Origin of the sequence: Blautia sp. HCN-1074 (assembly GCF_037890165.1) — a bacterium.
Lineage (GTDB): Bacteria > Bacillota > Clostridia > Lachnospirales > Lachnospiraceae > Blautia_A.
Map to the genome: position 1 here is coordinate 1 of NZ_JBBKBP010000026.1, position 57,671 is coordinate 57,671.

Below are 57,671 nucleotides of genomic sequence, written 5' to 3' on the forward strand. Positions count from 1 at the left end.
AAATTTTGGCTTGCATGTCTCGAGATAATGTTGTGTGAACAGCAATAATAACACAGTTTTACGGCAAGTAATTATTATTAATCTTTGACATTCTCACATCTTTTTGATACTATAGAATCAGTAAAAAATTAGCAGACCTCCCATGGGAGAAATCCTATGGGAGGTTTTTGTAACGAGGTGAGGTGTATAATGAAAAAAGAAAACAAGTCTGCACATAACCATAACAGAGGAAGTTTTTCCGGAAGGATTGGTTATGTGCTGGCAGTTGCAGGTTCTGCAGTAGGACTGGGAAATATCTGGAGATTTCCATATCTTGCAGCGAAATATGGAGGCGGAATTTTCCTGCTGATCTATATTCTTCTGACAGCGTCATTTGGTTATGTGCTGATCATGTCAGAAACAGCCCTTGGACGAATGACCAGAAAGAGTCCGGTAGGTGCCTTTGAGCATTTTGGAAAAACGAAATCATTCAAAATCGGCGGATGGTTAAATGCAGTAATTCCAATGCTGATCGTTCCTTATTACAGTACGATTGGCGGATGGGTAATTAAGTATCTTGTGGAATATTTCAAAGGAAATGTCCGGGCAGTAGCGGAAGACGGATATTTTGGAAACTTTATTTCCGATTCCTGGCAGGTGGAACTCTGGTTTCTGGTATTTGCGGCACTTGTATTCATCATCATTCTCGGTGGTGTACAGAATGGTGTAGAGAGAATGTCAAAGATCATGATGCCGGTTCTGGTAGTTCTGGCAGTCGTGGTTACAATCTATTCTGTTACACGTCCGGGCGCTGTTGAAGGTGTGAAATATTTCCTGATCCCGAATGTGAAAAATTTCTCCTGGATGACTGTAGTAGCAGCGATGGGACAGATGTTTTATTCTTTGTCTATTGCAATGGGAATCCTGTATACTTACGGTTCCTATGTCCGTAAAGATATGGATATTGAGAGATCTACCACACAGGTTGAGATTTTCGATACAGGTATCGCAATCCTTGCTGGATTGATGATCATCCCGGCGGTATTTGCATTCTCCGGTGGAAACCCTGAAACACTTCAGGCAGGACCATCTCTGATGTTTATCACATTGCCAAAAGTATTTGCAAGTATGGGATTTGGTACTGCAACAGGAATTGTATTCTTCATACTTGTATTACTTGCAGCCCTGACAAGTGCAGTTTCCCTGATGGAAACCAGTGTTTCCACATTCATGGACGAACTTCACTGGAGCCGTAAGAAATGCTGCGGTCTGATGGTTGTGATCATGATCGTACTTGGAACCGCATCTTCCATGGGATATGGAATTCTGGATTTCATCCGTATCTTTGGAATGAACTTCCTTGATTTCTTCGATTTTATGACAAACTCAGTAATGATGCCGCTGGCAGCACTTGCAACCTGTATTCTGATTCTTCGTGTTGTTGGTATTGATGGAATGGAAAAAGAAATTGAACAGTCTTCTCCATTCCGCAGAAAGAAACTGTACAGAGTATTTATCAAATACTTTGCATCGATTTGCCTGATCATTATTTTGCTGAGTTCTATTGCAAACGTTTTGGGAATTATCAGTATGTAAAAAATATATGACTCTTTTTACAAAGAATGCAGCATGGATCAACTACAAGACAAGAGAAGAAGCAACTGCACAGTTCACCAGAAAGAATGGCTGGTAGGCAAACATGGCAGGAAATCTGCCAATGAATGTGTGAAATGCGGTAAGTGCGAAGAAGTATGTCCGCAGCATATTAAGATCAGAGATGAGCTGGAGAAAGTTGCAGCAAAACTTCTTGGAAAATAACATATAATTGTGAGTTGTATTAAGCCTTCTGGATGAATTTCAGGGGGCTTTTACAGATTACAGGTTTGACATTTTCATCCAAGGTGTTAAAATATGTTCTAAATAATTTGTTTTTCAAATGAAATGAGTAAAAATACAATTGACTGTCTTAAATGCATTATTTACGAGGATTGCTATAGGACATTAAGAAAAAGACGAAAGTGAGAAAAACTATGGAGGACAATAAAAGGAAAGGCCTTGGAATGGTTCTGGAAGGTGGAGGTATGCGGGGGCTGTATACAGCCGGAGTTCTGGATGAGCTGATGGAGCAGGGGATTTATGCAGATTCTACAGTTGGCGTTTCCGCCGGTGCAATTTTTGGATGTAATTATAAGTCCCGCCAGATTGGACGAACCCTTCGTTATAATACCAGATTTTGCAAGGATAAACGATACATGGGACTGAAAAGCTGGATCACTACCGGCGATCTTTACAGCAAAGATTTTGCATATGGGGAGGTGCCCTGGAAGCTGGATGTTTTTGATACAGAGACATTTGCCAGATCACCCATGAAGTTTACGGTTGTATGTACAGATATTGAAACAGGAAAGCCCTGCTATCAGGAATGCAGAATGGGAGACAGGCTGGATGTGGAATGGATGCGCGCATCAGCTTCTCTGCCACTGGCTGCCAGACCGGTAAAGCTGAATGGAAGAATGTATCTGGATGGTGGTATCTCAGATCCGATTCCTGTAAACTGGATGCTTTCACAGGGTTATGAGAAAAATGTGGTAGTCTGTACCCGTCATCCGGGATACAGAAAAGAACATAATAAGCTGATGCCGCTGATCCGACTGAAGTTCAGAGAGTATCCGGAGCTTGTAAAGCTTCTGGATGAACGTCATATTCAGTATAACCGTATGTTGGATAAAATCGCATATTTGGAAAAAGAGGGCAGGATCCACGTTATCCGCCCGGACAGAGACATCAGTGCCAAACCGGTTGAGCGTGATCCCGCCCATTTAAAGGAGATTTATGAGGTGGGACGGAGAGTAATGAAAGCTGATATGGAGAAACTGAAGGCATATTTGGCAGAATAATATAAAAGGGATATTTTCAGAAACGTTATGTGACTGAAGATATCCTTTTTTCTTTAAACAGATGAAATATAACAGTATAAAACAGTTGACAACAGTTATATGCTGTTATATACTGTTTGTAGATGGAGGAGAAACATATGCATATTATAATCAATAATTCATCCATGGTACCTATTTATGAACAGATCATAGACCAGATTAAGTCTGCAATTATCAGAGGAGAGTTACAGCCGGACACGGTATTGCCTTCTGTACGCAGTCTGTCAAAGGAGCTGAAGATCAGTGCCCTGACTGTGAAGAAAGCCTACGACAATCTGGAAGAAGAGGGATTTACCGTTACTGTTCATGGAAAAGGAACCTACGTTGCAGCCACAAATAAAGACCTGATGAGGGAAGAACAGCTCAAAGAAGTAGAACATGATATGGAGCAGGCAATTATGAAGGGCAGAAGAAGTGGACTGGACGATAAGGAAATCAGAAATCTTTTTGAAATGATCATGGAGGACTAAGATATGTTGAAAATCAGTCATTTGCAGAAAAATTACAGAGGTTTTTCGCTGGACTGTTCTATGGAAGTACAGCCTGGGATGATTACAGGACTTATTGGAAGAAATGGTTCCGGGAAATCCACCACATTTAAAGCTTTGCTTGGCCTGATTCATCCGGATGGCGGAGAGATAAAGGTCTTTGGGAAAAAAGCAGAAGAGCTTAAGCCGGAGGATAAGCAGAAACTGGGAGTTGTTTTTGCAGATTCAGGCTTCAGTATGTATCTGACAGCAGAGGGCGTGGCAAATATTATGAAAAGCATATATCCAGATTTTGATAGAGAGAAATTTCTGCAGCAGTGCAGGAGATTCAATCTGTCCACAGACAAGAAAATTAAAGAATTTTCTACTGGTATGAAAGCAAAGTTTAAAGTACTGGCAGCATTAAGCCATAAGGCAGAACTGCTGATTCTGGATGAGCCTACAGTTGGCCTGGATGTGATTGCCAGGGATGAGGTGCTGAACATGCTGAGAGAATATATGGAAGAAAATGAAAGCAGTGCTATTCTGATCAGTTCGCATATTTCATCAGATCTGGAGAGTCTTTGTGATGATTTTTATATGATTCATGCCGGAAAAATTATCCTTCATGAGGACACAGATGTACTGCTGTCAGATTATGCAGTTCTTAAAGTTTCAGAAGAAGAGTACGAAAAACTGGATCAGCAATACCTTATTAAGATCCGGAAAGAAGCTTATGGATACAGGTGTCTGACAAACCAGAAACAATTTTATATGGAAAATTACCCGGATGTTGTAATTGAGAATGGAAAGATTGATGATCTGGTAGTGATGATGGAGGAACAGGTATGAAGGGATTATTTGTAAAGGATATAGAACTGATGAAACAGCAGAAACAGTTTTTTATCCTGGTTATTGTAATGGGAGTCATCCTGAATCTGGCAGGAAGCGGAAGTAGCAGTTTTGCTACAGGATATTTTACGTTTGTCACAGCAATTTTTGCCATTACGACTATAAGTTATGATGAGTTTGATAATGGTCTTGCATTTCTTATGACCTTGCCGGTTACCAGAAAACAATATGTGGCAGAGAAATATCTGCTGGGAGCAGGGCTTACGGCTGCAGCGTGGGGAATTACAACGATAACGGTAGTGATCTGCAAAGGCGTGGCAGAGCTTCAGGGGGACCTGAGTGAGAAAATTATTGGCACTCTGATATACATTCCACTGGCACTTCTTATGTTGACGGCATCACTCCCGCTTGTAATACATTTTGGGGCGGAAAAAGGACGTTATATTGCAATGGTCATGTGGGCTATTATAATTGCCGTAGTTTATACTCTGATAAAAACAATGGGACTTTCAGCAGACGCAGTCGATGCATGGCTGAATGGACTGAACCGGGGAATGGTATTGGCCGGAGTTGCATTGTTCACAGTAATTGTATATATGGGGTCTTATTGGGGTAGTGTACGGCTTATGGAGAAGAAAGAATTCTGATGTAAACTCTCTTTTGACCCCAACATCATAAATTAAAAAGAGTATAAAATGCCTTGAAAATGAGAGATAGGAATGCTAAGATAAACTCAAAGCATATTTCTCTTATATTTCAAGGCATTTTTGCCGTCTGATCATTCTAATCACATTTCAGAAATCCATGCTTTTAAATCCAATTAATTATGAAAAGCAGGAGCTGAGAAGTGATAAGAATAGCACGATATGTTCTTTGACTCCTGCGGAAAACAGGAGGTATTGCCAATGGCAAAAAGAAAGAACAAAAAAATTACTGTGAAAAGAAACCGATTGAAAGGCAACACAGCAACTGCAAACCGTAAGTACAAAGATACAGTATTCCGTATGCTGTTTTCAGACAGAAAGAATCTGTTGTCGCTGTACAATGCAATCAATGAAACTTCCTATACAGATGCAGCTCAATTAGAACTGCTCATATCAGAATCAGTGCCATCCAAAGATTTATAAAAAAGTTGCCACCTTTATTACTTCAAAAAATGCATCTAACAGAGCGAAAAGCCAAAGATACATGCAGAGTGAAGAATTCAGTAACTTAGCAAGGTTGAGAAATGGTGCAGAAACCGTTCCTGCTAACATCCGAAAGAATTATCACCTTGATAAACTTCCAAGAGGTAAACAACGTGGTAAATTTTTCTTTGGAAGCAAAATAGCAGCATTAAATTTCCGAAAGCTCTTTGGATTCCGAAAGGGTCTTGGTAACTATGCACAAAATCCGATATTAGCTTAGATGTGAATCAGAAGTATACCAATCATTCTAAGCTAATAAAGGCTCTTATATCAAATCTACTGTGAAATATTAAATTTTCAAGGTTCAAGCAGGGGTTAGCACATAGAAAACACTATGTTTTGACCCCGGCATCATGACATTGCGGAGTGAACAGTAACCTGAGAAGTGCAATCAGCATAGAGTGTAAATATTATACAAAAATGATAAAAATAAATGGAAATACATGAAAATAATGGTCGAAATGACTAAAATATGATAGAATAATAGAAAACAAAAAAGCCGTTGCACACGACTTTTTTTGCCGCACCTTGCGGCACCAGAGGGCGGTTTCGGGTTTCCCCTTATTTGAACTCGTCTTGTTAATACATGATTACCATAGCATTAGAAATTTCAAATGTCAATATATTTTGGAGGCTTTTTTATGAATTCTGATAAAAGAGAAGATTATTATGTGGGATTAGATATGGGTACAGGATCACTGGGGGGTGCTGTTACAGATACACAGTATCATCTGTTGAAAGTAAAAGGAAAAGATTTTTGGTTTGTAAGGGAATATGAAACTGCAAAATCCCAATTAGACAGAAGAACCCACCGGATCGCAAAAAGAAGGTTACAGCGTCATAAGGCGAGGATCGGATTGATCCGGTCATATTTTGCAGAGGATGTATTGAAGCGTGACCCTTTATTTTATATCCGACAGGATAACAGCAAATATTACCAGGAAGATAAAGATGTCAGACTGACCACAAAAGACAGCATTTTTGCAGATCCTGGTTATGGAGACAAAGAATACCACGATGACAAAGAATACCCTACGATTTTTCATCTGCGGCAGGCACTTTTAAGAGATCAAATAAAAGACGAAGAGAGATATTCACGCTTCCTGTATCTGGCGATTATCAACATGTTCGAACATCGTGGACACTTTCTTTTGAATACAGAATCCAGTGATCTGAATGCAGATATGATAAAAGATGTAGGTGAACTGGTGATGAATGCTATCTGTGGTGTTTCAGAGTATGGCTCGGTTACCTATAAGGAAATCATAGAAATTCTGGAAGATAAGAATATTTCAAGGACTGCTAAGAAGGATCAGATAGCATCTAAAATCGATATCAAAAAATCGGAAAAAGCACAGATGGAACGGATCAAATGCCTGTGCGGTATGGAAGCAGATGCCAGAGTCATGTTTGAAATCGAGGCGGATGAAAAGATTAAGATCGCATTTCAGCAAGCTGCTTTTGAAGATGAGAAAGAAGAAATCGAAGTTGCGATTGGAGAAGACCGCTATCTGATCATAGAAAATATGAAACAACTATATGATTACAGTCAACTGCAGTCTGTATTGAATGGATTCGATTATCTTTCAGACGCCAGAGTGCAGATGTACGAAAAACATAAAGAAGATCTGCATCTTTTGAAAAAGGTGTATAGAAAAAATCTGGATCGGGAAATGTATGATAGGATGTTCCGCTCCGGAGAAGAGGGAAGTTATTGTGCGTATTCCAATTCCACGAATTCAGTGGATTCTCTGGCAGAAGCGAAAAAGTACAGAAGAAATATGAAAAAAAGAAGCCAGAAAGATCTCTATGACAGGATTAAGAAAGATCTGAAAGAGGTTCATGACGCAGATGCAGATGCTATTCGCAAAGAGATGGAATTAGAACGTTTTCTGCCCAAACAGATTACTGGTGCAAATGGAATCATTCCAAACCAGGTACATCGAAAAGAATTAAAGAAAATTCTTGAAAACGCAGAGCACCATCTCGATTTTCTGAAAGAAAAAGATGAAAGTGGATATACGGTATCTGAACGGATCCTGATGCTGTTTTCCAGTAACATTCCATATTATGTCGGACCTGTAGGCAGCGGATCAAAAACAGGATGGGCAAAGATACAGGAATCAGGACAGGTATTACCTTGGAATATGGAACAGAAGATTGATATAGAACAGACTTCAGAACGTTTTATCACGAATCTTATCCGGGAATGTACGTACCTTTCCGGAGAAAAAGTCTTGCCAAAGCAGTCTTTATTATATGAGAGCTATTGCGTTCTCAATGAAATTAATAATTTACGCATTCATGGAAAACGAATCGTACCGGAATTAAAACAGGATATCTACAGGGAAGTATTCCAGGGCTCCAGACTGGGAAAGAAAGTTACGAAAAAGAATATTTGTACATATTTGATAAACAGAGGACTGATTACGGAAGAATCTGAAGTTTCAGGTATTGACAAAGAAATCAATGCGTATCTGCCATCTTATGGAAAAATGTATGGCGTTTTTGGAGAACGTCTGAGAGAAGAAGCAGTTCAAGAGATAGCAGAAAAAATTATTTATTACGGAACCATCTATGGGGATGCCAAGCCGATGTTCCGAAAAAAACTGAATCAGTATGTTTCTGGCGGATGGATGACAGAATCCGAGGCAAAGCGGATTTCCGGTTATAAATTTAAGGACTGGGCAAGACTTTCCAGAAGTATGTTATGCCTGAGCGGATGTGATAAAAGTACAGGTGAGAAAATTTCTCTGATCCGGGCCATGTGGGAATATAATCTGAATTTTATGGAGTTGATCTACAGCGAAGATTTTACTTTTCAAAAAGAACTGGAAGAGAGAAGAAAAGCGTTAGGAAAAAACTTGCAGGAATTTCAATTTGAAGATCTGGACGAGTACTATTACAGTGCACCTGTGAAACGTATGATCTGGCAGGCTGTTCAGTCATTAAAAGAAATTACGCAGATCATGGGACATAATCCAAAACGTATCTTTATTGAGATGACTAGAACAGAGGAAGAAAAAGGAGAACAGGGAAGAAAGAATTCAAGAGAAAAACGTCTGTTAAAATTGTATGAAAGCATCAGGGACGAAAGAAACTGGACCGCAGAAATAAAAAATGCAAATGCATCCGGAAAATTAAACAGTAAAAAAATGTATCTTTATTATCTGCAGATGGGAAGGGATGTATATACGGGAGAACCCATTGATATTGAAGATCTATTTGATGATAGCAGATTTGACATCGATCATATTTATCCAAGAAGCTTGACGAATGACAACAATATTGAAAATAATCTTGTTCTTGTGTCAAAAACAATCAACCAGAACGAGAAAAAGAATGATTATCCGGTGCCGGAAAAGGTCAGAACGAATAAAAAAGTCCGGGATCTGTGGCATACACTTCATAAAATGGGATTTATGAATGACGAAAAATACAATCGCCTGACATCTACGGAACGTCTGTCAGAAGATCAGCTTGCCGGATTTATCGCAAGACAGTTAGTAGAAACTGCACAGGGAGCAAAAGGAATCGCAGAGCTTATGAAGGCGATGCTGCCGGGAACGGATATTGTATATGCGAAGGCAAGAAATGTATCTGACTTCAGAAAAGAATACAAGATGCTAAAAAGCAGGCTGGTCAATGATTATCACCATGCACAGGATGCGTATCTGAATATTATCGTAGGAAATGTTTATTTTATGAAATTCACCAGAAATCCTATGAATTTTGTAAAGACAGAAGCAAGACGTGATGGCAGAAACTATGATTATAATCTTTATAAAATGTACAGTAAAGATATCATAAGAAATGGAGAAAAAGCCTGGATCGCAACAAGCGAACAGGGACCGGGAACGATTCGTCTGGTAAAGGAAATGATGGGAAGGAATACGCCGATCATTACAAGACAGGCATTTGAACAGAGGGGAGAATTGTTTAATCTTCAGCCGGTTGGAAAGTATTCTGCTAAGAAGGATAATTATGTTCCACTAAAAATAAATGATGAAAAAATGCAGGATGTAAGTAAATATGGTGGTTACACTTCTCTGAATCCTTCCTATTTTATCTTTATAGAACATGGACCGGAAAAAAAGAGAAAGAAATGTTTCGAAGTGATACATAGCTATTATGCTGCTCAGATAAAAACGGAAAAGGATTTGATTGATTTTCTGCTACAGAAAGGATATAAAAATCCAAGAGTGATAAATGCCAGGATAAAAAAGAATGCACTCATAAAATACAATGGATATTTCTTATACATTATTGGAATGGATGCAAGAAAAAATATTGAATTTTCCAATGCAACGGCAATGTGCTTGAAGAATAAATATATACAATATGTTTGCAAGCTGGAAAAAATGAATAAGGCGATTTTGTTATCAGAAAAACAGAAAACAAATTTACACTGGGATGAAAAAATCACCTGTGAAAGTAATCTGGAACTGTACAGAGAACTTACAGAAAAACATCTGCATTCCATCTATCAAAGACATCCAAGAAGTATAGGAAAGTGTCTTGCAGATGGCGAAGGAGCATTTAAGCTTCTTGATATCGAAGAACAGGTGAAGATTATATGTGATATCGTTCAGTATACATCCTTTCAGAGAGGAGTCTTCTCATTGAAAGTTCTTGGAGGACCAAAAGAGGTAGGAAGAATCCGAATATCCGGAAATATGACAGAGGCAAAAGAATGTAAACTTGTAAATTATTCGATTACCGGTATGTATAAAACAGAAATGGATTTACTGAAAAAATAAGGGAGGGATAAGTATGAGCTGGCGGACTGTGATCATATCCAGCACAGCGAAGCTGGATTACCAGATGGGATATCTGGTGATCCGAAAAGATGATGTGACAAAGATTCATCTTTCGGAAATTGAAACAGTAATGATAGAATCCACATCGGTGTCATTGACCACGGCCCTCTTATGTGAACTGACAAAGAAAAAGATCAAAGTGATTTTCTGTGATGAAAAGAGAAATCCTTTGTCAGAACTCATCAGTTATTACGGAGCGCATGATACCTCATTAAAAGTCAGGAATCAGATTGCATGGATCGATGATATAAAAAAACATGTATGGACAGAAATTGTGGCGGAGAAAATACGGAAACAGGCGTTGCATCTGCAGCATTGGAAACGCGAGGAAGCAGATCTGCTTTATCAGTATATCAATGAAATAGAATTTGGGGATGTTACGAATCGGGAAGGGCATGCGGCGAAAGTTTACTTTAATGCTCTGTTTGGTATGGATTTTACCAGAAGTGCGGAAAATGTTACGAATGCTGCGCTGAATTATGGTTATTCACTGCTGTTGTCAACATTTAATCGCTGTGTGGTGGCCAATGGCTATATCACACAGTTGGGGCTTTTCCATGATAATGTATTTAATCAGTTCAATCTGGCCTGTGATCTGATGGAACCGTTTCGCCCGCTTGTGGATCTGAAAGTGAAAAAGATGGCCTTCCCGTTTTTTGAAAAGGAAGAAAAACATGAGATGGTTTCGTTACTAAAAGAAGAAGTAACAATCGGTAACCGAAACGAATATCTGACGAATGCGATAAAAATATATACCAGGAGTGTCTTTGATGCATTAAATGATAACGATGTATCGCAGATAAAATTTTATAGGACAAATGAGTTATAGATATATGAGAGTAATGGTATTTTTTGATCTTCCGGTTATCACCAGTGCAAACCGAAAAGATTACAGGGATTTTCACAAGTATCTGATAAAGACAGGATTTCTGATGATGCAGGAATCGGTGTACTGTAGGCTGGCACAAAATTCCACAATGGCAGATGCAATTGTAGAAAATATCAGGAAAAATAAGCCTGCGGATGGACTGGTACAGGTGCTGAAGATAACGGAGAAGCAATTTGGAAAAATGGAATTTATTGTTGGAACGAAAAAAAGCGAAATTCTCGACACTGACGAAAGAGTGGTGATCATATGAAACTTGTGAATCCAAGATTAGGATTAGAAGTGGAGTTATCCGAAAATCAGGTTTTGAACATAACCGTTGAATTACCGGTAAAATTTTCAGAGGTTGTATATCATATTTGCAGACAGGCAGGAGGAGAAGAAGGAGAATTCATCCTTTCGGATATTGAAAAGGAACTGTCTATGGAGAAAAGGACGGTAGTGGTTAATAATCCGTTGACGGTTAATTGTGAGGAAAAAAGGATTCTATCTCAGCTTTATAAAAATCTTTCAGAAAAAATATTGGAAGATCATTTTGAAGAATTTGCGACTGTGAATCAGAAGGTTATCCAGTTTATGGATAAGGTTACGAGCTCTTCCGAATATAATCTGACATATGATGTTGATTTTCAGGCAGCAGGTCTGATAAAATATTGTAATGTACATATGGATTCCTGTTATGATAATCTGACTGAAAAGTTTATAGACTATCTGAGAACCATGAAGCAGATCTGTAATGTTGATATTGTTTTTGTGTTGAATTTGAAGCAATATTTCAGTACCGAGGATCTGAGAGAAATCTATAAACACTGTTTTTATACGAAGATGTATCTGATTAATCTGGAAGGAGTAAAATCAGACTCCATCGAAAATGACAGATATGTTATTATAGATAAAGATCTTTGTGTGCTGGACCTTGTGTTTTAACAACCTTCTATCGCAAGAAGATAACGACTCGGTGAGAACCGGATTTGAGGTTTGAGAGTCTTGTTAATACAGAAGGATTTCAAACTGATACTCTTTTTTGTTGGCTACAATGTCCGTTTGAGAGTCTTGTTAATACAGAAGGATTTCAAACAGGGCGACGGTCTGTTCGTGGTAGGGTTCGGTTTGAGAGTCTTGTTAATACAGAAGGATTTCAAACCAGTGCAGAGAATCCCCGACGCACACTGCAGTTTGAGAGTCTTGTTAATACAGAAGGATTTCAAACTGCCAGGAAGGATCTCAGCTCCATCGATGGGTTTGAGAGTCTTGTTAATACAGAAGGATTTCAAACGATGCCAAGGATTTCTCCGCCCTTCAGGTGTTTGAGAGTCTTGTTAATACAGAAGGATTTCAAACCGCGTATCGGAACTATCCCGTATCTGGCCAGTTTGAGAGTCTTGTTAATACAGAAGGATTTCAAACATATAAAAATAGTGTGTGTCATTTGTAATCGTTTGAGAGTCTTGTTAATACAGAAGGATTTCAAACGGCAGATTCGAGCCGCAGGGCATCGGAATGGTTTGAGAGTCTTGTTAATACAGAAGGATTTCAAACATTACGATACATTCGATAACCGGATCATTGGTTTGAGAGTCTTGTTAATACAGAAGGATTTCAAACGGACTGAGCGCGATTTCAGCTATGACATCAGTTTGAGAGTCTTGTTAATACAGAAGGATTTCAAACAGGACATTGTACCCGCAGCAAATGAAAGCGGTTTGAGAGTCTTGTTAATACAGAAGGATTTCAAACTCATCCGGCAAGCGTAAGCGCGCAGCGTCAGTTTGAGAGTCTTGTTAATACAGAAGGATTTCAAACCTCATTGCCGACCTGGATTCCTTCTCCGCAGTTTGAGAGTCTTGTTAATACAGAAGGATTTCAAACCCGACGATGTTATCACAGCTCTGATTCCGCGTTTGAGAGTCTTGTTAATACAAAAGGATTTCAAACTGTTGTGACCTGCTCCATGCAGATGCGATGGTTTGAGAGTCTTGTTAATACAGAAGGATTTCAAACGTGTGAAATATGGAGATAACAGCGGATGGAGTTTGAGAGTCTTGTTAATACAGAAGGATTTCAAACCAGATGAAGGCCTTGGTACAATTGGAAAGAATCACATTCAGAGCAGTTCTAATTCTTCTTCTCAGAACTGCTCTTTTTCTCTGCTCTGAATGTGATACTTTCCTAATGAATTATATCATGAGCGAAGATGGCAGTGTTGTTGGCCCTTACGGTGAGAATGAATCAAAACTGTTTCGAAATGTAACTGCAGCTGATGTAGGAATTACGGAGAATAAGGGAACTGTAAAATATTACGGTACAAATAATCAGGAATATATCGTAACCTATTCCAAAAGCATGGTGACGGGATGGTATACACTTGCTATGATTCCGGTTAATGTTTTCAGTAAGAATATTGATACAGATCTTACCAGGGCAATATTGATTCTGGTAACTATAGAAATTATTTTATCTGTAACTGCGGCTGTTCTTATTTCCAGAAAGATCGGGAAAAAAGTTTACAAACCGCTGCACATGATAGAGAAAACAGGCGAGGGTAATTTTAATGCAAGAATTGTATATGACGACAGGGACGAGTTTGCGTTTTTTTATAAAAAACTGAATGAAATGAATCAGAACCTGCAAATGTTGATTCATGAGAAATATGAGATGATGATTCAGAAACGAGACACGGAGATCATGTCGTTAAATATACAGATGAATCCACATTTTCTCTATAATTCACTGAATATCATTAACTGGGTATGCCTTAAAGGAGAGCAGGAAAATGCCAGTAAGATGCTTTTGGATCTGTCGAGAATGCTTCAGTATACCAGTCAGAATGGTGATGTTCTGGTTCCGCTGTGGGAGGATCTGGACTGGCTTAAACGGTATATTGGAATTATGCAGAAAAGATATCAGGATCAATTTGAAGTGAGTATGGATATACCGGAGTATTTAAGAAGTCTGGAAGTTCCAAAGCTATTTCTGCAGCCGTTTGTGGAGAATGCTATTATGCATGGATTTAAGAATTATCAGGATTCCGGGAAGATCTGGATTTCAGCAGAGGAAGAAGAAAATGATATTCTTTTTTATGTGGAGGATAATGGATGTGGAATCTGTGAGGAAGATTTGAAAGAGATTCTGGATAAGGAACGAAAGAGTATAGGTGTCAGAAATACAAATAAAAGGATTCATATGATTTATGGAGAGAAATATGGGGTTACCATAAGCTCACAGCTGGAAGAAGGCACAGTTGTAACCATAAGGCTTCCGCTAAAAATTAATTCGAAAAAACAGAGTTAGATTAAGGTTATATGGGTATTCAATTTTATGAGAAGGCGATTGTGAAAGATTGCTGGAAATAAGGTTGAATATCCATTTTTGATTATAAGCAAATAAATACGATGTATAACAGTATAAAACAGTTGACAACAGTTATATCATGATCTGGAGCAGGCAATTATGAAGGGCAGAAGAAGTGGACTGGACGATGAGGAAATCAGAAATCTTTTTGAAATGATGATGGAGGAACAGGTATGAAGGGATTATTTGTAAAGGATATAGAACTGATGAAACAGCAGAAACAGTTTTTTATCTTGGTTATTGTAATGGGAGTCATCCTGAATCTGGCAGGAAGCGGAAGTATCAGTTTTGCTACAGGATATTTTACGTTTGTCACAGCAATTTTTGCCATTACGACTATAAGTTATGATGAGTTTGATAATGGTCTTGCATTTCTTATGACCTTGCCGGTTACCAGAAAACAATATGTGGCAGAGAAATATCTGCTGGGAGCAGGGCTTACGGCTGCAGCGTGGGGAATTACAACGATAACGGGAGTGATCTGCAAAGGCGTGGCAGAGCTTCAAGGGTGCCTGAGCTTCAAGGGTGCCTGAGTGAGACTATCATCGGCAGCCTGATATACATTCCACTGGCACTTCTTATGTTGACGGCATCACTCCCGCTTGTAATACATTTTGGAGCGGAAAAAGGACGTTATATTGCAATGGTCATGTGGGCTATTATAATTGCCGTAGTTTATACTCTGATAAAAACAATTGGACTTTCAGCAGACGCAGTCGATGCATGGCTGAATGGACTGAACTGGGGAATGGTATTGGCTGGAGTTGCATTGTTCACAGTAATTGTATATATGGGGTCTTATTGGGGTAGTGTACGGCTTATGGAGAAGAAAGAATTTTGATGTGTCTCGAATATAGTTGTAATTATAAATGCAGTGTGCTAAAATTATATCAGCGTAATTGAATAGCTGTTAAGTGAACATTATCATATGCAGATTCTGTGTATGATAATGTGAGAGGGAATCAGGTGAAATGCCTGAACGGTTGCGGCCACTGTATACAGAAAAAAGCGGGATTGTAATATGTCATTGCATAAATATGTGAGAAGGCGGAATCCGGCTGCCAGAGAGTATCTGGAAATATTTCTGATACAACATTCATGAACTGCTGAAGCATGGATGTTGTATCAGTTTTTATTTTGTGGAAACTTTCTGTGATCTGTGAGTCAGGAAACCTGCCTGACAGTGTAAAGAAGGAGCTTCCGTAAAAAGTATCCGTTATTTTTATCACTTCTATTTTACTTTTTCTGAAGTTCCATCTTTTCGGTTACACGAACAAGTAAACGACATATACGAAAAGAGAGGAAGTCAAATGAAAAACAGGTATTTATCTACAAGAATTATGGCAATTATGATGGCAGCAGCTATGGTAGTTTCCGCAGCTCCGGCAGCTTTTGCAGCAGAGAGAGCAGACTCTGAGACGATCAAAGAGGACAACCAGCCGGCAGCAGATGCAGACGCACAGGATTCAGCAGATGCAGATAAAACAGCAGACGCAGAAGGTACAAAGACAGAATATCCTCTGACCATCACAACCTATGATTATGATGGAAATGAAATTGAAACAACCTATGAAAAGGCACCGGAGAAAGTTCTTGCTGTATATCAGGGAAGCATTGAAACTATGCTGAAACTTGGACTGGAAGACCGCCTTGTAGCTACAGCGGGTCTTGATAATGAAGTTCCGGATGATCTCAAAGAAGCATTCTCTAAAACAAATTATCTTGATGAATTTACCCCATCCCTTGAGACTGTAACGATGTTGGAGCCAGACATGATCTTATCCTGGAGTTCCCTGTTCTCTGATAAAAACCTCGGAAATGTAACAGACTGGATCGACAAAGGCTGCAACACCTATTACAACACAAACACACGCCCTGACGGAGACAGAACTCTGGAAAATGAATTTACAGATATTTTAAACCTTGGAAAGATTTTTGATGTACAGGACAAAGCACAGGCAATCGTAGATGATGCAAAGGCAGTGATCGATAAAACTCTTACAGCAACAGCAGATGTAGAAGAGAAACCAAGCGTAATGGTTTTGGAACCTCTTGGAGAAGATATCACAAACTATGGTGCAAAGAGCCTTGGTGGAGATATGGTAACACAGTTAGGTGCGACTCTGGCAAACCCGGATGCTTCTACAGTTGGAAAAGAAGATATTATTGCAGCAAATCCTGACGTAATTTTCGTAGTATATATGCCATATGCAGGAGATGATCCGGAAACAGTTAAGAATGACCAGCTTGCAGTTATTCAGGATGACGAAGCACTTCAGAGTCTTGACGCTGTAAAGAACGGTCGTGTTTATCCGATCATGCTCAGCGAGATGTATGCAAGTGCAACACGTACACAGGATGGAATCGAAACATTTGCAAAAGGATTATACCCGGACGTTAATCTTGACTGATTGAGGAAAATACAGTGAAAGAACAGGTTTCACAGACAAAAAAAGGCAGTGTGCTCAGAACATCCATGTATGTGGCAGTCCTCATCGGACTTGCAGGATTTCTTATTTTTTCCATACTTGCGGCGATTACTTTTGGTAATGCTGATCTGTCGCTGAAGGATGTGTACAGTGTCATTGTTTATAAATTATTTCATATAAAAAGTCTGTCTGCCTATGCAGAAGGTGCAATTCACGATGTTGTATGGCTGATCCGACTGCCCAGAGTCCTGTTGGCTCTGGCAGTTGGAATGGCTCTTTCTGTATGTGGCGTAGTAATGCAGGCAATCGTGCAGAACCCGCTGGCAGATCCTTATGTACTGGGTATTTCATCTGGTGCATCCCTTGGTGCAACGCTGGCAATCATGCTCGGAATCGGAAGCTTTCTTGGCGGGAACTCTGTCGGAGTTACTGCTTTTATTGGCGCGATGATCACCTCCTTTGCAGTTATTGCTATTGCAAATATGGGAGGAAAGGCAACATCAGCTAAGCTGATCCTTGCCGGAATGGCGGTCAGTGCGGTATGCTCTGCTTTTTCAAATTTTGTTATTTACATTACAAATGACAAAAATGCAGCTACGGAAGTTATGAAATGGAGCATGGGAAGTCTTGCAGGGGCAAGCTGGGCCAGAGTAGGTGTGATGCTTCCGGTTACTCTGATATGTGTGGTCATCTTCTGGACACAGTATCGAAATCTGAATCTGATGCTTTTGGGAGATGAAGTTTCTATCACACTTGGAACAGATTTACACAGATTGAGAACATTTTACCTGATTGTTGCTTCTGTAATGATTGGATTTGCCGTATATTGTGCTGGCGTGATCGGATTTGTAGGACTTGTGATTCCTCATGTAGTCAGGATTCTGTTTGGAACTGACCACAGAAGATTACTTCCACTGAGCGCACTTCTTGGCGCGTCTTTTCTGATCTGGTGTGATGTGGCATGTCGTGTGATCCTGAAGAATTCTGAGATGCCGATTGGTGTGCTGGTATCAATTATCGGTGCTCCATGCTTTATTTATCTGCTTGTGCGGAAATCCTATGGATTTGGAGGTAGCAAGTAATGAAGATCACTACAAAAGATATTCAGGTTGGATTTCACGCCCGACAGATATTAAAAGGCATTTCCATAGAGTCACAGGACAAAGAACTGGTAGGAATCATCGGGCCAAATGGAAGCGGAAAGTCGACGTTGTTAAAATGTATCTACCGTATTCTGAAGCCAGATGCAGGTGCTGTTTATCTGGATGGAGAGGAACTTCATTCTATGAGTGTCAAGAGTTCTGCAAGGAAAATGGCGGTTGTGGCACAGCATAATTACTACAATTTTGATTTCACAGTGCGAGAGGTTGTTCTTATGGGACGAGCACCTCATAAAAAAACTCTGGAACGGGATAATGCGAAAGATTATCAGATTGTGGATGAAGCATTGAAAACAGTGCAGATGGAGACGTTTGCAGACCGCACATTCTCGACTCTTTCAGGTGGAGAACAGCAGAGAGTAATTCTGGCAAGGGCACTGGCACAGCAGACACCTGCCTTGATCCTTGACGAGCCGACGAACCATCTGGACATCACACATCAGATCATGCTGATGGAACTGGTAAAGAAACTGAATGTGACAGTTATTTCTGCTATTCATGACCTGAATATTGCTGCGGCGTACTGCGATAAGATTTATGTATTGAAAGATGGTGTACTGGAAAGCTATGGAACTCCACAGGAAGTACTCACTCCCGAACTGATCCGCAGAATTTATAAGGTAGAAGCGGAAGTTGTATATGATAGTCTTGGGAAAATGCATATTTTGTTTTTGTGAGGAAAAAGGTGAACAAGATTGGGATTTTAACATGTCTTCACTCTAACGCGGTATGTGCCAGAGTAGGTTGCCTGTCAGCCTTTCAGAACAGAACTGATTTCTTTCAGGATTATCCTGAGGACACTTACCTGGCAGCACTTATGACCTGCAACGGATGCAAAAACGTAAATCCAACAGAACCTGCAGAGGACAAGGGAATTCTGGAAAAGATAGACAAACTGGTTAATGAGAAGATCAACATTATTCATGTAGGCGTCTGTCGCCTTTCAGATGGGAAACATGAATGTCCGAGGATGACACAGATCTGTGAGATGTTAGAAGAACGTGGAATTAAAGTTATAAGAGGGACGCATAAAGAATAGAATAAAATGATTAGAAAGGGCCTGCATTTATGACGGTTGCAGGCTCTTTTTGTATTTAAAGGCAGAACTACAATGGATTTCTCTTTATCATTGTGTTAAAATTGTATTTTAACAGGGGAATTTTATTTAAAAGTTATTTATGAAAGAGACAGCGACTCATAAAGAAAAAGGAGTTTTTAACTACAATGGAGAAACTGGTTGTTGGTATCCTTGCGCACGTAGATGCTGGTAAGACTACGTTGTCGGAGGGGATTTTATATTTAACGGGAAAGATTCGTAAGCTGGGGCGTGTGGATCATAAAGATGCGTATCTGGACACGTATAACCTTGAGAGAGAACGTGGAATTACAATCTTTTCCAAACAGGCAGAGTTTGAACTGGGGAACAGGGGGATAACTTTGCTGGATACGCCGGGGCATGTGGATTTCTCCGCGGAAATGGAGAGAACGTTACAGGTTCTGGACTATGCGATCCTTGTGATTAATGGAGCAGATGGTGTGCAGGGACATACCATGACATTATGGAGGCTTCTGACAAGATATCAGATTCCAACATTTCTTTTTATCAATAAAATGGATCAGGAAGGAACAGATAAAGAGAAACTTCTTGCAGAGTTAAAAAAGAGATTAAATGACAACTGTGTGGACTTTACATGGGAGAAGGCATCTGATGAAACATTGGCAGAAGGTGAGATAAAAGAATTACATGCACAATTCATGGAAGAAGTCTCTGTTTGTGATGAAGAACTGCTGGAGAAATACTTAGAAACAGAAGAAATTTCCACGGAAGACATCCAAAAAGTAATCAAAGACCGGAAGCTTTTCCCCTGCTTCTTCGGCTCTGCCTTGAAGATGACGGGTGTGGAAGAATTCCTGCATGGTCTGGAAAAGTATTGCCTTACACCAGAGTATCCGTCCGAATTTGGGGCAAAAGTATTTAAGATTGCCAGAGATGATCAGGGAAATCGCTTAAGCTACATGAAAATCACTGGTGGAACTCTGAAAGTAAAAGAACTTCTCACAGAGACAGAGAAAGCTGATCAGATCAGAATCTATTCCGGATCGAAATTTGAGCTTGCAAAAGAAGCACCGGCAGGAACTGTCTGTGCAGTGACAGGTCTTTCCCAGACATATCCCGGACAGGGACTTGGAATAGAGCAGGAATCTGAGATGCCGGTTCTGGAACCTGTTCTTAACTACAGAATTCTGCTTCCCGAGGACTGTGATGTTCACCAGATGCTTAAGAAACTCAAAGAGCTGGAAGAGGAGGAACCGGAGCTTCATATTGTATGGAATGAACAGCTTGGAGAAATCCATGCCATGCTGATGGGTGAGGTTCAGATTGAGATATTAAAACATCTGATCTGGGAGCGTTTCCATGTAGCAGTAGAGTTTGGAACAGGAAATATCGTATATAAAGAAACGATTTCAGAGCCGGTAGAAGGTGTAGGTCATTTTGAGCCGCTGCGTCATTATGCAGAAGTACACTTGCTTCTGGAACCGGGAGAACCGGGAAGCGGTCTGCAGTTTTTTACTGCATGCAGTGAGGATGTGCTGGACCGTAACTGGCAGCGTCTGATTCTGACTCATCTGGAAGAAAGGGAGCACCCGGGAGTATTAACCGGTTCTCCCATCACAGATATGCAGATCACACTGATTACAGGACGCGCCCATCTGAAACACACAGAGGGAGGCGATTTCCGGCAGGCGACGTACAGGGCTGTGCGTCAGGGATTAAAGAAAGCAAAGAGTGTTCTGCTTGAGCCATATTATGAGTTCAGACTTGAGATTCCGGGAGATATGATCGGGCGTGCTATGACTGACATTCAGAAAATGAATGGAACCTTCCAGCAGCCGGAAGCAGATGAGGATGATATGATGGTTCTGAAAGGCAGTGCACCTGTATCAATGATGCGAGATTATCAAGCCCAGGTAACATCCTATACAAAGGGACGTGGCAGATTATTCTGTTCATTAAAGGGCTATGCACCATGTCAGAATCAGGATGAGATTGTAGCGGAGATTGGATATGATTCCGAACGTGACCTGGACAATCCTACAGGTTCTGTATTCTGTGCTCATGGAGCAGGATTTGTGGTGCCATGGTATGAAGTAGAGGATTATATGCACTTAGAAGGGATTGACGAGTCTGAGCTGGGAAGTACCATACCGGATAGCGAAGAAAGTATAGCAGGAAACAGGAATAGTAACAATCAGACAGATTCGGGTTATCGTCCACCCAGAAATGCCGGCGTAGGAAGCTATGAGGATGAAGAAGAGCTGAAAGCCATTTTCGAGCGTACATTCGGACCGGTCAAGCGTTACAAAGAACCACAGTTTAAACGAACATTTTCTTCAAAATCCGACAGCGGTAGTTATTATCGTAACAGTTCTTCTGCTAAGAAGAAAGAAAAAGAATATCTTCTTGTAGATGGTTACAACATCATCTATGCCTGGGAAGATTTAAAAGAGCTGGCAGATGCAAATCTCCATGCAGCTCAGACAAAACTGATGGATATTCTGAGCAACTATCAGGGCTTTAAGAAATGTACGTTAATTCTTGTATTTGATGCTTATAAGATAGAAGGCCATGCAGAGGAAGTGATCACTTATCATAACATCCATGTAGTCTACACCAAAGAAGCTGAGACAGCGGATCAGTACATTGAGAAAACGGTTCATAAGATTGGCCGGGAAAATCAGGTAACGGTAGCAACATCCGATGGACTGGAGCAGATCATTATCATGGGACAGGGTGCTCACCGTATGTCTGCCAGAGGTCTTCGTGACGAAATAAAAGCTACAGAAAACCAGATCCGCCAGCAATGGCATGAGAAACGTCAGAGCAGTAAGAATTATCTGATCGACAATATTTCTGATGAGATGGCACAATATATGAAAGAGAAACGACTTGAAAAACAGTAAAAGGGAGATGCAGTCATGAAAGAAAAGCTTACACAGAAGGATGTTGAGAAAATTCAGCAGGAGATTGACCACCGCAAGCTGGTTGTGCGAAAAGAAGCAATAGAAGCTGTAAAGGAAGCCAGAGCCCAGGGGGATCTGAGTGAGAATTTTGAGTATTATGCGGCTAAGAAGCATAAGAATCAGAACGAAAGCCGTATCCGCTACCTTGAGAATATGCTGAAAACAGCGACCATTGTTTCTGATGATTCCAAAGACGATGAAGTTGGAATGGACGATATTGTAGAGGTATATTTCGAGGAAGACGATGAGATTGAGAAATATAAACTGGTAACTTCCATAAGAGGAAACTCCATGGAAAACCGCATCAGCATTGAATCTCCCATTGGTATGGCATTAAAAGGTCATAAGGTTGGAGACAGAGTGGAAGTAAAGGTAAATGATAATTACAGTTACTTCCTGGAAATCCGTTCTATTGATAAGACCGGTTCCGAAGATGAAGAAATCCGCGGATTCTGATAATAATACTGTCGAAATACAGAATCCAGATTGATAAAAGAACTATTGTAAGAGATGAATACCGGTTAGTGTCATATCTCTTGCAATGGTTCTTTTTATTTTTATATTAACAATGCGGATGGATTTATGGGAACTTTGCATAGAATGAATAGGATGACTGGAAATTTTACATGGATTTAACATTCTCATGGGGATGATTTTACAAAGTATGGTTATGATGAGAAACAAGTCAGGGATATGTATCACAAAAAACATATATATACCTGCACATGTCTGAGACTGCCAGCAGATGGCAGAAAGTAAATAACCGTATACTTATGAAAAGGGAAAAGGAGAATAATCATGGATTTATTCAGTATATTAACATTGATCGGAGGCCTTGCATTATTTTTGTATGGTATGAATGCAATGGGAGATGGTCTTGCGAAGGTTTCCGGCGGAAAGCTGGAGAAGATTCTTGAAAATCTTACTTCAAATCCGATAAAAGCAGTGCTTTTGGGAGCAGGAGTAACAGCGGTGATCCAGTCATCTTCAGCTACGACTGTTATGGTAGTAGGTTTTGTAAATTCAGGGATCATGAAACTATCACAGGCAGTAGGAGTGATCATGGGTGCAAATATCGGTACCACGATCACTTCCTGGATCTTAAGCCTGACAGGAATACAGAGTGACAATTTTATCATTCAGATGTTTAAACCAACATCATTTTCCCCTGTGCTTGCGATCGTTGGTGTGATTTTCATTCTGTTTATCAATGATTCAAAGAAGAAAGATATCGGAACAATTTTTATTGGTTTTGCAATCCTGATGTACGGTATGGATATGATGAGTTCTGCTGTAAAACCCCTTGCAGAAGTACCGGAATTTACAAATTTGTTACTTAAATTCTCAAATCCGTTGTTAGGCGTTGTAGCAGGTGCCCTTCTTACTGCAGTGATCCAGTCCTCTTCTGCATCCGTAGGTATTCTGCAGGCCCTGTGTCTTACAGGTGCAGTACCGTTCAGTGCAGCAATCCCGATCATTATGGGACAGAACATCGGAACCTGTATTACTGCGATCCTTTCTGCAATCGGAGCCAAGAAGAATGCAAAACGTGCAGCAGCAGTACATCTGTATTTCAACCTGATCGGTACAGTTATCTTTATGACTGTTTTCTATCTTATAAATGCAGTTGTTGGATTTTCTTTCTTCCATCAGGCTGCAACACCGGCAGGAATTGCTATTATCCACAGTGTATTTAATGTTACTGCAACGATTATTCTTCTTCCTTTTGCAAAGGGACTGGAGAAACTTGCTTGTCTTACGATCCGGGACAAAAAAGAGGATGTTGTTGTTTCGGCAGAGGACAGAGAATTTATGATTCTGGAACCACGTTTCCTGGAGAAACCGGCATTTGCAGTGGAGCAGAGCCGCAATGCAGCCAGAAAAATGGCAGAAGAATCCCACAATGCACTGTTTACAGCGCTGAGTCTGGTGGACAAATACAGTGAAGAAGGCGTAGAACGTGTGGAAAACATGGAATCCAAGGTTGATCGCTATGAAGATGAACTGGGAACTTATCTGGTGAAGCTGAGCCACAAAGATATTTCAGAAGCAGACAGTCACAGCCTTTCCATTATGCTTCACTGTATCGGGGATTTTGAACGTATTTCTGATCATGCTGTAAATATTATGGAATCAGCACAGGAGCTTTATGAAAAAGGACTGAAGTTTTCCGAAAATGCAAAGAAAGATCTGGAAGTGCTGGGACAGGCAGTAGAAGATATCGTAAATACGGCATATGAAGTTTTTGACAAACAGGATATGAAACTTGCGGAGAAAATTGAACCGCTGGAAGAAGTGATTGATGAACTTTCCAAAGAAGTGAAACGTCGTCATGTACAGAGACTGAGAAACGGTGAATGTACAATAGAGATGGGATTTATCCTTTCAGACATTACAACCTGTCTGGAACGTGTGGCAGACCATTGTTCCAATATTGGAGTCTGTGTGACGCAGGTGAATGAAGATCTGTATGATACTCACAGTCATCTGAATATTGTCAAGAGCCATCCGGACGAAACATTTTATCATGAACTGGAAGACGCACGAATCAAATATCAGCTTTCATAAAAATAAACAGATGGATGATGGTTACTGTACACATGCCATTATCCCGCGAGGTGTTTTGGCATGAATATGCCAAAATCCCGAGACATACAAGCCAAAATTCCATTGCCGCAGGCAATTTGGAATGAATTTTGGCAACGTTACTGAGAACGAAGTGAACAGTAACGGATGATGTTATTTGCATGATCAGGAAATCCGGGCACTCTGAAGTATCTGAGAGATATTTCAGAGAAAATGGCCGGATTTTTGCTTTAAAGAAATGAAGCAGATGCCGGATATCTACTTGTACAGGGATAAAAAAATAAGTATACTGAAAAAAGAAATACACTTGTGACGATAAAACAGGTGATAAATAAAGGGGAGGTAAAGCAGAATGATCTATTGTGTAGAAGATGAGCGGAATATCAGGGAGCTTCTTATTTATACACTGGAAACAACAGGATTTAAAGCCAGGGGTTTTGGCAATGGCAATGAACTGATGAAAGCACTGAAAGAAGAGATACCGGAGCTGATCCTGCTGGATATCATGCTTCCGGGAGATGATGGCTATACCATTCTGGAACAGCTGAAAAGTATGCCATCTGTAAAGGATGTGCCGGTGATTATGGTTACTGCAAAAGAAGCGGAATTTGACAAAGTAAAAGGTTTGGAAGGCGGAGCCGATGATTACATTACCAAGCCTTTCGGTATGATGGAATTTGTTGCCAGAGTAAAAGCAGTTCTCAGACGAAGTACCCGTCAGAATGAAGACAGGGAACTGCATTACGACGAGCTTTATCTGAATGTAGGACGTCATGAGGTGCGTTACCGGGAAGAAAAGATCGATCTTACCCGAAAAGAATTTGAACTTCTTCAGTATCTGCTGGAAAATAAAGGACTTGTTATGACAAGAAATCAGATTCTTTGTCATGTATGGGGATATGATTTTGACGGTGAAACCAGAACTGTGGATGTCCATGTGAGAACCCTGCGCCAGAAACTTGGCGAGGCAGGAAATCTGATCGAAACGATCCGGGGTGTGGGATACAGGATCGGTGCATAACAGATGAAACAGACGAAAAACAGGAGTGGAAAAATGAAGCATAAAATATTCAGTCACACCAGTTTACTTATTATCTTATCCGTAATACTTACATTCCTGGCAGCAGGAACTGTCATGTATAACAGATATGATATTTATATGAAACAAGGTGTCAGAGACGAAGCTGCATACATTAAAACAGGACTGGAAGAAGATGGAAGGGACTTTCTTACAGATAAGATAGGGAATGCCACCAGCAGCCGCATCACTCTTCTGGGAAAAGATGGTGATGTGTTGTTTGACAGCATTGAGAATCCTTCTGAAATGGAAAACCACAGCAACAGACCAGAGTTTATTGAAGCTGAGAAAAAGGGATTCGGTGAAATGGTCAGATATTCTGATACCCTGTCAAAACAGACTTTCTATTATGCGATAAAATTAAAAGATGATCAGATTCTTCGTGTGGCCAGGACCACAGACAGTCTTTTGATGACTATGTTATCCAGTTTTCTACTGCTTGGAGGACTGGTATGTGTGATCTTTGTGATCGAGTTTTTTCTGGTACAGAACCAGACACAAAAGCTCATCGAACCGATTAATCAGATTAATCTGGAAAAGCCGCTGGACAATGTCTGTTATGAAGAACTGAGGCCGTTACTGTTTCGGCTGGATCAGCAGAACCGGCAGATTAAGAAACAAATGGAAGATCTGAAGAACGCAGAGAGTGCAAGAAAAGAATTTACCGCAAATGTTTCTCATGAATTAAAAACGCCGTTAATGTCCATTTCCGGATATGCTGAGCTTATGATGAATGGAATGGTACCGCCGGACAAGATACAGGATTTTTCCGGCAGGATTTTTCATGAGTCCGAGCGTTTATCCAATCTGGTTGCAGATATTATTCAGCTTTCCAGACTGGATGAGAAGAACGGAGAAACTATGTTTGAACAGGTTGATATCGGAGAACTTGGGGAAGATGTGATTAACAATCTGCAGAACAGGGCAGCAAAGAAAAAGATTAATCTGGAATATACAGGCGAATCTGCACAGATGCAGGGAGTACGCCATGTACTATATGAAATGTTCTACAATATTACAGATAATGCCATTCGCTATACTCAGGATGGTGGAGACGTAAAGGTTTTTGTGGGAAAACTTAATGGGAAACCGTACTTTCGTGTGGAAGATAACGGAATAGGTATTCCGGAAAGCGAACAGCAGAGAATCTTCGAGCGTTTTTACAGAGTGGACAAGAGTCATTCACGTGAAACCGGAGGTACAGGCCTGGGGCTTTCTATTGTAAAACACGGCGCGGTTTTGCATCATGCGAAGATTCTTCTGGACAGTGAGCCGGGTAAGGGAACGAAGATGGAAATCCTGTTTGATCAAACTAAGTAAGTCTCCTGCGGAGCAGATATTCGTTGTAGAGCCTTTTTCAAACACACTCTAGAGCCTGCGTAGTGAAACGGATGATTTTGTCTGGTGTTGAAAAGAGGGTGAACAGTATTCGACATGGTTGTTAGAAATGTATAAATTTTGGGGATTGACAGACAAGTGATTATTGGAGAAAATAAAATCAGACAGTTATCCATGTAAAAGCAGGTACAATGGAGGGTATTTTCAGTATGGAAAAATGGAGAAGCATTGCAGTGGGTATGAGTTGTTTGTCAATGCTGTTTACAGCAGGAGCAACTACTGTATCAGCGTCAGATGAGATTACAGAAATCCCGGAACAGAGTATTGTATACTGGTCTATGTGGGAAGAAGATGAACCACAGGCAGATGTGATAAAAGAAGCAGCCCAGGCTTATGAAGAAGCTACAGGTATTTCTGTAGAGATTCAGTGGAAAGGCAGAGGAATCCAGTCGCTGATAGGTCCTGCACTGGATGCCGGAGAGCAGATAGATCTTTTTGATGATGATTATCAGAGAATGGCACAGGAACATAAAGAGTATCTGGCAGAATTAGAAGAAATGGCAGATACCGTAGACTATGAGAACCACATTATGCCGGTATTGTTGGAACAGGTAGAGGGCTGGGGAAATGGAGAACTTCTTGCCATGCCTTATCAGCCATATATTGCAGGCGTGTGGTACAATAAAGACTTGTGGGAAGAGGCGGGGCTTACAGAACAGGATATTCCCGATACATGGGAGAAACTGATCAGAGTATGTCGCAAGATCAAAAACAGTGACAGTGGTTTAAGTGCAATGACCTGTGATGAAGAATACGTAAATCTACTTTATGGATATCAGCTTGCCAGATATCTTGGACAGGAGAAAGTGCAGCAGTTGATCCGTAACTGCACCTGGTCGCAGATACCTGAGGCAAAGCAGGCTGCCGCAGATATCCGAACACTGTTTTTTGCCGGATATATGAGTGAGATTGCACCGGCTCAGCATCCGGATGGACAGAATGAGGTTGGTGATGGAGAGGCAATCATGGTGGTTCAGGGTTCCTGGGTTCCAAATGAGGTGACAGAGGCCACCGGTACTGATGATTCATGGGGATTTTTCCCCTGGCCAGCTGTGAAGGATGGAGCAGATGGCACCGAAGGGGTTATGATTGGCGCACAGGGATTTGGTGTGACAAAAGACTCCCAGATGAAGCAGGAAGCCTTTGATTTTGCATATTCTATCTGTACTGGTGAGACAGATATGAAAATGACAGAAGCAGTAAATTCTATTCCGGCAGATGCGGACAATACTCAGTGGCCGCAGATGCTGGCAGATGCAGTTCCATATGTGGAAGAAATGTCCAAGCCGTACATGTGGGCTGCAGGTCTGGAGTCAGATACGGATTATAAAGAACAGATACAAAGCGAACTTCTGAAGCTTACAAGATTAGAAGAAACATCGGATGAATTTATAGAGAATCTCAGCAGTATGAAATAAGAAAAAGGCTGTTCGATATTATGAAAATACTGGTCTGGTATTACTGGCGCTCTCGTTCTGAGAGCGCCTTTATTGATGTAATATATTCTGTAGGTGTCATTCCGGAAATTTTTTTAAACTGTCTGGAAAAGTAATGGATGGAAGAGTATCCCAGAAATTCCGAAATCTGTGTAAAGTTCATCTGGTTCTCGCGGATCAGCTGTCTGGCATAGGCAATCTTTAAACGGGAAAAGAAATCCATGGCGCCGCACTGATGTTGTTCCTGAAATATTTTCTGAAGCTGGGAGCGTCCGATCATATTGTCATGGCACAGATCGTAGAGTGTAATATTTTCCCGGATGTGGTCCTCCATATAAGCAATGACACGTTTATAGACAGCGGAATTATTTTTCAGATTCACAAATTGGCTGACAGGTACAGTCATGGGAGGAGAAGAATTTCTCCGGATCATATAGATCAGCATCTGTTCAAGATAAATTCGGATCAGCTGCTGAGAACCAAACAAAAAATCTTCTTTCTTTTCCATCTTTTCTGTATAAGGGTCATCCAGAGGGGTTTTGATACAGCGGCGGGCCTCAGCAATCAGCATTCCCATGAGATTTCTTTCAGAATCAGAAAGTTTCAGCAATTTTTTCTCAAAGAATTTCATACATGGAGAATCGCATTCAAAAGAAACTACCACAATATTAGGAGCGGTATTTCCTATGGCAATAAGGTTATGAAATTCATTTGGTCTGTGAAAGATGAGCTGCCCACTTGTCAGATGGTAGATACCGTTATCTGTTTCTATTTCCGCCTTTCCCTTATCTACACATTGAAATTCCCAGAAATTATGGCGTTCTCCTGCAAAGTGAAAATCACTTTTGTATTCAAAATAGTGGATTGTATAAATTCGGTCAATATGAATATCTTCTTCCAGATACATACTCTCAAAAGCCATTACTGACACCTCCCTCTTGCTGTCAGAAATCTGCAATATGGTTGTTGTGTACAAGTATACAACAAAAACAGATGAAAAACCAGTTGAAAATGAATTTTTGTACAAAAGAAATGGACGTTTGTGCAAATACTATTTGTGCAAAAATGATAAAATAAGAACTACCAAAAGAAATAATTGTTGAAAATCAACAAAAGAGCGAAAAGAGAGAAAAAAGAAGAAGACAAAATGTCAAAACCGACAAAGGAGGAAAAAGGTTATGGGTATGAAGAAAAAGATGCTTAGTGCAACATTATGTGCGGTTATGGTTGGTTCACTTGCAGCACCGGCTTTCACTGTTCAGGCAGCTGATGACACATTAGTTTACTGGTCAATGTGGGAAGCTACAGAGCCACAGGGTCAGGTAATTCAGGAAGCAGTTGACGCTTATACAGAGCAGACAGGAGTTAAGGTAGACCTTCAGTTTAAGGGACGTACCGGAAACCGTGAAGCACTTCAGCCTGCACTGGACGGCGGCACACAGATTGATATTTTTGACGAAGATATTGACCGTGTAAACGGAATGTACGGTAAATATCTTTTGGATCTGGAAGACCTTGCGAAAGACAATGACTATGAAGCAACTGCAAATGCAGGTCTGATGGCAGCATGCCGTGATGCTGGTGGCGGCACATTAAAAACAATTCCATATCAGCCAAACGTATTTGCTTTCTTCTATAACAAAGATCTGTTTGAGCAGGCAGGAATTACAGAAGAACCGAAGACATGGGATGAATTCAAAGATGTATGCCAGAAATTAAAAGATGCAGGAATCACACCAATGACTATGGATGATGCCTATGCAACATGTGTGATCGGATATCATCTTGCAAGACTGGTTGGCGAAGATAAAGTAAAAGAGATCGTAACTGAAGGTAAATGGGATGATCCTGCAGTTCTTCAGATGGCACAGGATATCGAAGAACTTGCATCTAACGGATATTATTCAGAGATGGTTGGTTCCAACGTATGGCCTGCAGGTCAGAACACAGAGCTTGCACTTGGAACAGCTGCAATGTATCTGAATGGCTCCTGGTTACCAAACGAAGTAAAAGAGATGGCAGGCCCTGACTTCCACTGGGGATGCTTCGCATATCCGGCACTTACAGACGGAGCAAACGGAATCGAAACAAACAATTTCGGCGCACAGGTATTTGGTGTCAACAAAGATACAAAGCTTGCAAAAGAAGCATTTGATCTGATCACATTCATTACAAAAGGTGAATACGACCAGAAACTTGCAGATGAAACTGTAGGTATTCCGGCTGATACAACAAACACAGAATGGCCGGCAATGGTTGAGTGTGCAAAACCTGTGATCGAGCAGAGCACAAACCGTTTCACATGGGCATGCGGCGTAGAATCTAACGTAGATATGACTCCGGTTATCAAAGAAAACTTCATCAAATTAATGGCAGGTTCCATTACAGCAGATGAATTTGTTTCAACTATGCAGGACGCAGCGAAATAAATAAAGAATTTATAGAGATGGTGGCATCGTATCTACGCTGCCACCATCTGTCTTTTTGAAACCGACAGACATGAGGAAGTAGTGATTTACGAAGTAAATCAGCGGATTCCGAATGGCTGGAGGATTGCGGGAGCGAAGCGTAGCAATCCGTAGATATGGTATTACTTACAGAGGAGGTATTTGTTTGAAGAAAAATAAAACGATGATTGTTGTATTTCTGACTCCGGCAGTTCTGCTGTTTCTGGGAATCTTTCTTTATCCGATTATCAGAACAGTGATCATGAGCTTTTTCAAGATTGACGGAGTTACAGATTCCATGGATTTATGGAAATTTGTAGGGTTCGGAAACTATACAAAGCTGATGAGTACCAGCTTATTTAAGACTTCATTTTTTAACCTGTTTCGTATCTGGCTGATCGGCGGTCTGGTGGTAATGAGTCTGTCTCTTTTATTTGCAGTTATCCTTACCAGCGGAATCAGAGGAAAGAAATTTTTCCGCGCGATCATTTATATGCCAAATATCGTCAGTGCAGTAGCACTTGCAACTATGTGGCTGCAGTATGTATACAGTCCAAGATATGGTCTGCTGAAAGATCTTTTTACGGCATTACATCTGGACAATCTGGCAAAGATCCAGTTCCTGGATAATGACCATAAATTCTGGGCACTGTTGTTTGCATATTGTTTCGGAATGGTTGGATACCATATGCTGATCTGGCTCAGCGGTATTGAGCGTATCAGCCCTGAATATTATGAGGCAGCAACTATTGATGGAGCGACCAAACCGGCACAGTTCCGTTACATGACACTTCCATTGTTAAAGGGAGTATTTAAGACAAATATTACCATGTGGTCTGTAAGCAGCGTAGGCTTTTTTGTATGGTCACAGCTTTTCTCCACAGTAACTGCAGACACACAGACAATTACCCCTTATGTTTATATGTACATGCAGATTTTCGGCGGCGGTAATACAGTTACAGAACGAAATGCAGGTCTGGGAGCTGCCATCGGTGTACTGCTCAGCGTCTGCGTAGTCATTGTATTTACAATCTGTAACAAAGTGATCAAAGATGATGATCTGGAATTCTAAGGAGGGATGAGAAATGGCAAAAGAAAAAGAGGCACGCAGACCCTTTAATCTGAAAAAAGAAGTCAAACTCCTGCCGGGATACATCATCCTGCTGCTTTGGGTAATCTTTACCATTGCGCTTCTGGGCTGGGTATTTGGGGCGAGTTTTTCCACAACAGCAGAAATCTTCCAGGGAAAAGCCCTGAAGTTTGAGTCCGGATTACATTTTGAAAATTATGCAAAAGCATGGAATGGTGCCGGAGTTGCAGGATTCTTCGGAAATTCTCTGATCTATTCCGTAATTTCCTGCACAATTCTGATTCTGGTGTGCGCACCGGCAGCTTATGTGCTGTCCAGATTTGATTTTATTGCAAATAAATTTATCCAGACCAGTTTCGTATCTGCCATGGGTGTTCCGGCGATCATGGTTGTTCTTCCCCTTTTCAGCATTATTTCCGGTATGGGAATCCTGAATAATGTGGCAGCAGGAAGAACGGTATTGATCATATTGTATGTGGGAATTAACGTACCTTATACGACTATTTTCCTGCTTACATTTTTCAGCAATATATCCAGAACCTATGAGGAAGCGGCAGCAATCGATGGATGCCCTCCCATGCGTACTTTCTGGAAAATCATGTTCCCAATGGCACAGTCAGGAATCGTAACAGTGACAATCTTTAACTTTATTAATATCTGGAACGAGTATTTCCTGTCCTTGATCTTCGCAAGTTCGGATAAGCTGAAACCTGTTGCACCCGGACTTTATGGAATGATCAACTCCATGAAATATACAGGTGACTGGGCCGGAATGTTTGCAGCGGTGATCATTGTATTCCTGCCGACATTTATTTTGTATATTTTCCTGTCTGAGAAGATCATCGGTGGTGTTACTGGTGGTATTAAGGGATGATAATAGAGGATAGCAGGGCAATAACAATTCTTGCGATTGTGAAATGTATTATGTAACACGTTTTGACCTCAAAATCATAGTATGATAAGATGAATGTAAAAAAGTTACCAGGCAGTCTGAGAGTAACGAAAAACATTTAAAGAAAAGAGGAAAAAATCATGAAGAAACCAGTATTAGTAGTTATGGCAGCAGGTATGGGAAGCCGTTACGGCGGTCTGAAACAGATCGATCCGGTGGACAAAGAGGGACACATCATTATGGATTTCTCCATTTATGATGCAGTACAGGCCGGATTTCGGAAAGTAGTATTTATTATCAAAAAAGAAAATGAAGCAGACTTCAGAAGCGCCATCGGTGACCGTCTCAGTAACCAGTTAGAAGTATCATATGTTTTCCAGGATCTTCACAATATTCCGGAAGGCTATGAAGTACCGGAAGGACGTGTGAAACCATGGGGAACCGGACATGCAGTATTAAGCTGCATCAATGAAATCGACGGACCATTCGTTGTGATTAATGCAGATGATTATTACGGAAGCCATGCATTTAAGATGGCGTATGATTTCCTGACAGAGAATGAAGATACCGCGGATACTTACAGATATATGATGGTCGGCTATAAACTGGAAAATACTTTGACAGAGAATGGCCATGTGGCAAGAGGTGTGTGCGTGACAGACGAAGAAGGACATCTTCTTAAGATCAACGAGCGTACCCATATCGAAAAGCATGACGGCGGCACAGCTTATACAGAAGATGATGGAAAAACATGGACTATGCTTCCGGAAGGCAGTACAGTATCCATGAATATGTGGGGATTTTCCGCAAGTATCCTGAAAGAGCTGAAAGACAGATTCCCCAGATTCCTGGATGAGAATCTGAAAGTAAACCCGCTGAAATGTGAATATTTCCTGCCATTTGTAGTAGATGAACTTCTCGGTGAGAAGAGAGCAACTGTAAAAGTTCTGAAATCTATGGATAAATGGTATGGCGTAACTTACAAAGAAGATAAACCTGTGGTAGTAGCTGCCATTCAGAATTTAAAAGATGGAGGGCTGTATCCACAGAAATTATGGGAGGAATAATTGAGTGGAAATTAACCGGGAAATAAAGAATATTACCAGTGCATTTGTTCTGGAAGATAATCTGACAGAATGTGTTCCTTATGGAAGTGGACATATCAATGACACTTACCGTCTGACTTATGATACAGGCAAACATTATATTCTTCAGAAAATGAACAAGAGTATTTTTACCAAACCTGTGGAACTGATGGAGAATGTCAGCGGTGTTACTGCCTGGCTGAAGAAAAAGATCCAGGAAAACGGTGGAGATGTGGAGAGAGAGACTCTGAATCTTGTGATGACAAAGGATGGACTTCCTTATTATGTAGATGAAGACGGGGAATACTGGAGAGTATATTTGTTCATTGAAGATGCCACATGCTATGATATGGTAAAAGATGAGGAAGATTTTTACCAGAGTGCAGTTGCTTTTGGACATTTTCAGAGGCTGCTTGCAGACTATCCGGCAGAAACTCTTCATGAGACCATCGTGAATTTTCATAATACGGTGGACAGGCTGGATAAGTTTAAAACTGCTGTGGAGAAAGATGTATGTCACAGAGCCGCAGATGTGGAAAAAGAGATTCAGTTTGTGCTGGACCGCACAGACCTGGCACATGTCCTGTGCGATATGCAGGATCAGGGAAAACTGCCATTACGTGTTACACATAATGATACCAAGCTGAATAACATTATGATTGATAATGCAACGGGAAAAGCCATCTGTGTGATTGACCTTGATACCGTAATGCCGGGACTTTCCGTAAATGATTTCGGTGATTCTATCCGCTTTGGCGCAAGTACCGGAGCAGAGGATGAGAAAGACCTGACGAAGGTGTCCTGTGATCTTCACCTTTATGAAGTTTATGTCAAGGGATTCATCGAAGGCTGCGGCGGTGCGCTGACTGAGACAGAACTGGATATGCTTCCCATGGGAGCAATTCTTATGACCTTTGAATGTGGAATGCGTTTCCTCACAGACTATCTGGAAGGAGATCATTATTTCAAAGTTCACAGAGAGGGACATAATCTGGATCGCTGCCGAACACAGTTCAAACTGGTAAAAGATATGGAAGAAAAACTTCCCTGGATGAAAGAGATTGTAAATAAGTATAAACGTTACTGTGAACGGAATGAACAGTAACGTATAAACAGGTATAAAAAAACGTACATGTCCATAAAGACTTGTGTTTATGAACTGATTCGGATAGAATTATCCTGCGGGGATATGAGAGAAATCATATTTTCGCAGGATTTTCTACAATACATGACGTGCCAGGCAACGGTATTTTACAGTTCTGAATATAGGGTGCTGTAAAATACAGAGGTAAATTTTGCAGATGTGAAACAGGATATCGCAGAATTTTATAGATTACACTCAGAATTATCAAGGATATTTCTGATGCTGTGAATTAATATAGGTATTGTTGAAAGAGAAAAAACAGAAATTGCAAAAAACAGGTATTGTAGCAGGAAGACAGGTTAGGAGGAATTATTATGGCAATTTTAGTTACAGGCGGAGCAGGTTACATTGGAAGCCATACAGTTGTAGAATTGCAGAACGCAGGATATGATGTTGTAGTTCTGGATAACTTAAGTAATGCAAGTGAGAAATCTCTGGAAAGAGTATCCAGGATTACAGGCAAACCAGTGAAATTCTACAAAGCAGATATCCTGGACCGTGATGCTTTAAATGAAATTTTTGATAAAGAAGAGATTGACTCCTGCATTCATTTCGCAGGTCTGAAAGCAGTAGGAGAATCTGTTGCAAAGCCTTGGGAATATTATGAGAACAATATCGCCGGAACATTAACACTGGTAGATGTGATGAGAAAACATAATGTAAAGAATATTATTTTCTCCTCATCTGCAACTGTATACGGAGATCCGGCAATCATCCCGATTACAGAAGAATGCCCGAAAGGACAGTGTACAAACCCATACGGATGGACAAAATCCATGCTGGAACAGATTCTGACAGATATTCAGAAAGCAGACCCGGAATGGAATGTAGTTCTTCTTCGTTACTTCAACCCGATCGGTGCTCATAAGAGCGGAACAATCGGTGAGAATCCAAACGGTATCCCGAACAACCTGATGCCATATATCACACAGGTTGCAGTTGGAAAACTGAAAGAGCTGGGTGTATTTGGAAATGACTATGATACTCCGGACGGAACTGGTGTCAGAGATTATATCCATGTAGTTGACCTTGCAAAAGGACATGTAAAAGCTCTTAAGAAAATCGAAGACAACTCCGGTTTAAGCATTTACAACCTTGGTACAGGAAAAGGATACAGTGTTCTTGATATCGTGAAGAACTTTGAAGCTGCTACAGGTGTTAAGATTCCATATGTGATCAAAGCACGTCGCCCGGGTGATATCGCAACATGCTATTCCGATGCTTCCAAAGCAGAAAAAGAACTTGGCTGGAAAGCAGAAAACGGAATCAAAGAAATGTGCGCAGATTCCTGGAGATGGCAGTCCAATAACCCGAATGGTTATGATGAATAATAAATAATACAAAGTATAAACAGCCCCCAGACATGGAAAAAAGTACATGTCTGGGGGCTGTTATTTTAAATTCTGTAATTGTTTAGTACTGTTCACAGTTAGTAGCCTGCCGAATAGTTACTAAATTTCGATGTTAAGTTCTTTCATTAGTTCTTCCTGAGAGATAAATTCATGGCAGTCGGGATTATGTTCTATTTCTTTTAGCATTGCTAAATCAGTTTCATCAGGTTCTGTATCTTCAATGTTTGCGAATAAATCAGGAGCTGTAAAGTGATTTTGAATAATGCGCCAGAAAATATCGGCGTCTTTATCGCTCATAATAGATACAGCACCTATAATACGTTCTTTTGTTGCAGTCATAAAATCACACTCCTTTATAAATCTGTCCACGATTTCCAATAGCCTTGATAAATATAATGCTATCAATATAGTCAAAAATCACACGATAATCACCGATACGCAATCGATATCCACTGGCACCCTGTAATGTTTTTATATCTCATTGAGGAATCTTGGATATGGCATTGATGATACGTTTTTGAGTTATGGAATCCTGCTTTTTTAAAAACTTAAGGGCCTGCTTTGAATATTTAATTTCCAGATATATCACTCCTTTACGAAATTATTTTTATGTCAATTCTTTATCTTTCGTAAAGCAGAAATAAATTCTGGTGTTTTTACTATATCATATAAAAAAAACAGAAGCAACTTTATAGAGTATGATTGTAAGAGTATTTTTTTACTGATATAGTAGATATGTAAAAATTGATTCTTGTAGAACTGCACAGCCGATAGACTGTAGATAACTGATTTACCATAGAAAGGACAGAGCAAATATGAAAGTAGCAGCCATTCAGATGCCAACAGTAGAAGATAAAACAGAAAATATTCGTACAGCAGGGAAATATATAGAAAAGATAAAAACAGAATCTCCGGATTTTGTAGTTCTTCCGGAAATGTTCTGCTGTCCATATCAGACAGAAAATTTCCCGGTTTATGCCGAAAAAGAAGGCGGCCCATCCTGGCAGGCAATGTCTGATTATGCCAGAGAATATCAGATTTATCTCATCGCAGGTTCGATGCCGGAAATAGATGAAGCTGGAAATGTTTTCAATACGTCCTATATTTTTGATCGAAATGGAAACCAGATCGGGAAACACAGAAAAGCGCATCTTTTTGACATTAATGTAAAAAATGGACAGTATTTTAAAGAATCAGATACCCTTACACCAGGCAATCACGCCACCGTATTTGATACAGAATTTGGAAAAATGGGAGTTATGATCTGCTATGATATCCGCTTCCCGGAATTTGCCCGGAGGATGGTACTGCTGGGGGCAAAGATGATCTTCGTTCCGGCAGCCTTTAATATGACGACGGGACCGGCACACTGGGAACTGACTTTTCGCGCAAGAGCACTGGATAATCAGATTTATATGCTTGGATGTGCGCCTTCCAGGAACGTACAGGCGGGATATATTTCATGGGGACATTCCATTGTGACAGATCCGTGGGGACAGGTCAGAAATCAGTTAGATGAAAAAGAAGGAATTTTAATAGAAGAAATTGATCTGGAATGGGAAGAACAGATCAGAGAACAGCTTCCTCTATTAACGCATAGAAGAATAGAATTATATTAATTTTAATCCAGATCAGAACACATTTTTTTCGCAGACTGCCCATAATTCAAACACATTTATCAGATATAGTAATACCATCAACAAAAGAAAACAAAGAGAGTATAAAAATATAAAGAGAGGTATCACTATGAAGTATAAACATCTGGCAATGATTATGGGAGTTATGATCACAGCAACATCCGTGGGTTCTACAGCAACAGCATTTGCAGCAGACAGTAAAACAGAAAGCACCAAAGAAGCAGGTGACACTGCAGAAGATACGACTAATTCATCTGACGAGAATACAGATAAAGACAGCAAGAAAGAAACAGATGAAAATGAAATTCTGGGAGAAGTGAAATCTGTAGCGGATGGAAAAATCACAATTGCAGTAGGAACCAGAAAAGAAATGGAACAGCCGGGAGAAGCACCTGAGAAACCAGAAGACGGTGATGCAAAACCAGAAAATGGGAAAGAGTCTGATGATGGAACTGATGAATCTGCTGATGTAGATGAAACAGCAAACGAAGCAGCAAAAGATACAGAGACAAAAGATAAAACTTCTGATACGAAAGAAGATACAGCAGAAAATTTAGATAAAGATTCAGTCAAAGATAATCAGGGAGCACCAGATGGCGAAGCTCCATCTATGTTAGATCTTACAGGCGAAGAACAGGAAATTACAGTCACCGATAGTACTATAATTACAAAACAGACCATGGATGGAGGCCAGGGAGCACCTGATGGTAATACTCCTGAAAAACCAGAAAAAGATAGTGGAGAAACTTCTGAAAAACCAGATGAAGATTCAGCAGACGATAGCACCTCTGCAAAATCAGACGATATATCAACAGATAACTCTGATAGTAAAGAAGCTCCGGAGAAACCTGATGGAGAAGCTACAGACGAATCAGGGGCAGGTCAGAGCGAGGAAATTACATTAGATGATATCAAAGAGGGCGATATAGTATCTATCACATTAGATGATGACGGAAATGCAGCAACCATCACAGTTCAGTCCATGGAAATGGGCGGGGGCCAGGGAGGCCCTGGTGGTCAGGATTCCGGTGTGGACAGTTACGCAGCGGCTAATGAATACAGTTCAGACGAAACAGTTTCCGACACATCCCTGGAGTCCACAGAAACGAATGAGAATGCAGCATTGGTTTCCAACGGCGCAGAAGTTACATTTAACAATGATGCAATCTCCAGAACATCGTCAGACAGTCAGGGCGGTGACAATTCCAGCTTTTATGGTGTAGGTGCAGCAGTCCTTGCCACAGACGGAACTGCTTATGTCAAAGACAGTACGATAACGACTGACAGCAAAGGTGGCGCAGGACTTTTTGCATACGGTGATGGAACGGTATATGCGGCAGATACAGATATCAGCACACAGCAGGATACTTCAGGCGGTATTCATGCAGCTGGCGGCGGAAAACTCTATGCATGGGATCTCAGCGTAGAGACAAACGGTGAATCCTCTGCGGCAATCCGAAGTGACAGAGGCGGCGGAACAATGGTGGTAGATGACGGAACTTATACATCTAACGGAGTAGGATCACCGGCAGTTTACTGCACAGCAGATATCGCTGTCAATAATGCAGAGCTGACAGCAAACGGATCAGAAGCTGTCTGCATTGAAGGATTAAATTCCCTGAGACTCTATAACAGTAACCTGACCGGAAATATGAGTGATGATGATCAGAATGATACAACATGGACGGTCATCCTTTATCAGAGTATGTCCGGTGATTCTGAAGTAGGAAACAGTACTTTCCAGATGGATGGCGGAACGATCACATCCAAAAACGGCGGTTTATTTTACACAACCAATACAGAATGTACGATCGCATTAAAAGATGTCGACATCACATATAATGATGACAGCGAATTCTTCCTGCAGTGCACAGGAAATAATAACCAGCGTGGATGGGGACAGAGCGGATCCAACGGTTCTGACTGTAACTTCACAGCGGACAGTCAGGATATGAAAGGAAATGTAATCTGGGATTCTATCAGTGATCTGGACTTTTATATGACTAATGGAAGCACATTGGAAGGCGCTTTTGTCAATGATGAAACATATGCAGGAAACGGTGGAGACGGCTACTGTAATGTAGTAATCGATAAAGATTCCACATGGACAGTAACCGGTGACAGCAAGATCACTTCTCTGTCAAATGCAGGAACAATTACAGATGCAGACGGTAAAACAGTCTCTGTTGTGGGCACAGATGGAACTACTTATGTAGAAGGTGACAGTGACTATACGATCACAGTAGATTCTTACCAGGACAGCGCAGATACATCTGCCTCCACTTCCATTGATGACTGGTCAGACTATGAGGTAGAAAGACCGGAATCTTTATGATTATTAAATATAGAAAGATAGTAACTATCCAGTATTCTATTATCTCACGAGAGTACTGAACTGTTACGAATCGAGTAGGAGGGAGCTAATCACTCCCTCCTACTCGATTAAGGCATTTTAGAATAATTTTAAGAGAGGCATATAGAAAATGGCAGAGATAAGAAGGAAAAACAGAACAACAAAAGTATGGGCACACAGAGGTGCCAGCGGATACAGACCAGAGAATACCATGGAAGCATTTGAACTTGCCATTAAGCAGGGCGCAGATGGAATCGAACTGGATGTACATACATCAGCAGATGGCGAACTGATCGTTATGCATGATGAGACCGTAGATCGTGTCACAGACAAAACAGGTCTGATCAAAGATATGACTCTGGCACAGGTAAAAGAGTTAAAGGTTAGCACAGACGTAGAACCAAATGGGATTTACCGTGTTCCAACTCTGGTAGAAGTATTGGATCTGATGCGCACCACAGATATGATGGTAAATATCGAATTAAAAAACAGCATCTGCTTTTATCCAGGAATGGAAGAGAAGATATTGAAACTGGTAAAAGAAATGCACATGGAAGATCAGCTGATCTACTCCTCATTCAACCATTACAGTCTGATGCAGTTAAAACAATTGGATGATCATGTACAGACAGGTATTCTTTTCAGCGACGGATGGATCAATCCTGCCATGTATGCCAAGAATCTGGGAATCAATGCGGTACATCCTGCTGTTTATCATCTGAAATATCCGCAGTTTATGGAAGAAGTAAAACGTGCAGGATTAAAAATGCACGTCTGGACAGCAAACAAACCAGAACATATCCAGTTAGTAAAAGATGCAGACGCTGAAGCAGTCATTACCAATTATCCGGACAGAGCATTGGAAATTGTAGGAAAATAAATCAGATAATTATCCTCCCAATGTGCTGTGAAGTGCTTTGTATAGAGCGTGTTAAAAAAGTTCCTCTCATTTATATGAATAAATCATATAATCAAAGAGGAACTTTTTGCATATCATTTTATTTTGTATATCAATACTATAAAGTTATTATGCGTGGATGATAAAACTTCTGAAATCGATATTTCAGTATTTATGCATGCGTTGGTAGTATTTTCTGCTTAGTTATTTCTGTGGTTTCTTAGCATGTTCAGATTTCGGTTCACAGGTAAGTTCAACACCCAGCTTACGGAATTCCAGGATATCTACCTGAGAAAGCAATACAGAAGTATGAACCTGGCATCCTTTTAACTTCGGAATCTGCTGAAGAGCCAGTTTCGCATCTTCATTGTCAGCAGCACTGATAGAAAGTGCAATCAGAGTCTCATCAGAATGAAGTCTTGGGTTCTTGCTTCCAAGGTACTCTGTCTTAAGAGTCTGAATCGGTCTTAAAGCCTCCGGAGAAATGACATGTTTGTCATGATCGATTCCGGCAAGCTCTTTCAGGGCATTCAGAATCAGAGCTGAAGATGCACCGAGGAGTTCAGAAGTTTTTCCGGTAATGATACGTCCGTCAGGAAGTTCCATAGCAGCAGCCGGAGCACCTGTTTCTTCCTCACGCTGTAATGCAGCCGGAACAACTTTGCGGTCTTCTATATTGACATGTGCCTGTTTCAGCAGAAGCTCGATCTTATAAACTTCTTCTTCGCGTCCGGTTCCGCGTACCAGATTTTCCATGCTCTTATAATATCTGCGGATGATCTCCTGACGTGCAGCCTCTTTGCAGACCTCATCATCGACGATACAATTTCCTGCCATGTTGACACCCATATCTGTCGGAGATTTGTAAGGGCACTCACCCATGATCTTCTCGAACATAGCCTGAAGAACCGGGAAGACTTCTACATCACGATTGTAGTTAATGGTAGTTTCGCCGTATGCTTCCAGATGGAATGGATCGATCATGTTGACATCGTTTAAATCTGCAGTTGCAGCTTCATAAGCTAAGTTTACCGGATGTTTCAGCGGAATATTCCAGATTGGGAAAGTTTCAAATTTCGCATAACCTGCTTTGACACCACGTTTGTATTCGTGATAAAGCTGGGAAAGGCAGGTAGCCATTTTTCCGCTTCCTGGTCCCGGGGCAGTAATGACAACCAGTGGTCTTGTTGTTTCGATATAGTCATTCTTACCATATCCTTCGTCACTTACGATAAAGGAAGTATTATTTGGATAACCAGGAATCAGATAAAGCACATAAACTTTGATTCCAAGCTTCTCCAGACGTTTCTTGAATGCGTCTGCACTTTCCTGTCCTGCATACTGAGTGATGCAGACACTTCCTACATAAAGACCGCGCTCTGTGAATACTTCCATAAGGCGGAGCACATCTTCATCATAAGTGATACCAAGGTCACCTCTGATTTTATTCTTATCAATGTCAGCTGCGCTGATTACGATGACGATCTCTGCCTGATCAGAAAGCTGCATCAGCATGCGCAGTTTACTGTCCGGCTCAAATCCCGGAAGAACTCTGGAAGCATGGTAGTCATCAAAAAGCTTGCCGCCAAATTCCAGATAAAGCTTGTTACCAAACTTGCTGATACGTTCCCGAATATGTTCGGACTGCATTTTCAGATACTTGTCGTTGTCAAATCCTATCTTCATTTGTTCATTTCCTTTCCCATCACATAATTAGTCACTTATTATTACTGCTCGTGGTTGGTATCCCGCGAGGTGCTTTGGAATATCATGCCAAAATCCCGAGACATACAGCACGAATTTATGCAGTTAGCATAAATTCTGTGCATCGCAAAGCGTATTACTGAGAACGAAGTGAGCAGTAATCACTTTGTCAATAGTATACTACAAAAAACATGGTTTGTAACAGATAAATTTTTAAAAAATAAAGAAATTTTATCAAATCAGTAAATTTAACCAAATCAAGTAAGTCCCCTGCTTCAATTGCGAAGAGCAATAAGCAGTGGGTGGAAAGATTCGGCTACTGTTCACTGATAGTATCCCGCGAGGTGTTTTTTGTGAGCGAAGATCACAGAAAACCCGAGACATAACGGAAATTTCACAATCTCGCGGTTGATTTATAACAAAATTCTCTTTATAATAAGAACGATAACGTTTAGGAGGAAGAAAATGGATAATCATATGGACAATAATCCGAATGGCAATCGTCCTGATAATAATAAAGGTCCTGGCAAGCCGGATCCGAATAAAAATCATCAGTCGATCCTTGCTTTTCTGGTATGCCTCCTGGTTACTTTGGTATGTTTCGCCATGTTTACTAATATGCTCAAGGACAGTTCAAGTGAGATCACTTACGATAAATTCATTGAGATGGTAAATGATGGAGATGTGAAGGAAGTTTCACTTCAGTCAAACACCCTGACGATCACACCGAAACATCAGTCATCAGGATTTTCAGAAGATGTTTATTATACCAATCAGATGGAGTCAGTAGATAAACTGACCGAGAGACTTGAGGGAACAGGAATCAAGTTTGAATATAAGCAGCCGGATGCAGTTGGTGAGATTGTTTCCATGCTGGTCAGTGTGCTTCTGCCGACGATCGTGCTGTTTGTACTGCTGATGGTATTTATGCGCCGCATGAATAAAGGCGGTGGCATGATGGGAGTTGGAAAGAGCCGGGCGAAAGCCTATATTCAGAAAGACACAGGAATTACTTTCAAAGATGTAGCCGGACAGGATGAAGCGAAAGAATCACTTCAGGAGGTTGTAGATTTCCTGCATAATCCGGGAAAATATACGACCATCGGTGCCAAACTTCCGAAAGGTGCCCTGCTTGTGGGACCTCCCGGAACAGGTAAGACACTTCTCGCAAAAGCCGTAGCAGGAGAGGCGCATGTACCGTTCTTTTCCCTGTCAGGTTCTGAATTTGTAGAGATGTTCGTAGGTGTGGGTGCATCCCGTGTCCGCGATTTGTTTGAGGAAGCGAAGAAGAATGCACCATGTATCATCTTTATCGATGAGATCGATGCAATCGGTAAGAGTCGTGATTCCCATTACGGCGGTGGCAACGACGAGCGTGAGCAGACATTGAACCAGCTGCTTGCCGAGATGGACGGATTTGATACTTCTAAAGGTCTTCTGATTCTGGCAGCTACGAACCGTCCGGAAGTTCTTGATCCTGCACTTCTGCGTCCAGGCCGTTTTGACAGACGAGTAATTGTTGACCGTCCGGATCTGAAGGGAAGAATTGAGATTCTGAAAGTACATGCCAGAAATGTACATCTGGATGAGACGGTTGACTTCGAGAACATTGCGCTTGCAACTTCCGGCGCAGTGGGATCTGACCTTGCAAATATGATAAATGAGGCTGCGATTCTTGCGGTTAAGAGCGGACGCAGTGCGGTATCCCAGAAGGATCTTCTCGAGGCTGTCGAAGTAGTTCTTGTAGGTAAAGAGAAGAAAGACAGAATCTTAAGCGCTCAGGAACGTAAGATTGTATCTTATCATGAAGTAGGACATGCACTGGTAAGTGCTCTGCAAAAAGATGCAGAACCGGTACAGAAGATTACGATCGTGCCGAGAACAATGGGTGCACTTGGCTATGTTATGCAGGTGCCGGAAGAGGAGAAATATCTCAACACCAAGAAAGAACTGGAAGCAATGCTTGTAGGATATCTTGGCGGACGTGCCGCAGAGGAATTGGTATTTGATACAGTGACAACGGGTGCTGCCAATGACATTGAGCAGGCGACAAAAGTGGCAAGAGCCATGATCACCCAGTATGGTATGTCTGAGAAATTCGGACTTATGGGACTGGCTACCCAGGAGAATCAGTATCTTAGTGGCAGAGCAGTTTTAAACTGTGGTGATGACACTGCGACAGAGGTAGACCATGAAGTGATGGTACTTCTTCATAATTCATACGAAGAAGCCAAAAGACTGATCGGCGGTCACAGAGAAGCGTTGGATAAGATTGCCGACTACCTGATCCACAGAGAGACAATTACAGGCAAGGAATTTATGAAAATATTCCGTGCTGTAGAGCGTGGGCTCGAGATTCCTGAAAACCTGGATGACCTGGAAATTCCGGAGAAGACGGAAACAAAACCGGAAGAGCCGGTAACAAAACAGATGGATCAAACGGAGACAGAACAGACGATAGCAGATCAGACAACAGTCCCGGATTCAGATGTAAAAGAGAATACAGTAACGCTGGATAAGACAGAGATTCAGTGATACAATAACAGAGCCGGATAATATTCCGACTCTGTTTTTTCTATATATAAATTTACTTAGCAAGCTCATGAGTACTTGCCTGAATTAGCGGCATATGAAGAATAAATGGCTAAAATATATAAGTAAAGCAGATGGCGGTTATCAAAAATGACATAATAGTAGAATACGTAGAAGCATAAATGGAGGAGATTTTATGTTTCAGATAGAGGAAGAGTTAAAGAAACTTCCAGGCAAGCCGGGAGTTTATATCATGCATGGTGAGAAAGATGAAATCATCTATGTTGGAAAAGCTATCAGTCTGAAGAACAGGGTGAGACAGTACTTCCAGAGTAGCAGGAATAAAGGCGCCAAGATTGAGCAGATGGTAACCCATATCACCAGATTTGAGTACATTATTACAGATTCAGAACTGGAAGCCCTGGTTCTGGAATGCAACCTGATTAAGGAACATCGTCCGAAGTACAATACCATGCTCAAGGATGACAAAAGTTATCCCTTTATTAAAGTCACAGTTAATGAGGAATATCCCAGAGTACTTTTCGCCAGAAGAATGAAGAAAGACAAGACAAAATATTTTGGTCCATATACCAGTGCGGGAGCAGTAAAAGACGTAATTGAACTGGTGCGCAAACTTTATAAAGTGCGTTCCTGCAACAGAGTACTGCCGAGAGACTGTAAAAAGGATCGTCCCTGCCTGTACTATCATATGAAACAGTGTACAGCTCCCTGTCAGGGTTATATAACCTCTGAGGAGTATAAGAAAAATATCACTGAATTGCTGAAATTCCTAAATGGAGATTTCCAGGATACGATTGATATGCTGACAGATAAGATGATGGCAGCGTCAGATGAAATGCGTTTTGAAGATGCCACGGAATATCGTGACCTGATCCGCAGCATTCAGAAAATCGGGGAGCGTCAGAAAATCACCAGTTATGGTGAAGAGGATAAGGATATCATTGCAGTGGCAATGGATGAAAGTCTTGATCTTCGTGAACAGGATGCAGTTGTGCAGGTATTTTTTGTCCGCGATGGTAAACTGATTGGACGCGAACATTTCTATCTGCGTGTGGCGCGTGGAGATACGAAAGCACAGGTATTGTCAAGTTTTATGAAGCAGTTCTATGCGGGCACACCATTCATCCCGAGAGAAATTATGTTGCAAAAGGAAATAGAAGATGCTCAGATCATAGAAGAATGGCTGACTGCCAGAAGAAAACAACGAGTCTATATCCGCGTTCCAAAGAAAGGAACGAAAGAGAAACTGGTGGAACTGGCGGAAGAGAATGCAAAGATGGTTCTGGATAAGGACAGAGAGCGGATCAAACGTGAAGAAGGCAGAACAATCGGCGCTGTTCATGAGGTGGAAGAATGGCTTGGATTGTCGGGAATCAAACGAATGGAAGCGTACGATATTTCCAATATCAGTGGATTTGAATCCGTTGGTTCTATGGTCGTTTACGAAAAAGGAAAGCCGAAACGAAGTGATTACCGTAAATTTAAAATCAAATGGGTGCAGGGACCGAATGATTATGCAAGTATGGAAGAGGTGCTTACCCGACGCTTTACCCATGAAGGAAAAGACGAGTTTGACAGTTTTTCCATTATGCCGGATCTGATTTTAATGGATGGTGGAAGAGGACAGGTAAATATTGCGTTGAAAGTACTGGCAGAATTAGGGATTGATGATATTCCTGTCTGCGGTATGGTCAAAGATGACCATCACAGAACGAGAGGACTATACTATAATAATCTGGAGATTCCTATTGATACAAGCAGTGAGGGCTTCCGCCTGATCACCAGGATCCAGGATGAGGCACACCGTTTTGCTATCGAATTCCACCGTTCCCTGCGAAGTAAGGAACAGGTCCATTCTCTGCTGGATGATATCCCGGGAATCGGAGAAACCAGAAGAAAAGCCTTGATGAGGAAATTTAAGTCCATTGAGAATATCAGAGATGCTTCTCTGGAGGAACTGACAGAAACAGAAAGTATGAACGCAGGAAGCGCGCAGCAGGTATATGACTTTTTTCATGCACCTAAAGTTAAGGGTTAGAAATTCGGTTATGAGCAAGTAGCAAAAGCGGATTGCGAATATCCGATTGACACGAAGTAAGTAATTTTTTTGTTTCCTTGTGCAAAAAGTATCTTTTATTTACAATTGAAGTTGCACATGATGATGTGATATAATGAAAATATCGTTAAATTTGTTGCTGGGAACGCAGTGAACAGTAACTCAAATTTTGAACTGAAAAGGAGAAACAAATGAAAGGTGTACAGTTGACAAAATTAGTTCAGGAACTGGGACTTCACAACCTGACTCCTGAAATTGACCTGTCTGAGATACTGATCAAGACAGCCGAGATCAACAGACCGGCTCTGCAGCTGACAGGATATCTGGAACATTTCGCAAACGAACGTGTGCAGATTATCGGATATGTAGAATATACTTATCTGATGCAGCTTAGTGATGAAGAACGGAAATTTAAATACGAGAGATTTATTTCCAGTAAGATTCCATGCGTAATTTTCAGTACAATGACAAGACCATCACAGGATATGATCGATCTTGCGATTAAATATAATGTTCCGACCTTTGTGACAGAGCGTACGACTTCAAGTTTCATGGCAGAGATCATCCGCTGGTTAGGCGTACAGCTTGCACCATGTATCTCTATTCACGGTGTACTTGTGGATGTATATGGTGAAGGCGTCCTGATCACTGGCGAAAGTGGAATTGGTAAGAGTGAAGCTGCTCTGGAATTGATCAAACGTGGTCATCGTCTTGTAAGTGATGATGTTGTTGAACTTCGTAAAGTCAGTGATGTAACCTTGGTAGGTTCTGCACCTGACATTACACGACATTTCATTGAACTGCGTGGTATTGGTATTATTGATGTTAAGACTCTGTTTGGTGTTGAGAGTGTTAAAGATACCCAGTCTGTAGACCTTGTTATTAAACTGGAAGAGTGGGACAGAGATAAAGAATATGACCGTCTGGGACTTCATGAAGAGTACACAGAGTATCTTGGAAATAAAATCGTATGCCATTCTCTTCCGATTCGCCCTGGCCGTAACCTGGCTATCATTGTTGAATCTGCGGCAGTCAACCACAGACAGAAGAAGATGGGTTACAATGCAGCAGAAGAACTGTACAAGCGTGTTCAGGCAAACCTTGCAAAAAAACGTGAGGAGAGATAAGATTACTGTTTACTCTACATGGAATGGCAGTGTGTGAACAGCGATGAAATAAGATAATTGCTGGATGTTATTGAAGATAGCAATGTAATATAAGTATAATTAATTTGGAGGATATCATGGGAAAGTATTGTTTTGGAATTGATGTTGGTGGCACATCTGTAAAGTGTGGACTCTTTCAGACAGATGGAGTTTTAGTTGAAAAATGGGAGATCCCGACGCGTAAGGAGAACAGCGGAGAAGCAATCCTTCCGGATATTGCGAAGACAATTCTGGACAAGATCGCAGAACGCAAGCTGGATAAATCAGATATCGATGGTGTAGGAATTGGTGTTCCGGGACCTGTTAATGAGAGAGGGGAGGTACCATGTGCGGTAAACCTTTTCTGGGGATTCAAAGAAGTTACAAAAGAACTCACAGAACTGACAGGGCTTCCTTCCAAAGCCGGAAATGATGCCAATGTAGCAGCACTTGGAGAGGCATGGAAAGGTGCAGCAGCAGGATCTAAGAACGTAATCCTCGTAACTCTGGGAACAGGAGTCGGCGGTGGAATCATCGTTGATGGAAAAATCGTTGGCGGTGCTCATGGAGCAGGTGGAGAAATCGGTCATGCAGCAGTAAATCATGAGGAAAAAGAAGCCTGCAACTGCGGTAACTGTGGATGTCTGGAGCAGTATGCATCAGCTACAGGTATCGTACGTGTGGCACAGAGAACTCTGGCAGCTACAGAAGAAGAGACAGTTCTTCGCAAATTTACAAAGCTTTCTGCCAAGAATGTTCTTGACGCATTTAAAGAAGGGGATAAAGTAGCCTGCGATGTTATGGCACAGGTAGGTGAAATGCTCGGCGGAACGCTTGCTATGTTTGCATGTGTTACAGACCCTGAAGCAATCGTTATTGGCGGTGGCGTTTCCAAAGCAGGACAGCCATTGATCGACTGTATTCAGAAATATTATAAGAAGTATGCGTTCTCAGCCTGCAAAGAGACACCGATCATTCTTGCAAATCTTGGAAATGATGCAGGTATCTACGGATCTGCACGTATGGTTATCAAAGAAGCACAATAAGGCTTTTGACCCTGACATCATTGATATATCAAAAGCTAAATATTACATCAATATAAAAATCCACAGTCTTGAATTAAGACTGTGGATTTTATTGATATGACTGGAAATTTTTTATAAAATCCCGTTATGGAATATGAAATTAATAATAATCGATCTGATAACTGCTGTCATCTTCACCACCATTAGTATCGCCACCATTGTCACCGTCGTAGTCACCACCATCGCCATTATCTTCGCCATCGTTATCTTCGCCACCATTACTGTCATCACCATTATTGTTGGTGTCTGAATCATTATTGGCGTCATCTGTATTGGCATCTGTCTGGCTGGAGGACTCATCACTGTTATCATAATTGTAATCATATTCATCATAGCTTTCATCATAGAAATGCTGATCACAATATTCTGTCGGCATGGTACCTACATCAAAGTATTCAGTAATTACCGGGCAGCCTGCTCTTGGGAGAAGACCTGTTTCTTCGCAGACACTTAATTTCTCTACACTTGCAGGTTTTTCGAATTCCTTGGACGGAAGTCCTTCGTGAATTCGAGTCATAACTTTCTTCCATAAATTCTTATGGAAGTTACGTGCATAGTCAGGTAACTTTTCATTGTTGTCATAACCAGACCATACTGCGCAAGTATAATATGGAGTATAACCAACAAACCATAAGTCGTTATATGCTTCTGTTGTACCTGTCTTACCGGCAACTGCCATATTATCAAGCTGGCATGCTGTACCGGTACCTTTTTTTACAACGTCTTCCATTGCACTGGTAAGAAGATAAGCGGTACTTTCTTTGATTACAGAGCGTTCTGCAGAAGTATTCTCAATGAGTACATTGCCGTTATGATCCAGAATCTTGGTGTAGTAAATCGGTTTGATATAATTTCCGCCATTGGCGATTGCTGCATAAGATGCACAGAGCTCTACGTTTGTGACACCATTGGTGATACCTCCGAGTGCAGTAGCAAGATTTGCGTCACTCCATACATTGCCGTTTGCGTCTGTATCAGCTTCTGTTCCATGAGCAAGGGTAGTAAATCCAAAATTATCGAGATATTTTAATCCAAGATCCGGAGTTACTTCCTCAAAACATTTAACGGCGACAACGTTGATGGAGTTCTGAATTGCCGTACGGATCGTTGTGGTTCCATTATAAGAACGGGTTGCGTTATTTACAGGAGAACCATCCGGATATTCATATGGCTCATCTTCAAAGGTTGTTGCAAGAGTCATTCCCTTTTCGTTTAATGCTGGTGCATAGGTGGAAACAATCTTAAATGTGGAACCCGGCTGACGGGTTGTATCTGTTGCACGGTTCAGCGTCAGGCTGGCTGTTTTCTCTCCACGTCCGCCAATCAGGGCTTTCACATAACCGGTGTGCTGGTCGATAACGCTCATAGAAGACTGTGGCTGAGGTGCGAAGTTTACTCGTTCCGCAACAACTTTGCTTCCGTCTGCAAGAATGCTTTCCTTATATCTGTCTACATAAGTCTGTCCTTCCTCAGGAGAATCAAATAAAAGATCAAAACCTGGATCTTCATTCTGGAAATAAAGCTGTAGCATTTCCTTACTGTAGTTTACCTGATTTCCATCCGGATCGGTAACTGTCAGGGCATAATCAAGTTCATACTGAACAGTATCCGGATAATTGGAAGGATCAGAATATTCCTCATCCAGAATATTCTGAATGGTAGAATCCTGCGTTGTATATACTTTAAGTCCACCGCTGTACAGAAGGTTGGTTGCCTGTGTTTTGGTATAACCCTTAATATTCATCAGGTCATTGATGATCTGATCAGTCAGTTCATCCTCGAAATAAGTGTAAACAGTATTCTCAGTACTGGAATTCTTTTCCTGAGCTGCCTGAATACGGGAATAAACATCATCTGCCAGAGCCTCGTCATATTGATCCTGTGTAATATAATTCTGATCCAGCATATGCTGAAGAACTTCTTTTCGTCTCTTCTGGTTGCTTTCAGGATTAATAATAGGATTAAATTTGGTCGGGTTCTGTGTGATACCTGCTAAAGTTGCACATTCGGAAAGATTCAGATCCCATACATCTTTATCAAAATACTGACGTGCGGCGGCCTGTACACCGTATGATCCGGCTCCAAGGTTAATCGTGTTCAGATAGTTTTCAAGAATGGTATCCTTATCTGTTTTCTTTTCGACCTGAACAGCAAGGTACTGTTCCTGAAATTTACGTGTGAATCGTTCAAACTGAGTAGACTCACTGGTCCAGTTGGTAAATACATTATTCTTCAGGAGCTGCTGAGTGATTGTACTGGCACCTTCGGAAAAATCACCGGTAGTGATTGCCTTCATTCCGGCACGAAGGATACCCTTTACATCAATGCCATTATGTTCATAAAAACGCTCATCCTCGATTGCGACGACCGCATGCTGTAAATCTACAGGAATCTGGTCCAAAGTAACCGGCAGTCGGTTGGAATTCGGTGCGGCCAGCTTACGGATCTGATTTCCGGCATCGTCGTAAAGAAAAGTTGCATAGCCCAGTGGCATAATATCAATATCATTAACATCAGGAGCATTATCAATCACGCCCCTGAAAGACCCTACACCCAGGCAGGCTACTGCGATGCAGAGTGCTATCAGTGATACGAACAGGACTCTGATGAAAGAAACTCTTGCACGTTTTCCCATCATGGAAGAACGGGAAATCAGCGCAGTCCGCTTCTTTGCAGTCGACTTTTTACCGTAGTTCATGTTAAACCTCCTTTATAATCCGTTCTATTATATCAAATAAGAATAAGTAAATAAAGCAAAAAAATAAAAATTCACAATTGGTTTTGTACCTTTATAGAGGTTATTGTGAGTTTTTATAAAAATTAGTATACACTGCGCTGGCGAATTTCTGTAATTCATGGTACACTGTGTCAGTAGAGACAGTTAAATACCGTTATTGTTTGTAAACAGGATTTCTCCTGTGAACAGCAAAGATGCGTATTTACTTTAAGAGAGGAATAACAGAATGCTTGAGAAATATAAGACAGTTTATGAGGGCGGAGAGAGCGAGATTGTCGAGAAGAAATCCCGGTTTATCGCCACAGTACGTCCGGTACAAACTGAAGAGGAAGCCCTGGCTTTTATAGAGGAGATGAAGAAGAAATACTGGGATGCCAGACATAACTGTTATGTATATTCAGTGGGAAAGAATCGTGAATATACTCGATGCAGTGACGACGGAGAACCATCCGGAACTGCAGGAAGACCGATGCTGGATGTGATCCTGGGCGAAGATATTTATAATGTGGCTGCGGTAGTTACCAGATATTTTGGCGGAGTTTTACTTGGAACGGGCGGGCTGGTAAGAGCATATTCCAAGAGTCTGCAGGAAGGACTTTCTGCCAGCACTGTGATAGAAAAAACATACGGTATTTCGATGGAAGTGATCACAGATTACACCGGAATCGGAAAAATCCAGTATATTGCCGGAGAACAGAAGCTTCCGATACTGGATTCAGAATATACAGACAGAGTAGTACTGCACCTGCTGGTTCCGTCTGACCAGATTGGCTCAGTGGAGAAAGCCATCACAGAAGGAACGAATGGAAGAGCAAAAATGAAGAAGGAAAAAGACCTTTATTATGCGATGATTGATGGCGAAGTAAAGGTGTTCGAGGACTGAGGTATTAAGAATCCGGAATCCTGCAATCAGCAGTGAAAGCTATAAAAGTGGTAGATAGAAGAAATGAAATATAGATAAAGCCTCATGTGATTTTGAAAGTAACAGTGTGATATACAATCAGTATATTACCGCACTCAAAATCATATGAGGCTCTATTATTTTTTAGTGTATGCTGTTTTTAGCATTTCTCCGGTTCCGGATAGTCAACACCAAAAGTATCTACAGTCATAGATTTGATCTTCTGCTCATCAAGAGGACGATCGCTGTAATCAGTATCTTCTTCTGCGATACGGTTTACAACATCCATTCCTTCAATAATTTTACCAAATGCAGCATATGCACCGTCAAGATGTGGAGCGTCTTTATGCATGATAAAGAACTGGCTTCCTGCTGAGTTTGGATGCATGGCTCTTGCCATGGAAAGAACACCTGCTGTATGTTTCAGGTCGTTTTTGAATCTGTTCTGTGTAAATTCACCTTTAATGCTGTATCCCGGACCGCCCATACCGGTTCCGTCCGGGCAACCACCCTGAATCATAAAACCATTGATAACACGATGGAAAATGAGTCCGTCATAGAAGCCCTTTTTTACAAGGCTGATGAAATTGTTTACTGTATTCGGTGCGATTTCAGGATATAATTCTGCCTTCATCACATCGCCATTGTCCATGGTAATAGTAACTACTGGATTTGCCATAGTTTCAAGTCTCCTTTTCAAAAAGTATTGTATTTCCCTGTTCGCTCTATTATAATATGCAAAGGACAATTCTGCAAGAAAAAGGTGGAAAAGATGATTATAGAGACAAAAACACCACAGGAAACATTTGATGTGGGAAAAAAGATTGGAGAGAATGCAAAACCTGGACAGATCTATACACTGACAGGTGATCTGGGAGTAGGAAAAACCGTATTCACTCAAGGCGTCGCAGCAGGACTTGGAATCACAGAGCCTATCTGCAGTCCGACATTTACCATTATTCAGGAGTATGAGAGTGGACGTCTTCCGCTATACCATTTTGATGTATACCGTATCGGTGATATCGAGGAAATGGAAGAAATTGGATACGATGACTATTTCTTCGGACAGGGAATCTGCCTGATCGAATGGGCAAATCTGATTGAAGAGATACTCCCGGAAAATCTGATCAAGGTGACAATAGAGAAAGATCTGGATAAAGGATTTGACTACAGAAAGATTACTGTAACCGGTCTGGAAGAAATCTGATCAGAGGGCTGCAGGGATATTGTATGATAAGGACTGTCATAATGAAAGACAGTCAGGAGGTAGAAATGAAAATTTTAGCATTGGACAGCTCAGGAATCGTAGCATCTGTCGCAGTTGTAGAAGATGATACATTGCTGGCTGAATATACAGTAAATTATAAGAAAACACATTCTCAGACTTTGCTGCCTATGCTGGATGAGATTGTGAAGATGACAGAGCTTGAACTGGAATCTATAGATGCCATTGCAGTAGCAGCAGGTCCTGGATCTTTTACAGGGCTTCGTATCGGTTCAGCGACAGCTAAGGGGCTGGGACTTGCATTGAAGAAACCATTAGTGGCAGTGCCTACGGTGGATGCGCTTGCATATAATCTTTATGATGCGCAGGGACTGATCTGCCCGATTATGGATGCCAGAAGAAAACAAGTGTATACAGGAATTTACAGATTTGAAAATCACCAGCTTGTAACATTAAAAGAGCAGTGGGCAGCACCGATAGAGGAACTATTGGATGAACTGAACCAGAGAGGCGAAATGGTTACTTTCCTTGGAGATGGAGTGCCGGTATTTCGTGAACTAATCGCCGAGAAACTGCATGTTCCGTATTCCTTTGCACCGGCTCATGTAAACAAACAGAGAGCAGCAGCAGTAGCCGCATTAGGAAGCATTTATTATAAAGAAGGACGCACAGAAACTGCTATGGAGCATGTACCGGAATATCTTCGCGTATCTCAGGCAGAGAGGGAACGTGCAGAGCGGGAAAAAGCGCAGAAACAGGCAGGTGCAGAGGCATGATTCTGCGTGAAATGCTTGTAGATGATCTGGATCAGGTAATGGAAATAGAGCAGGACCTGTTTCATGTTCCATGGACAAAAGAAGGTTTTTTTACTTTTCTTAGCAGAGATGATGCCATGTTTCTGGTAGTAGAAGAGAAAGAAAAAATACTGGGTTACTGCGGACTTCTTATGGTCTTGGATGAGGGAGATATTACAAATGTGGCAGTACGAAAAGACAGACAGAGAGAAGGCATTGGTGCGTTTCTGATGCAGAGTCTGATCCGTCTTGCCGCAGAGCGTGATGTCACAACTATTCATCTGGAAGTGCGTGTGGGAAACGAAACGGCGATTCGTCTTTATGAGAGAATGGGATTTACCAGGGATGGGATTCGTAAGGCATATTATAGTGACCCTGTAGAGGATGCGCTGCTTATGACCAGACATCCGCAATAGCGAATTATTGTAAAAATGATGATACCGATTTGTTTGATAACAATCAGGGATATCAAATCAGGGGAAAAGACTTTTACCCCCCCCCTGGAGCGTGTTAAAAAAGGCTTTCTACAAGAGGTGCGCCACAAAGTGGGGTGTGCAGATTGCGGGAATAATTTTTCGAACACGTTCTAAGCAGTAAGATTAAATAAATAGAAATAGAGGAAATATATGTTAGATGTATGCTTAGTTGGAACCGGAGGAATGATGCCTCTGCCGCGAAGATGGCTGACTGCACTTATGACAAGATACAATGGGAGCAGTCTGCTCATTGACTGTGGTGAGGGCACTCAGGTAGCAATTAAAGAAAAAGGATGGAGCTTCAAGCCGATTGATGTGATCTGCTTTACTCATTATCATGGGGATCATATCAGTGGACTTCCGGGACTTCTCCTTACAATGGGAAATGCAGACCGAACAGAACCGCTTACACTGGTTGGCCCGAAAGGGCTGGAACGAGTGGTAAATGCATTGCGTGTAATTGCACCGGAGCTTCCGTTTGAAATCAAATTTATAGAAATTACCCAGCCGGAACAGGTTATCGAATTGAATGGCTATCGAATCACGGCTTTCAAAGTGAATCATAATGTTCTCTGCTATGGATATACTCTTGAGATTCTTCGACAGGGAAAATTCTCAGCAGAGAGAGCAAAGGAACAGGAAATCCCGCTGAAATTCTGGAATCCTCTTCAGAAAGGGCAGACCATAGAGGCGGATGGTGTCATTTATACACCGGAGATGGTACTTGGACCTGCGCGAAAAGGAATTAAACTTACTTATACAACAGATACCAGACCAACAGAGTCTATCCTGCGCAATGCAAAGGAGTCAGATCTGTTTATCTGTGAGGGAATGTACGGGGAAGATGATAAAGCGGATAAAGCCCGCGGCTATAAGCATATGACTTTCCGCGAGGCAGCAGTCCTGGCTCGTGATGCAAAAGTACAGGAAATGTGGCTGACACATTACAGTCCTTCTCTTGTCAGACCGGACGAATTTATGGATAAAGTCCGCGAGATTTTTCCAAATGCGTTCCCGGGAAAAGATGGAAAGAGTGTAGAGTTGAATTTTGAAGAATGAGGAATAGAAAATGAAAGATACATTAATTCTCGCAATAGAGAGTTCCTGTGATGAGACAGCAGCTTCTGTTGTAAAAAATGGCAGAACCATTTTGTCAAATGTGATCTCTTCGCAGATTGCTCTTCATACTTTATACGGCGGAGTAGTTCCGGAAATTGCTTCCCGTAAACATATTGAAAAGATTAACCAGGTAATTGAGCAGGCTCTGTCAGATGCGGGGGTAACGCTGGACGACCTGGATGCGATTGGTGTCACCTACGGTCCGGGACTTGTAGGTGCGCTTTTGGTGGGCGTAGCGGAAGCCAAAGCTATCGCCTATGCAAAGAAACTTCCACTGGTAGGTGTTCATCATATTGAGGGACATGTATCTGCAAATTATATAGAACATCCGGACCTGGAACCACCATTTCTCTGTCTGATCGTATCTGGTGGACATACCCATCTTGTAAT

General features: G+C 41.2%; 50 protein-coding genes, 1 CRISPR repeat array and 1 riboswitch (1 of these 52 running past the window's edge). Of the genes, 45 read left to right on the forward strand and 5 right to left on the reverse strand.

Going from position 1 to position 57,671, the window contains the following annotated elements; translation table 11 throughout:
• Positions 1–189: 189 nt before the first annotated feature.
• The 25 genes from WKT11_RS16690 to WKT11_RS16810 all read left to right on the forward strand — a co-directional run bounded on the left by WKT11_RS16690 (position 190) and on the right by WKT11_RS16810 (position 28,570).
• Positions 190–1,575, forward strand: a complete 1,386-nt coding sequence (locus tag WKT11_RS16690; protein WP_117677637.1) for a sodium-dependent transporter — start codon at positions 190–192, stop codon at positions 1,573–1,575.
• Between the two features lie 33 nt (positions 1,576–1,608).
• On the forward strand, positions 1,609–1,797 hold the full coding sequence (locus WKT11_RS16695) for a 4Fe-4S dicluster domain-containing protein (protein WP_117677638.1): 189 nt from the start codon (positions 1,609–1,611) through the stop codon (positions 1,795–1,797).
• A gap of 212 nt (positions 1,798–2,009) precedes the next feature.
• Positions 2,010–2,876, forward strand: a complete 867-nt coding sequence (locus WKT11_RS16700) for a patatin-like phospholipase family protein (RefSeq protein WP_181977746.1) — start codon at positions 2,010–2,012, stop codon at positions 2,874–2,876.
• A gap of 137 nt (positions 2,877–3,013) precedes the next feature.
• Complete coding sequence (locus WKT11_RS16705; RefSeq protein WP_117677639.1) at positions 3,014–3,385, forward strand: GntR family transcriptional regulator; 372 nt, start codon at positions 3,014–3,016, stop codon at positions 3,383–3,385.
• 3 nt (positions 3,386–3,388) lie between these two features.
• Positions 3,389–4,234, forward strand: coding sequence for an ABC transporter ATP-binding protein (locus WKT11_RS16710; protein WP_117677640.1), 846 nt, complete (start codon positions 3,389–3,391; stop codon positions 4,232–4,234).
• Complete coding sequence (locus tag WKT11_RS16715) at positions 4,231–4,881, forward strand: ABC-2 transporter permease (protein ID WP_340285230.1); 651 nt, start codon at positions 4,231–4,233, stop codon at positions 4,879–4,881. The genes WKT11_RS16710 and WKT11_RS16715 overlap by 4 nt, the downstream gene beginning before the upstream one ends.
• Positions 4,882–5,139: 258 nt before the next feature.
• On the forward strand, positions 5,140–5,361 hold the full coding sequence (locus WKT11_RS16720) for a hypothetical protein (RefSeq protein WP_340285231.1): 222 nt from the start codon (positions 5,140–5,142) through the stop codon (positions 5,359–5,361).
• A gap of 16 nt (positions 5,362–5,377) precedes the next feature.
• A complete protein-coding gene (locus WKT11_RS16725; RefSeq protein WP_242986964.1) occupies positions 5,378–5,641 on the forward strand; it encodes a hypothetical protein in 264 nt (87 codons plus the stop codon).
• 421 nt (positions 5,642–6,062) lie between these two features.
• A complete protein-coding gene (gene cas9 / locus WKT11_RS16730; protein WP_181977747.1) occupies positions 6,063–10,181 on the forward strand; it encodes a type II CRISPR RNA-guided endonuclease Cas9 in 4,119 nt (1,372 codons plus the stop codon).
• Between the two features lie 13 nt (positions 10,182–10,194).
• Positions 10,195–11,070: a type II CRISPR-associated endonuclease Cas1 gene (gene cas1, locus WKT11_RS16735; protein ID WP_117677643.1), complete on the forward strand. Its 876-nt coding sequence runs from the start codon at positions 10,195–10,197 to the stop codon at positions 11,068–11,070.
• Complete coding sequence (gene cas2 / locus WKT11_RS16740; RefSeq protein WP_243153660.1) at positions 11,060–11,380, forward strand: CRISPR-associated endonuclease Cas2; 321 nt, start codon at positions 11,060–11,062, stop codon at positions 11,378–11,380. The genes cas1 and cas2 overlap by 11 nt, the downstream gene beginning before the upstream one ends.
• The gene (gene csn2 / locus WKT11_RS16745; RefSeq protein WP_117677644.1) at positions 11,377–12,054 is read left to right on the forward strand and encodes a type II-A CRISPR-associated protein Csn2; all 678 of its coding nucleotides are present in this window, start codon (positions 11,377–11,379) and stop codon (positions 12,052–12,054) included. Before cas2 ends, csn2 begins: the two co-directional genes overlap by 4 nt.
• 49 nt (positions 12,055–12,103) lie before the next feature.
• Positions 12,104–13,194: direct repeats of the CRISPR family, unit length 36 nt; unit sequence GTTTGAGAGTCTTGTTAATACAGAAGGATTTCAAAC.
• A gap of 105 nt (positions 13,195–13,299) precedes the next feature.
• Entirely contained in the window at positions 13,300–14,418 is a 1,119-nt protein-coding gene (locus tag WKT11_RS16750) for a histidine kinase (protein WP_181977727.1), read from the forward strand.
• A gap of 233 nt (positions 14,419–14,651) precedes the next feature.
• A complete protein-coding gene (locus tag WKT11_RS16755; protein WP_340285232.1) occupies positions 14,652–15,011 on the forward strand; it encodes an ABC-2 transporter permease in 360 nt (119 codons plus the stop codon).
• Positions 14,987–15,319 (forward strand): ABC-2 transporter permease, encoded by a 333-nt coding sequence (locus tag WKT11_RS16760; protein WP_340285233.1) that lies wholly within the window; start codon positions 14,987–14,989, stop codon positions 15,317–15,319. Before WKT11_RS16755 ends, WKT11_RS16760 begins: the two co-directional genes overlap by 25 nt.
• An 80-nt stretch (positions 15,320–15,399) precedes the next feature.
• Positions 15,400–15,673: riboswitch (cobalamin riboswitch) on the forward strand.
• A gap of 115 nt (positions 15,674–15,788) precedes the next feature.
• On the forward strand, positions 15,789–16,889 hold the full coding sequence (locus WKT11_RS16765) for an ABC transporter substrate-binding protein (RefSeq protein ID WP_340285234.1): 1,101 nt from the start codon (positions 15,789–15,791) through the stop codon (positions 16,887–16,889).
• A 14-nt stretch (positions 16,890–16,903) separates the two neighbouring features.
• Complete coding sequence (locus tag WKT11_RS16770) at positions 16,904–17,989, forward strand: FecCD family ABC transporter permease (RefSeq protein ID WP_226839738.1); 1,086 nt, start codon at positions 16,904–16,906, stop codon at positions 17,987–17,989.
• The gene (locus tag WKT11_RS16775; protein ID WP_117846102.1) at positions 17,989–18,744 is read left to right on the forward strand and encodes an ABC transporter ATP-binding protein; all 756 of its coding nucleotides are present in this window, start codon (positions 17,989–17,991) and stop codon (positions 18,742–18,744) included. The genes WKT11_RS16770 and WKT11_RS16775 overlap by 1 nt, the downstream gene beginning before the upstream one ends.
• An 8-nt stretch (positions 18,745–18,752) precedes the next feature.
• Positions 18,753–19,106 (forward strand): CGGC domain-containing protein, encoded by a 354-nt coding sequence (locus WKT11_RS16780; protein WP_118610097.1) that lies wholly within the window; start codon positions 18,753–18,755, stop codon positions 19,104–19,106.
• A 185-nt stretch (positions 19,107–19,291) separates the two neighbouring features.
• Positions 19,292–22,030, forward strand: a complete 2,739-nt coding sequence (locus WKT11_RS16785; protein WP_340285235.1) for an NYN domain-containing protein — start codon at positions 19,292–19,294, stop codon at positions 22,028–22,030.
• 15 nt (positions 22,031–22,045) lie between these two features.
• The gene (gene greA / locus WKT11_RS16790; protein WP_008705914.1) at positions 22,046–22,546 is read left to right on the forward strand and encodes a transcription elongation factor GreA; all 501 of its coding nucleotides are present in this window, start codon (positions 22,046–22,048) and stop codon (positions 22,544–22,546) included.
• Positions 22,547–22,888: 342 nt separating this feature from the next.
• Entirely contained in the window at positions 22,889–24,658 is a 1,770-nt protein-coding gene (locus WKT11_RS16795) for a Na/Pi cotransporter family protein (RefSeq protein WP_117846099.1), read from the forward strand.
• 370 nt (positions 24,659–25,028) lie between these two features.
• On the forward strand, positions 25,029–25,697 hold the full coding sequence (locus WKT11_RS16800) for a response regulator transcription factor (RefSeq protein ID WP_055153383.1): 669 nt from the start codon (positions 25,029–25,031) through the stop codon (positions 25,695–25,697).
• A gap of 33 nt (positions 25,698–25,730) precedes the next feature.
• Positions 25,731–27,074 carry a sensor histidine kinase gene (locus WKT11_RS16805; RefSeq protein ID WP_117846098.1) on the forward strand — a complete coding sequence of 448 codons (1,344 nt, stop codon included), beginning with the start codon at positions 25,731–25,733 and terminating at the stop codon, positions 27,072–27,074.
• Positions 27,075–27,301: 227 nt separating this feature from the next.
• The gene (locus WKT11_RS16810; protein WP_243098521.1) at positions 27,302–28,570 is read left to right on the forward strand and encodes an ABC transporter substrate-binding protein; all 1,269 of its coding nucleotides are present in this window, start codon (positions 27,302–27,304) and stop codon (positions 28,568–28,570) included.
• 40 nt (positions 28,571–28,610) lie between these two features.
• Here WKT11_RS16810 and WKT11_RS16815 read toward each other — a convergent pair whose 3' ends face one another.
• Positions 28,611–29,510, reverse strand: a complete 900-nt coding sequence (locus WKT11_RS16815) for an AraC family transcriptional regulator (RefSeq protein ID WP_055153377.1) — start codon at positions 29,508–29,510, stop codon at positions 28,611–28,613.
• 262 nt (positions 29,511–29,772) lie between these two features.
• Here WKT11_RS16815 and WKT11_RS16820 point away from each other — a divergent pair, with 262 nt between their 5' ends.
• The 6 genes from WKT11_RS16820 to galE all read left to right on the forward strand — a co-directional run bounded on the left by WKT11_RS16820 (position 29,773) and on the right by galE (position 36,577).
• Positions 29,773–31,017, forward strand: coding sequence for an extracellular solute-binding protein (locus WKT11_RS16820; protein ID WP_055153397.1), 1,245 nt, complete (start codon positions 29,773–29,775; stop codon positions 31,015–31,017).
• Positions 31,018–31,201: 184 nt separating this feature from the next.
• The gene (locus tag WKT11_RS16825) at positions 31,202–32,107 is read left to right on the forward strand and encodes a carbohydrate ABC transporter permease (protein WP_008705901.1); all 906 of its coding nucleotides are present in this window, start codon (positions 31,202–31,204) and stop codon (positions 32,105–32,107) included.
• A gap of 13 nt (positions 32,108–32,120) precedes the next feature.
• A complete protein-coding gene (locus WKT11_RS16830) occupies positions 32,121–32,999 on the forward strand; it encodes a carbohydrate ABC transporter permease (RefSeq protein ID WP_019160841.1) in 879 nt (292 codons plus the stop codon).
• 158 nt (positions 33,000–33,157) lie between these two features.
• Positions 33,158–34,084: a sugar phosphate nucleotidyltransferase gene (locus tag WKT11_RS16835; protein WP_019160842.1), complete on the forward strand. Its 927-nt coding sequence runs from the start codon at positions 33,158–33,160 to the stop codon at positions 34,082–34,084.
• Positions 34,085–34,094: 10 nt separating this feature from the next.
• Entirely contained in the window at positions 34,095–35,207 is a 1,113-nt protein-coding gene (locus WKT11_RS16840) for a phosphotransferase enzyme family protein (RefSeq protein ID WP_118137761.1), read from the forward strand.
• Positions 35,208–35,560: 353 nt separating this feature from the next.
• A complete protein-coding gene (gene galE / locus WKT11_RS16845; RefSeq protein ID WP_117677289.1) occupies positions 35,561–36,577 on the forward strand; it encodes a UDP-glucose 4-epimerase GalE in 1,017 nt (338 codons plus the stop codon).
• A gap of 120 nt (positions 36,578–36,697) precedes the next feature.
• Here the strand turns inward: galE and WKT11_RS16850 are convergent, their stop codons facing one another.
• On the reverse strand, positions 36,698–36,937 hold the full coding sequence (locus WKT11_RS16850; protein ID WP_117677290.1) for a hypothetical protein: 240 nt from the start codon (positions 36,935–36,937) through the stop codon (positions 36,698–36,700).
• Positions 36,938–37,413: 476 nt separating this feature from the next.
• Between WKT11_RS16850 and WKT11_RS16855 the strand changes: the two genes are divergently transcribed.
• The 3 genes from WKT11_RS16855 to WKT11_RS16865 all read left to right on the forward strand — a co-directional run bounded on the left by WKT11_RS16855 (position 37,414) and on the right by WKT11_RS16865 (position 41,468).
• Complete coding sequence (locus tag WKT11_RS16855; protein ID WP_117846094.1) at positions 37,414–38,217, forward strand: carbon-nitrogen hydrolase family protein; 804 nt, start codon at positions 37,414–37,416, stop codon at positions 38,215–38,217.
• 127 nt (positions 38,218–38,344) lie between these two features.
• Complete coding sequence (locus WKT11_RS16860) at positions 38,345–40,570, forward strand: hypothetical protein (RefSeq protein WP_181993301.1); 2,226 nt, start codon at positions 38,345–38,347, stop codon at positions 40,568–40,570.
• 148 nt (positions 40,571–40,718) lie between these two features.
• Entirely contained in the window at positions 40,719–41,468 is a 750-nt protein-coding gene (locus tag WKT11_RS16865; protein WP_117846093.1) for a glycerophosphodiester phosphodiesterase, read from the forward strand.
• A gap of 222 nt (positions 41,469–41,690) precedes the next feature.
• Here the strand turns inward: WKT11_RS16865 and WKT11_RS16870 are convergent, their stop codons facing one another.
• The gene (locus WKT11_RS16870; protein ID WP_117677294.1) at positions 41,691–43,172 is read right to left on the reverse strand and encodes a DUF1846 domain-containing protein; all 1,482 of its coding nucleotides are present in this window, start codon (positions 43,170–43,172) and stop codon (positions 41,691–41,693) included.
• 483 nt (positions 43,173–43,655) lie between these two features.
• Between WKT11_RS16870 and ftsH the strand changes: the two genes are divergently transcribed.
• The 4 genes from ftsH (at position 43,656) to WKT11_RS16890 (ending at position 49,990) form a co-directional block, all read left to right on the forward strand.
• Positions 43,656–45,725: an ATP-dependent zinc metalloprotease FtsH gene (gene ftsH / locus WKT11_RS16875; protein ID WP_178761889.1), complete on the forward strand. Its 2,070-nt coding sequence runs from the start codon at positions 43,656–43,658 to the stop codon at positions 45,723–45,725.
• 193 nt (positions 45,726–45,918) lie between these two features.
• The gene (gene uvrC / locus WKT11_RS16880; protein ID WP_117677295.1) at positions 45,919–47,781 is read left to right on the forward strand and encodes an excinuclease ABC subunit UvrC; all 1,863 of its coding nucleotides are present in this window, start codon (positions 45,919–45,921) and stop codon (positions 47,779–47,781) included.
• Positions 47,782–47,990: 209 nt separating this feature from the next.
• A complete protein-coding gene (gene hprK, locus WKT11_RS16885) occupies positions 47,991–48,926 on the forward strand; it encodes an HPr(Ser) kinase/phosphatase (RefSeq protein WP_117677296.1) in 936 nt (311 codons plus the stop codon).
• Between the two features lie 116 nt (positions 48,927–49,042).
• On the forward strand, positions 49,043–49,990 hold the full coding sequence (locus tag WKT11_RS16890) for an ROK family glucokinase (protein WP_294438932.1): 948 nt from the start codon (positions 49,043–49,045) through the stop codon (positions 49,988–49,990).
• 139 nt (positions 49,991–50,129) lie between these two features.
• Here the strand turns inward: WKT11_RS16890 and WKT11_RS16895 are convergent, their stop codons facing one another.
• Positions 50,130–52,727 (reverse strand): transglycosylase domain-containing protein, encoded by a 2,598-nt coding sequence (locus tag WKT11_RS16895; RefSeq protein ID WP_118610091.1) that lies wholly within the window; start codon positions 52,725–52,727, stop codon positions 50,130–50,132.
• 265 nt (positions 52,728–52,992) lie between these two features.
• On the opposite strand from WKT11_RS16895, the gene WKT11_RS16900 reads away from it, so the two are divergent.
• Positions 52,993–53,649 carry a YigZ family protein gene (locus tag WKT11_RS16900; RefSeq protein WP_340285236.1) on the forward strand — a complete coding sequence of 219 codons (657 nt, stop codon included), beginning with the start codon at positions 52,993–52,995 and terminating at the stop codon, positions 53,647–53,649.
• Between the two features lie 178 nt (positions 53,650–53,827).
• On the opposite strand, the gene WKT11_RS16905 is transcribed toward WKT11_RS16900, so the two are convergent.
• A complete protein-coding gene (locus WKT11_RS16905; RefSeq protein WP_117846089.1) occupies positions 53,828–54,346 on the reverse strand; it encodes a peptidylprolyl isomerase in 519 nt (172 codons plus the stop codon).
• Between the two features lie 93 nt (positions 54,347–54,439).
• Here WKT11_RS16905 and tsaE point away from each other — a divergent pair, with 93 nt between their 5' ends.
• The 6 genes from tsaE to tsaD all read left to right on the forward strand — a co-directional run.
• Complete coding sequence (tsaE, locus tag WKT11_RS16910) at positions 54,440–54,874, forward strand: tRNA (adenosine(37)-N6)-threonylcarbamoyltransferase complex ATPase subunit type 1 TsaE (protein ID WP_117677301.1); 435 nt, start codon at positions 54,440–54,442, stop codon at positions 54,872–54,874.
• A gap of 65 nt (positions 54,875–54,939) precedes the next feature.
• Complete coding sequence (tsaB, locus tag WKT11_RS16915) at positions 54,940–55,668, forward strand: tRNA (adenosine(37)-N6)-threonylcarbamoyltransferase complex dimerization subunit type 1 TsaB (protein WP_118591545.1); 729 nt, start codon at positions 54,940–54,942, stop codon at positions 55,666–55,668.
• On the forward strand, positions 55,665–56,102 hold the full coding sequence (gene rimI, locus WKT11_RS16920; protein WP_340285237.1) for a ribosomal protein S18-alanine N-acetyltransferase: 438 nt from the start codon (positions 55,665–55,667) through the stop codon (positions 56,100–56,102). The genes tsaB and rimI overlap by 4 nt, the downstream gene beginning before the upstream one ends.
• Before the next feature lie 91 nt (positions 56,103–56,193).
• On the forward strand, positions 56,194–56,283 hold the full coding sequence (locus WKT11_RS20100; RefSeq protein WP_445291954.1) for a DUF6783 domain-containing protein: 90 nt from the start codon (positions 56,194–56,196) through the stop codon (positions 56,281–56,283).
• 29 nt (positions 56,284–56,312) lie between these two features.
• Positions 56,313–57,221, forward strand: a complete 909-nt coding sequence (locus tag WKT11_RS16925; protein ID WP_117846086.1) for a ribonuclease Z — start codon at positions 56,313–56,315, stop codon at positions 57,219–57,221.
• Positions 57,222–57,231: 10 nt separating this feature from the next.
• Positions 57,232–57,671, forward strand: the start of a protein-coding gene (gene tsaD, locus WKT11_RS16930) for a tRNA (adenosine(37)-N6)-threonylcarbamoyltransferase complex transferase subunit TsaD (protein ID WP_117677305.1). The gene runs 580 nt beyond the window's last position; the window shows 440 of its 1,020 coding nt (coding positions 1–440); its start codon is at positions 57,232–57,234; the stop codon falls past the right edge of the window.

What these genes read in the sequence shown, in the direction of transcription:
- WKT11_RS16890 (WP_294438932.1), top strand. Translation starts at nt 49,043, where the DNA reads ATGGGAAAGTATTGTTTTGGAATTGATGTTGGTGGCACATCTGTAAAG.
- WKT11_RS16805 (WP_117846098.1), top strand. Translation starts at nt 25,731, where the DNA reads ATGAAGCATAAAATATTCAGTCACACCAGTTTACTTATTATCTTATCC.
- uvrC (WP_117677295.1), top strand. Translation starts at nt 45,919, where the DNA reads ATGTTTCAGATAGAGGAAGAGTTAAAGAAACTTCCAGGCAAGCCGGGA.
- hprK (WP_117677296.1), top strand. Translation starts at nt 47,991, where the DNA reads ATGAAAGGTGTACAGTTGACAAAATTAGTTCAGGAACTGGGACTTCAC.
- WKT11_RS16785 (WP_340285235.1), top strand. Translation starts at nt 19,292, where the DNA reads ATGGAGAAACTGGTTGTTGGTATCCTTGCGCACGTAGATGCTGGTAAG.
- WKT11_RS16810 (WP_243098521.1), top strand. Translation starts at nt 27,302, where the DNA reads ATGGAAAAATGGAGAAGCATTGCAGTGGGTATGAGTTGTTTGTCAATG.
- cas2 (WP_243153660.1), top strand. Translation starts at nt 11,060, where the DNA reads ATGAGTTATAGATATATGAGAGTAATGGTATTTTTTGATCTTCCGGTT.
- WKT11_RS16860 (WP_181993301.1), top strand. Translation starts at nt 38,345, where the DNA reads ATGAAGTATAAACATCTGGCAATGATTATGGGAGTTATGATCACAGCA.
- WKT11_RS16775 (WP_117846102.1), top strand. Translation starts at nt 17,989, where the DNA reads ATGAAGATCACTACAAAAGATATTCAGGTTGGATTTCACGCCCGACAG.
- WKT11_RS16800 (WP_055153383.1), top strand. Translation starts at nt 25,029, where the DNA reads ATGATCTATTGTGTAGAAGATGAGCGGAATATCAGGGAGCTTCTTATT.
- csn2 (WP_117677644.1), top strand. Translation starts at nt 11,377, where the DNA reads ATGAAACTTGTGAATCCAAGATTAGGATTAGAAGTGGAGTTATCCGAA.
- WKT11_RS16755 (WP_340285232.1), top strand. Translation starts at nt 14,652, where the DNA reads ATGAAGGGATTATTTGTAAAGGATATAGAACTGATGAAACAGCAGAAA.
- WKT11_RS16815 (WP_055153377.1), bottom strand. Translation starts at nt 29,510, where the DNA reads ATGGCTTTTGAGAGTATGTATCTGGAAGAAGATATTCATATTGACCGA.
- cas9 (WP_181977747.1), top strand. Translation starts at nt 6,063, where the DNA reads ATGAATTCTGATAAAAGAGAAGATTATTATGTGGGATTAGATATGGGT.
- WKT11_RS16865 (WP_117846093.1), top strand. Translation starts at nt 40,719, where the DNA reads ATGGCAGAGATAAGAAGGAAAAACAGAACAACAAAAGTATGGGCACAC.
- WKT11_RS16705 (WP_117677639.1), top strand. Translation starts at nt 3,014, where the DNA reads ATGCATATTATAATCAATAATTCATCCATGGTACCTATTTATGAACAG.
- WKT11_RS16830 (WP_019160841.1), top strand. Translation starts at nt 32,121, where the DNA reads ATGGCAAAAGAAAAAGAGGCACGCAGACCCTTTAATCTGAAAAAAGAA.
- ftsH (WP_178761889.1), top strand. Translation starts at nt 43,656, where the DNA reads ATGGATAATCATATGGACAATAATCCGAATGGCAATCGTCCTGATAAT.
- galE (WP_117677289.1), top strand. Translation starts at nt 35,561, where the DNA reads ATGGCAATTTTAGTTACAGGCGGAGCAGGTTACATTGGAAGCCATACA.
- tsaE (WP_117677301.1), top strand. Translation starts at nt 54,440, where the DNA reads ATGATTATAGAGACAAAAACACCACAGGAAACATTTGATGTGGGAAAA.
- tsaB (WP_118591545.1), top strand. Translation starts at nt 54,940, where the DNA reads ATGAAAATTTTAGCATTGGACAGCTCAGGAATCGTAGCATCTGTCGCA.
- WKT11_RS16795 (WP_117846099.1), top strand. Translation starts at nt 22,889, where the DNA reads ATGGATTTATTCAGTATATTAACATTGATCGGAGGCCTTGCATTATTT.
- WKT11_RS16895 (WP_118610091.1), bottom strand. Translation starts at nt 52,727, where the DNA reads ATGAACTACGGTAAAAAGTCGACTGCAAAGAAGCGGACTGCGCTGATT.
- WKT11_RS16765 (WP_340285234.1), top strand. Translation starts at nt 15,789, where the DNA reads ATGAAAAACAGGTATTTATCTACAAGAATTATGGCAATTATGATGGCA.
- WKT11_RS16695 (WP_117677638.1), top strand. Translation starts at nt 1,609, where the DNA reads ATGGATCAACTACAAGACAAGAGAAGAAGCAACTGCACAGTTCACCAG.
- WKT11_RS16900 (WP_340285236.1), top strand. Translation starts at nt 52,993, where the DNA reads ATGCTTGAGAAATATAAGACAGTTTATGAGGGCGGAGAGAGCGAGATT.
- WKT11_RS16820 (WP_055153397.1), top strand. Translation starts at nt 29,773, where the DNA reads ATGAAGAAAAAGATGCTTAGTGCAACATTATGTGCGGTTATGGTTGGT.
- WKT11_RS16720 (WP_340285231.1), top strand. Translation starts at nt 5,140, where the DNA reads ATGGCAAAAAGAAAGAACAAAAAAATTACTGTGAAAAGAAACCGATTG.
- WKT11_RS16700 (WP_181977746.1), top strand. Translation starts at nt 2,010, where the DNA reads ATGGAGGACAATAAAAGGAAAGGCCTTGGAATGGTTCTGGAAGGTGGA.
- WKT11_RS16715 (WP_340285230.1), top strand. Translation starts at nt 4,231, where the DNA reads ATGAAGGGATTATTTGTAAAGGATATAGAACTGATGAAACAGCAGAAA.
- WKT11_RS16855 (WP_117846094.1), top strand. Translation starts at nt 37,414, where the DNA reads ATGAAAGTAGCAGCCATTCAGATGCCAACAGTAGAAGATAAAACAGAA.
- WKT11_RS16870 (WP_117677294.1), bottom strand. Translation starts at nt 43,172, where the DNA reads ATGAAGATAGGATTTGACAACGACAAGTATCTGAAAATGCAGTCCGAA.
- WKT11_RS16905 (WP_117846089.1), bottom strand. Translation starts at nt 54,346, where the DNA reads ATGGCAAATCCAGTAGTTACTATTACCATGGACAATGGCGATGTGATG.
- WKT11_RS16925 (WP_117846086.1), top strand. Translation starts at nt 56,313, where the DNA reads ATGTTAGATGTATGCTTAGTTGGAACCGGAGGAATGATGCCTCTGCCG.
- WKT11_RS16710 (WP_117677640.1), top strand. Translation starts at nt 3,389, where the DNA reads ATGTTGAAAATCAGTCATTTGCAGAAAAATTACAGAGGTTTTTCGCTG.
- WKT11_RS16835 (WP_019160842.1), top strand. Translation starts at nt 33,158, where the DNA reads ATGAAGAAACCAGTATTAGTAGTTATGGCAGCAGGTATGGGAAGCCGT.
- WKT11_RS16850 (WP_117677290.1), bottom strand. Translation starts at nt 36,937, where the DNA reads ATGACTGCAACAAAAGAACGTATTATAGGTGCTGTATCTATTATGAGC.
- WKT11_RS16750 (WP_181977727.1), top strand. Translation starts at nt 13,300, where the DNA reads ATGAATTATATCATGAGCGAAGATGGCAGTGTTGTTGGCCCTTACGGT.
- cas1 (WP_117677643.1), top strand. Translation starts at nt 10,195, where the DNA reads ATGAGCTGGCGGACTGTGATCATATCCAGCACAGCGAAGCTGGATTAC.
- rimI (WP_340285237.1), top strand. Translation starts at nt 55,665, where the DNA reads ATGATTCTGCGTGAAATGCTTGTAGATGATCTGGATCAGGTAATGGAA.
- greA (WP_008705914.1), top strand. Translation starts at nt 22,046, where the DNA reads ATGAAAGAAAAGCTTACACAGAAGGATGTTGAGAAAATTCAGCAGGAG.
- WKT11_RS16690 (WP_117677637.1), top strand. Translation starts at nt 190, where the DNA reads ATGAAAAAAGAAAACAAGTCTGCACATAACCATAACAGAGGAAGTTTT.